A 57,379-nucleotide genomic window follows, 5' to 3' on the forward strand; every position below is an offset into this window, starting at 1 on the left:
GGGGCGGCGGGGGCGGAGGCGGCGGCGGCGGCGGGGGCGGCGGCGGCGGCGGCGGCGGGGCGAAGGCGTAACGCAGACCGATCGTGATCGACTGGTCCTCGTAGTTGCCCGAGAAGGTGCCCGGCGCGAACGGCAGGAACTCGTCCGGCGAGACGGAGCTGTCGAAGTCGACGTCGTTGCCGCCCAGCCAGCGGTAGGTCACGTCCAGGTTCAGCCGGTCAGTCCACGCATAGGCGAAGCCGACCAGGCCCTGCCAGGCGAAGGTGGTGTCGTCGTCGTCGATGTTGACGACGGCCGGACCCGGGTCAGGCACGATGCCGTCCGGCGAGGTCGACATCACGCCGCGGGTCTTCACCGAGACCTGGTTCACGCCGATGCCCGCGCCGATGAACGGGCGGAAGCGCGAATCCGGCATGAAGTCGTAGATGAGGTTGGCCATGAACGTCCAAGAGTTCAGGTCCCCACTCGGCGACGGACAGATGCTCGGGTCGGCGACGTGCGCGTCCGAGCACAGGGCTTCCGGAATGCCCGGACCGCCCGTGACGGAGTCGACGTCGCCCGGGCGGTAGCCGATTTCGAACTCGGTCCGCCAGGCGGGATTGAAGCGGTAGCCGAGGCGGCCGAACGCGGTCCAATCGGAGTCCGCGCCGAAGCTCCAGCGGTACGGCAGGTCGTCCTGCGTGAGGCCCGAGGAGTCGGCGTCGATGCCGTCGGGCTGGTGGTAGCCGACGTCGAGCGCGCCATACCAACCGTCGGGTTCGGCCGAGGCGGCCGTCGCCACGCCGAAGGCGGCGAGAGCGGCTCCCGCCAGCAATTTGAGTTTCATATTCAGAGCCCTCTCTCTTTGCCCTCTGCTGTCACGCCCGCAGGCTCTCCCGCGACGCGACGCCAACCCGACGAACACACCTTGGTCAGGTCGGGAGCGGAAACATGCCTCGTATTGCTAGGGTTCCTTCCCTCGCGACAGAAACCGGCCGCTGCGGCGCGCGTGCAACAATCCGCCGGAAAACGGAGCTGTTCGCCGCGCTAGTCGAGGGTGGTCCGATAGCGGGCCATGGCGAGGGCGGAGACGACCACCACGAACACCACCAGCGCCGTCAGGCTGGGCCAGAGCTCGGCCAGACCGAGGCCCTTCAGCAGGGCGCCGCGCACCACCCGCAGAAAGTGCGTGACCGGGATCACCGTGCCCAGCGCCTGGGCCCATCTGGGCATGCCGTAGAACGGGAACATGAAGCCCGACAGCAGGATCGAGGGCAGGATGTAGAACACCGACATCTGCATGGCCTGCAGCTGGGTGCGCGCGACGGTGGAGATCAGGAAGCCCAGCGCCAGGCTGCCCACGATGAACAGCAGCACGCCCACGCTCAGCGCCGCCCAGCCGCCCGCCATCGGCACGGCGAACAGGGCCCGCGCCAGGGTCAGGAACACCACCGTCTGGGTCAGGCCGATCAGCACGTAGGGCGCCAGCTTGCCGACCATCACCTCCAGCGGCTCGACCGGGGTGGCCAGCAGGCTCTCCATGGTGCCGCGCTCCTGCTCGCGGGTGACGCCCAGCGCCGTCATCATCACCAGGGTCATGGAAAGGATCACGCCCAGCAGGCCGGGCACGATGTTGAAGGCGGTGATGATCTCCGGATTGTAGCGGCGCTGGACCACCACCTCGAACGGCGCGGGCCCGCCGGCCCGCAAGGCGGTCGCGCCCTTCAGGTCGTGGCGCAGGGCCTCGGCCGGCAGGGCCGCCAGCGCCGCGACCGCGCCGCCGGTGGCGGTCGGGTCGGAGGCGTCGGCCTCGACCAGGATCTGGGCCTGGTCGCCGCGCACCACCCGGCGGGTGAAGTCGGGCGGGATGGTGACGGCGAACAGCACGCGGCCGCGCTCGATCGCCTGGTCCAGCTCGCCGGTGGTGCGCACGGCGGCGACGATGCGGAAGTAGTCGCTGTTCTCCAGGGCGGCCAGCACCGAGCGGGAATAGGTCCCCTGGTCCTGCACCAGCACGGCGGTGGGCAGGTGCCTGGGATCGCTGTTGATGGCGTAGCCGAACAGCAGCAGCTGCACGATCGGCATGACCAGCATCATGGCGTAGGTCAGCCGGTCGCGGGTGAGCTGCAGGAACTCCTTGCGCAGCACCGCGGCGACCCGCTGGAAGGAGAAGTCGAAGCTCATTGCTCCGCCTCCGCCCGGCCCATCAGGTGGATGAAGACGTCCTCCAGGGTCGGCTCGACCTGTTCCCAGCGCCAGGGCTCGCGCCGCCAGGGCGCGATCGCCGCCTCCAGGGCCGCGCGGTCGGTGCCGCTGACGTGCAGCGCCAGGCCGAAGGCGGCGGCGGATTCGACGCCCGGGCGCGCGCGCAGCTCGGCCGCCATCCGGTCGGCGTCCGGCCCCTCGGCCCGGAAGGTGACCAGCCCGGAGCCCGCGATCACCTCCTCGGCCGTGCCGCGTGCGATCAGGCGGCCGGAGGCGATGTAGGCGATGTCGTGGCAGCGCTCGGCCTCGTCCATGTAGTGGGTCGAGACCATGACGGTCAGGCCCCGGGCGGCCAGGGCGTGGATCTCGTCCCAGAAGGCGCGCCGGGCCTTCGGATCGACCCCGGCGGTGGGCTCGTCGAGCAGCAGAAGCCGGGGTTCGTGCAGGGTGGCGGCCGACAGGGCCAGCCGTTGCTTCCAGCCGCCGGACAGGGTGCCGGCGAGTTGGCGGCGCCGGTCGGTCAGGCCCAGCCGCTCCAGCGCGGCCTCGACCCGCTCGCGGCGACGGTCCAGCTCGTGCACCTGGGCCATGAAGTCCAGGTTCTCCTGCACCGTCAGGTCCTCGTAGAGCGAGAACCGCTGGGTCATGTAGCCGGTGCGACGCTTGATCTCGCGGGCGTCCCTGACGATGTCGAGGCCCAGCGCGCATCCCCGCCCGCTGTCGGGGGTGAGCAGGCCGCAGAGCATGCGCAAGGTCGTGGTCTTGCCCGAACCGTTGGGGCCGAGGAAGCCGGTGATCCGCCCCTCCTCCACCCGGATCGACACGTCCTTGACCACGTGCTTGTCGCCGAAGCTCTTGTTCAGCCCCTCGACCTCGACCGCCCAGGTCACTTGCCCACGGCCTTCGGCAGGGGCGTGACGTCGACCGGCTGGCCGACCGTGAGGGCGCGCGGGTTGGTCGGCCGCGCCTCGACCAGGAACACCAGCCGGTCGCGGGTCTCGCGGCTGTAGATCACCGGGGGGGTGAACTCGGGCCGCGGGCTGACGTAGTTGATGGTCGCCTTCATTCCCTCGGCGCAGCCGTCGCAGGCGAAGCCGACCTCGCGGCCGTACCGGTAGGCGGCGATGTCGGCCTCCGGCACGAAGAAGCGCAGCTTCACCTGGTCGTCGGGGATCAGCGACACCACCGGCTGGTTGGCCGGCGCCCACTCGCCGGGCTGGAAGAAGGTGTCCTCAATCCGCCCCGTCGCAGGCGCGACCGGGGCCAGCTGGCGCAGGCGCGCTTCGACCTCGGACAGCGAGCCCTGCGCCTGGACCGTGCGCGCCCGGGCGGCCTGGATCAGGTCCTCGCGCGCGCCCAGCTCGGCGACGTCGAGCCGGCGCTCGGTCTCGCGCAACTGGGCCTGGGCGGTCTGGTAGGTCGCCGTGGCCTGATCCAGCCCCGCCTTGGCCAGGAAGCCGGTCTTGGCCAGGGCGACCGCCCGCTGATAGTCGGCCTCGGCCTGGCGGAAGGCGGCGCGGGCGGCGGTCCGCTGGGCGTCGATCACCGCGAGCTCCTGCGGCCGCTGGCCCTTTTGGGCGTCCTTGGCCTCCGAGGCGGCGGCCTCGACCCCGGCCACGGCGCTGGCGCGCTCGGCCGCCAGCGGCTGCGGATCGACCAGGAACACCGGCGCGCCGGCCTCGACCCGCTGGCCGCGGCGCACATCCAGGCGCACCACCGGACCGGACACCGCGGCCGACAGGAACAGGGTGTCGCCCTCCACCCAGCCCGACAGGTAGCGCCCGCCCTCGCGCGGCCACCACACCCAGGCGGCGAATCCGATCGCGCCCAACAGGACGAGGACGGCGACCACCCGCTTCATCTTCTTCATGCCGCCGCCCCCTCGCGCGCCAGCAGTCCGCCCAGCGCCGTCTCGACGTGCTGGGCCGCCAGGGCCTGCAGGTCGACCGGCGCGCCGCCGACCGGCTCCAGGACCTCGCGCCACAGCACGCCCAACATCAGCGGCCCGACCAGGGAGAAGGCGTGCACCCGCGGATCGCCCGGGCGCACCTCGCCACGCGCCTGGGCCCGTTCGATCAGGCCGCTCAGCACGCTGAGGGTCGGCGCCACCACTTCGTCGTGCCAGTGCTGAGCCAGGGCGGGGAAGTTGCGGCTCTCGCCGATCACCATCTTCACCACCTTGGCCGCGCCCGAGCCGGCGATCCGGGCGGCCATCATCGGCAGCAGGGCGCGGACCAGGTCGGCGAACGGCCCCTCGAAGGCCTCGGCCGCGGCGCGCACCTGGGCGACGTTGGGCGCCACGGCGTCGCGCACCACGGCGTGGAACAGCTCTTCCTTGGTCTCGAAGTAGAGGTACAGCGCGCCCTTGCTGACCCCGGCGCGGGCGGCGATCTCGTCCAGCCGGGCGGCGGCGAAGCCTTTCTCAGCGAAGACGGCGAAGGCCGCGGCCACGATCTCGCCCGGCCGCGCCTCCTTGCGCCGACGCCATTTCGGCCCGCCCGCCACGCTCACCGCCGTCGCTCCGGCTATAAATGACCCGCGAGTTATTACGCCTCCGGACGCCACCGGTAAAGACCGCCGGTACGCGAATGTGCGATTGCGCGCCGCACATGCTCAGACGCTCTTGCGCAACCGAGTCCGTATGAGTAGGTATCCCGCCTCGCTCGCCCCAAGAGGCTGACGCCCGCGGAGAGGTGGCTGAGCGGTTGAAAGCACCGCACTCGAAATGCGGCATACTCGCAAGGGTATCGTGGGTTCGAATCCCACCCTCTCCGCCACTTCTTCCCCAAGCGTCGAACCCGAACGAAGCGGCTCGCGCCGTTCGCGCTTCCGCGCGCGCCAAAACGCCGCCGCGGGCGGGCCGCGGCGGCGTGATCCAGCTTCAAGGGCCTCGTCGTTTCAGCGTCGCGCCGCCGCCACCTTCGCGCCCAGCCCCGCGCTGGCGACTTCGCGTTCAGCCTGGGTGAAGCCGTAGTCCGGCACGATCTCGCCCGTGCGGTCGGAAATCCCGTCCCAGTTGGCGACCACCTGTTGGCCGGCGTCGGCCCCGCCGCCGACGTAGACGCCCTCCGACAGGGTGACGCTGGCGCGGGCGAAGTGGCCGGCGCCGGCGCACAGCACCGCGCGGGTCGGCGCGTCCTCGCCGACCAGGGCCAGCAGGGCGGGACTCACCAGGGCGGGATCCAGCAGTTCCAGGCTGGACTGGGCCAGCACGCCCTCGGTCATCTGGGTGGCGGCGGTGGGGGCCAGGCAATTGACCCGCACGCCGTACTTCTCGCCCTCGATCGCCAGGGTCTGCATCAGACCGACCAGCGCCATCTTGGCGGCGCCGTAGTTGGCCTGGCCGAAATTGCCGTAGAGGCCCGACGAGGAGGTCGTCATGACGATGCGGCCGTAGCGCTGCTCGCGCATCAGCTCCCACACCGCCTTGCAGCAGACCGCCGCCCCCATCAGGTGCACGTCCACCACCAGGCGGAAGTCGTCCATGGTCATCTTGGCGAAGCTCTTGTCGCGCAGGATGCCGGCGTTGTTGACCAGGATGTCGATCCGGCCCCAGGCCACCACCGTGCGGTCTACCATCGAGGCCACAGCCACCTCGTCGGTCACCGAGGCGGCGATCGCCAGCGCCTCGCCGCCGGCGGCGCGGATCTCCTCGGCGACGCGATCGGCGGCCGCCTGCGCCAGATCGTTGACCACGACCCGCGCGCCCTGGCTTGCGAGATACAGCGCGTGCGCGCGGCCCAGACCGCCGCCGGCGCCCGTGACGATCGCGACCCGACCCTTAAGCGACATGAGAACGCCTCCCCCTACTCCGACTTCCGGTTCTGCTTGTTTGCAAATTCACTAACAAGCTAGTGAATGTAAAGCTCGGACTGTGGCCGGACGTCCGGCCCGTCTCGAAATCTCAGGCGTTCAGGTGGCGGCGCCCTGCGGGCGCGGCTGGCAGATCTCCAGCAGGCCCGCGGCCATGAAGGAGGCCATGCGCGCCTTCACGGCGACGAAGTCCTCGGACTTGCAGAGCCCGCCCGACAGCTTGTCGATGCGGCCGGTGCGGGCCAGCGTCGCCATCAGAGCCCCCGTGACGAAGTGGTAGCCCCAGAAGATGTCTTCGTCGGCGCAGCCCGGCAGGGCCTTCTTCAGCAACGCGATCAGGCGCAGGACCACGGGGTCGAAGTGCTGGTCCATCAGGGCCGCGCCCCACTCGGGGGTGTTGGCGACCTGGGCGCCCAGCGCGCCGTAGTTCTTCCAGCTCTCGCCGCCCTGGATGTAGAGGTCGAGGTCGGTGTCGAGGAAGGCGTGCAGCGCGCCCTCCACCGTCGGCTTGCCGCCGGTGGCCGCGTCGTACTCGTCCAGCGCCTTCATCCGCAGCTCGCTGGTCACCACCGCGCGGCGGGCGAAGACGGCGTCGAACAGGGTCTTCTTGTCTTCGAAATAGTAGTTCAGCAGCGTGTGGTGGACGCCGACCCGCGCGGCCACGTCCTTCAGGGTGACGCCATAGAACCCGTGCTTGGAGAACAGGTCCTCGGCCGCGTCGAGGATTTGCTCCATCGTCTCGGCGCGTTGCTCCGCCTTCTTGGAGCGCCTGGGTTTCGTGGCTTCGGGCACGCGGAACTCTTTCCGTCTTGCGGCGGCTAGCGTCAAGTCGGTCAGTCCCCCACGCGCGCGGCGCCGTATTCGGTGCGCAGGCGAATCTTGTCGATCTTGCCGGTGGCGGCCAGCGGCATGCTGGCGACGCGGACCACTTCGTCAGGCACCCACCAGGGCGCCACCCGGCCCTTCAGCGGCTCCAGCAGGGCCTCGTCGCTCAGGCCGTCAGGGTCGTGCAGCTCGACCAGCAGGATGGGCCGTTCGCCCCACTTCGGATCCGAGCGCCCGATCACCGCCGCCAGCGAGACCTCCGGCAAGGCCCCGACCACCGCCTCGATCTCCACCGGGTTGATCCACTCGCCGCCGGACTTGATCAGGTCCTTGGCGCGGCCGGTGATGATCAGGTTGCCGTCCTCGTCGATCTTCGCCAGGTCGCCGGTCGGGAACCAGCCGTCGGCGTCGACGGCCGACTGCTCGTGGCCGAAGTAGCGCTCGATCACCGCCGCCCCGCGCACGCGCAGATTGCCCTCCACCTCGCGCTGCTCCGGCAGCGGCCGGCCCTCGCTGTCGGTGATCAGCAGGTCGACGCCGATGGCCGGGCGGCCCGAAACGGCGGCCGTGCGCCGGGCCCAGGCGGGCGCCACGGTGCCTGACGGGGACAGCTCGGTCATGCCCCAGCTGGTCTGGACGGTGACGCCGAGGCGCCGCTCGATGCGTTCCATCAGGGCCGAGGGCAGCGGCGTGCCGCCGACGACGATGCGCTTCAGGCTGGGCAGGTCGTCGCCGACCGCGTCGAGGTGCTCGACCAGGCCCAGCCACACGGTGGGCACGCCGACGCCGACGGTGACGCGTTCCGAGCGGATCAGCCGCGCCAGACTGGCCCCGTCGGTGTGCCGGCCCGGCAGGACCAGCTTGGCCCCGACCGCGGGCGCGGCGAACGGCAGGCCCCAGGCGTTGGCGTGGAACATGGGCACCACCGGCAGCACGGTGTCCGCGCCGGAGATGGCCATCACGTCGGCCTGCAGCAGGCGCAGGGTGTGCAGGTAGCTGGACCGGTGGGTGTAGGTGACGCCCTTGGGGGCGCCCGTCGTGCCCGAGGTGAAGCAGAGGCCTGACGGCGCGGTCTCGTCGAACCCGCCCCAGGCCAGGCGTTCGTCGACCAGGTCGAGCAGGGAGGCGAGCTCGGCGACCAGCGGGCCGCCGGCCCCGGACGCCTTCGCCTCGCCGTCGATCACCAGCAGGCGCTCGACCCCGGTCGCGCGCTCGGCGACCTGGCGGGCCAGCGGCAGCAGGTCGGCGCTGACGATCAGGATGCGCGCGCCGGACTGCTCCACCATCCAGCCGAGCTGGGCGCCGGTCAGGCGCGGGTTCAGCGTGTGGCAGACCGCGCCCATGCCCATGATGGCGTACCACGCCTCGACGTGGGCCTGGGTGTTCCAGGCCAGGGTCGCGACGCGCTCGCCGGCGGCGACGCCCAGGCCGCGCAGCAGGGCCGAAACCCGCCGGCTGCGGTCTTCGACTTCGGCGTAACCGGCGCGGTCGACCCCGCCGTCCCGGGCGGTGACGACCTCGACCCGGGGATGCCACTTGGACGCATGCACAAGGAACTTGTCGAGCGTCAGCGCGAACGGCTGCATGGCTCCGTCGATCATTTGGGCGACGTCTCGTCCGGCAGAGGCGGGGCGATGACGCCCACGTTCCAGCCCCACGGCGTGTCGCCGCGGGCGCGACGGCGGGCGACCACCTCCTCGTGCAGCTCGTACATGCCCGGCAGGACGTGGCTCTTCGCCTTCGGCATGTCCTCGAAGGACATGTAGGCGCGGCTGTCGGCGTAGGGCCGCCAGTCCGGCTGGCCGGCGGCGCTGGGCGCGCCGTCGCGCACGAAGCTGGCCCAGTACGCGTTCACGGCGTCGCCGAAGCGGGCCTCCTCGGCGGTGGCTTCCGGCTTCGGCCAGACGGGCGTGGCCCGGGACATGGTGCCGAAGGCGTACGGGATTTCCGAGGCGTGGAAGCCGTGCAGGCCAGCGCTGTCGGCGGCCGGGTAGCCGTGGTCGAAGAAGTAGAGGAAGGACGGCTGGCCGATCGCGGCCTGCTTGGCCGCGAGACGCTCCGCAGTCCAGCCGTACATGGCGTCCCGGGTGGTCGCCAGCATGCTCTCGTCCAGGCTCTCCGTCGCCGGATAAAGGCCCAGGAAGGTGTCGGCCAGCGGACCATAGCCGCGGCGGATGGCGGCGACGTAGGCAGCGGCGTCGGCCGGGGCCGGCGGCAGCAGGAAGCGCAGGGAGCGGATCTCGCCGCTGTTGAAGCCGGCCATCAGCGGCACGGGCGCCTGCTGGCCGCGGTCGAACATGTCGACCAGCTGGGCCGGCAGAACCTTGCCGTCGATCGTGCCCCACGGGGCGTAGCCGGCCATCGGGGCCTGGATGGTCAGGGCGGCGGGGTCGATGGCCCGCAGGCGCGCGATGCCGCGGACTTCCAACTTGTCGGCCAGGGCCAGGCCCGCCTGCTCGGCCGAGGGGGCGCCGAAGCGCGCCTCGCGCAGCTCCGGCGTGGAGATCATGTAGGCGCTCTGGGCGATCGCCTGGTGGAACAGGCCGCGCGCCTGGGGCGAAGCCATCAGGTACATGACGCTGAGCGCCCCGGCGGACTCGCCGGCGACGGTGACCTTTTCAGGGTCGCCGCCGAAGGCCGCGATGTTGCGCTTTACCCAGCGCAGGGCCTCGATCTGGTCGAGCAGGCCGTAGTTGCCGGACACGTGGTCGGGCGACTCGGCGCTGAGATCCGGATGGGCCAGATAGCCCAGCACGCCCAGGCGGTAGTTGATCGACACCACGACGACGCCGCGTTTGGCCAGGGCCGCGCCGTCGTACATCGCCTGGCTGCTGGCCCCGCCGACCAGGGCGCCGCCGTGAATCCAGACCATCACCGGCGCGTCGCGCGCGTCGGCCGGGGCCCAGACGTTCAGCGAGAGACAGTCCTCGCTCATCTGACCGGTCTGTTCGGTGTAGATGCTGCCGGGGCGGGACGGCGGCTGATAGCAGACGGGGCCGAATTTGCTGGCGTCGCGCACGCCCTTCCAGGCGGCGGCCGGGACCGGCGGCTTCCAGCGCCGCTGGCCGACCGGCGCCTCGGCGTAGGGCAGGCCGCGGAACACGTTGACGCCGTCGGCCGCCTGGCCCTTCACGGCCCCGGCGGGGGCGCGGACGACGGGCCCGGGCTCAGCGGCCGCGGCGGGAACGGCGAAGGCGAGGCTCAGGCTCGCCAGCAGGGCGGCGCGCAGCTTCATGAAGCACCAGCGGTTCGGGTTTGCTCCCGCTTCAGCGCCCGCGCCAGCGCCAGGAACAGCGCCACCGCGACCGCGTAGAACGGGACGAGGGTGTAGAAGGCCATCTGCAGCGAGTGTTCCGGGTAGCTGGCCCGGAGGAAGTCGCTGGCCGCGCCGAGGAAGGTCGGGCCCAGGCCCAGGCCGATCAGGTTCATCACCAGCAGCAGCAGGGCGCCGGAGAGCACGCGCTGGCTCGGGCGCACCTCCTCCTGCACCAGCGCCACCGAGGGCGACAGGTAGAAGTAGTTCAGGAACATCGGCACGATCAGGAACTTGAGCGCGGTCTGCCAGTCCGGCGCCCAGACGAAGCCGATGAAGAACGGCACCGCCAGCACCAGGGCCACCGCCGGCAGCAGGGCGTAGGCGCGCTTGGACTTCCTGGCCAGCCAGTCGACCAAGCGGCCGCCGAGGAAGATGCCGCCCCCGGCGCCGACGCCGACGACCAGGGCGTACCAGACCGCCACCTCCTGCAGGGTCATGCCCTTCTCGCGCATGAGGAAGAGGGTGGCGAAGTTGAGCAGGGCGTAGGTGACGAACTGGTTCGCGCCGCAGGCAAGCGAGACCAGCAGCAGGACCGGCCGCGTGAAGAACATCCGGCAGGTCTTCCAGAAGCCTTCCGCCGGAGCCTTCGCCTCGGAGGCGGCGTCGAGGCCGCCGCGGCGCGGCTCGCGCACGGTCATCAGCACGACCAGAGCGGTGACCACGCCCACCGCGCCGATGGCGAGGAAGGCGCTGCGCCAGTCGAACGCCGCCGCGATCGAGGCGCCGAAGGCGACGCCCAGAGCCTGGCCGACCGGCGGGCCCAGATTGAACAGGCCCAGCGCCGTGCCGCGCTTACCCGAGGGGAAGTAGTCGGAGATGATGGCGTAGGAGGGCGGCACGCCGCCGGCCTCGCCCACCCCCACCGCCATGCGCGCGCCGACCAGTTGCGGATAGCTGCGGGCCAGGCCGCAGGCGATGGTGGCCGCGCTCCACAGGGCGCAGGCGAAGGCCACCACCCGCACCCGATTGGTCCGGTCGGCCAGCCAGCCGACCGGGATCGAGATCAGGCAGTAGAACAACGCGAAATACAGACCGCTGATCAGCCCCAGCTGGCCGTCGGTGACGCCGAGCTCGTCCTGGATCGGCTTGGCCAGGATCGACAGCAGCTGCCGGTCCAGGAAGTTCAGGACGTAGACGAAGCCGAGGATGGCCAGGACGAACCCGGCCCGCCCCCGTCCGGCGGCCGTGCCGGCGACGGGCGCTTGAGCGCCCGTCGCGGCCGGAGTGATCGCGCTCTGGTCCATGACTTAGAAGTCGTAGCTCAGCCGCACGCCGAAGGTCCGGGGACGGACGGTCGCGGAGCGGTTGGCCAGGAAGGCTTCCGGGTGGACGTAGGAGATCGACCGGTCATCGAAGAGGTTCTCGACATAGGCCCCGACAGTGACCTGATCGAAGGCCACGGCGAAGGTCGAATTGACGACCTCGTAGGCTTCGGTGCGGCCGTAGGTCGGGCTCGGCACCGGCGGGCTCTTGCCCGCGACGTTCGGGAAGGAGCTGTTGTAGGCGCCGACGTGCTGGGCGACGATTGAGAAGTTCGCCTCAGCCTCCGGGGTGATGAACCAGCGGTAGCCGATGAAGGCCGAGCCCTGGACTTGCGGGAAGGCCAGCCGCCAGTCGTCGACGGCGCCGGAGATCGCCGCTTCTTGCGGCGACAGGTCGGTGACCCGGGCGTCGTTCAGCGACAGGTTCAGACCCAGGGTCAGGCCCTCGGTCGGGGTGGCCACGACTTCAGCCTCGATCCCCTTGCTGACCGCGCCGCCGATGTTGGTGGCGAACTGCACCGAGTCGGAAACGCGGTTGGCTTGGACCTGGATGTTGCTCCAGTCGATCCAGTAGGCGGCCAGGCTGGCGTTCAGCTTGCCATCGAACCAGCGCCCCTTGGCCCCGATCTCGTAGTTGATCAGGTCGTCGGAAGTCGCGCCGAACGGGATGATCAGATCGCTCGGGTCGATCACGCTGGGGCGCCCGCCGAAGCCGTTGATCACCGGAGTGCGGAAGCCGGTCGACACGGTCGCGTAGGTCGTCAGGTTGGTCGACGGCTTGTACGACAGGCTGAGCTTCCAGGACGGCCCCTTTTCCTTGGCCACCAGGCCCTCGGCCGGCGCGATCGGGGTTACGGTCAGCGGTCCCGGCCCGAAGAACGGGTAGTACAGGGCACGGACCAGATAGTTGCTGTTGTAGCCGCCTTCGGTGAAGCCCTGGGCGTCGGTCGAGCCGTAGCGCAGGCCGCCGGTCAGCCACCACTGGTCGTTGAAATGGTAGACCAGTTCGCCGAACAGCGCCTTCTCATGCGAGATGAAGTGCGTGTACTGGCGCTGGTAGTACTCGTCCGGCAGGCCCGTGAGGCCGTGAGACGCCAGGAACTCCGGCGTGGAGCGGTAGAAGTAGTCCACGTCCAGACGGCGATCGAGGTAGAAGCCGCCGATCACCCAGTCCCAGTCGCCGCCCGGGTCGGAGACCAGACGCGCCTCCTCCACGAAGGTGTCCTGATAGGCGTCGGCGTCGAGCGCGAAGGCGATTGCTCCGCCGAAGGTGCCGGCCAGGTCGACGTAGAACTTCTGGTCGAAGCTGGAATAGGTCGAGGAGCTGGTGAAGCGCGCCCCGTCGAACTGGTAGTCGACCGTGGCGTTGTAGGTCGTCAGATCACCGACGAAGAGGTCGGGACGATCGGAGACCCGCTTGTCGCGGCCGAGCGCCGGGTTGACCAGCGAGGAGTCCTTCGGGTCGCTGTACTCGTGCGAGGCCTGCAGGTTGATCGACAGCCGGTCGGTCGGCTGCCACAGCAGGCTGGCGCGGCCGCCCCAGTCCTTCAGGGTGTTCGAGTTGTCGACGCCGGTGCCGAGGTTGTCGATGTAGCCTTCCTCGTCGCGGTAGAAGCCGACCACGCGCAGGCCCAGCTTGTCCTGGATGATCGGCGTGTTGAGCATCACGTTGTAGCGCTGGCGCAGCGAGTCCTCGCCGACCATGCCGAGGTCGACCAGCACCTTGCCGCCGAACTCGTCCAGGTCGGGCTTGTGGTTGAGGATGCGCAGGGCGCCCGACAGGGAGCCCGAGCCGAACAGCGTGCCCTGCGGGCCGCGCAGGAACTCCACGCGCTCCACGTCGAACAGGTTCGGGTCGACCACCGTGGTGTTGCCGATGGTCGAGATCGGCAGTTCGTCGATATAGACCGCCACCGTGCTCTGCAGGTTGGCGCCGTAGCCGTTCGTGGCGATGCCGCGGGCGGTGAAGTTGTTGAAGTTGGCGGTGGCCCGGTTCAGCACCGCGCCCGGCGTCTGGCGCGCCAGGCCCTCGTAGCCGACGATGCCCTGGGCGGTCAGTTCCTTCTGCGAAAAGGCCGTGATGCTGAGCGGCACGTCCTGCAGGCGCTCGTCGCGACGGGTGGCGGTGACGATCACTTCGCCGAGGTCGCTGGCCTCGTCGGCCTTTTCCGTGGCCGGAGCATCGGCCGCCGGCGTGCTCTGGGAAAACGCGGGCGAGGCGAAGGCCAAGGTGGCGGCGGCGCACGCGGTCGCGAGTAGAACGCTCTTCATATTGTCCCCCCTTGCAGCGCCGATCTTTTTTTACGCCGGGCTGTCACGCTCACGATGCAACTGCAAAGCTGGACCTGTCAACACTCACTATCGTGCGTGTGAATGTTTTGCGCGAACGTTGCTCAGTCGTCGCAAAGCGAGAGCAGACAAGGGAGAAGTCGGGCGGCGACCGGCCGCCGCGACGCCCTGACGGGGCTCAGCGCACGAAGCGCAGCCGGATTTCCGAGGCGCGGCCGTCCTGGTCGGCGGCCGCTTCAACCCGCACGCCGAACTCGCGGGCGCGCGCCGTGACGCCCATGGCGGCGCGCCGGCCGCCGTCGCGGCCCTGCTCCAGGCTGAAGTCGGTCCGGGGCAGATGCGCCACTCCGAGTTCGGATCGCAGCGCCAGCGCCTCACCCTCCGGCGTCCAGTCCACCGTGGGCGACAGGCTGACGAAGTCGCGCTTGGGCAGCAGGCCGACCGGGGCGCGCCAGCTGAACCCCAGGTCCACCTGCGGCTGGTCGCCCGACCAGCGGACCCCGCCTTCGGCCGTCCCGGCGCGCAATCGGGTCCAGACCGCCGGATCGCGGAGGTCCTGGCCCTCGACCCCGGAGGCGAAGCCGCCCGAGCGGCCGCCCATCCACCAGTCGCCGGAAAATCCGAGGGCGTAGGATTCGAGCGCGCCGTCATGGGCCGAGACGCTGGCCGAGGGCGTCGCGACCTTCACGCCGTCCGCACACGCCGGCCCCGCGGCCAAGAGGGCCAAAGCGGTCAGAACGGCGAAGCCGCTAAACGTTCCTGCTCGGTCGATCCGGTTCACGGCGCCTCCCCCGAGCACCGGTACGGAGAATCGGGGCGCAATCAAGGCGACCCGGCGACACGGCCGCCCGCGTCCCCGCGAAGTCGGCGGAAGGTGATCGAGTAGCGCAGGCCCCCGACCGGAGGCAGGCTGTGCTCCCACGCGTAGCGGGCCGGGCCGGCCAGCACGTAGAGCGAGCGCGGCTCGACGGTCAGCGACGCCCGCTCCCAGCCGCGCCCGCCAGGACGCCGGAAGCGGAGCAGGCCGGGCGCCAGCAACGACACCCCGACCACCTCGGCGAACTCCGGGCGGTCCTTGTGCCAGCCGATGGCCGCGCCGGGCGGATATTGGGTGACGAGCGCCTGCTGCAGGTCGGCGGCGGTCAGGCCTGCGGCTTCGGCGGCGCGGACGCGCAGCGGCTTAAGGAAGTCGGGGATCGGCGCGGCGGGGCGCAGGCCGCCCGCCGTGAAATCGTAGCGCCAGCCGAACGAGACCACCTGGCGCTTGCCCAGGTAGCCGCGGAACTCGAAGGGCGCGAAGGCCAGCTCGGCCAGACGGGCGGCGAGCCGCGCCTCTTCGTCAGGCGTCAGGACCTCGGGCCGATAAACGAAGCCTTCCGGCAGGGCGGGCGGCGAAGGCGTCAGTTGAAACAGACCGGGCTGGGTCGAAGCCATACGAAGACAACGTCGTTCCGCGCCGCCCGCTTCCGCAGCTGGGGCGGGCGTGACTAAGATGGGCGTAATAGCGGGGGATCCAACGAATGCGCATTCTCACCGGAGCGGCGATCGCGCTGGCCATGTACTGCGGCGCCGGCGCGGCGGCCGCCCAAACCAAGGCCCAGACCCCGCCGAAGACGTCGGCGCAGGCACCCCAGCCGCAGGAGCACGACTTCGTCGTGCGCGACTTCCGCTTCGCCTCGGGCGAGACCCTGCCGGAACTCAGGCTGCACTACACCACGCTCGGCGAGCCCAGGCGCGACAAGAGCGGCCGGATCGTCAACGCAGTCATGGTGCTGCACGGCACCGGCGGCACGGGCCAGCAGTTCCTGCGGCCCCAGTTCAAGGACGTGCTGTTCGCGCCCGGCGGCCTGCTGGATCCGGCGAAGTACTACATCATCCTCCCCGACGGCATCGGTCACGGGAAGTCGTCCAAGCCCAGCGACGGCCTGCACGCGCGCTTCCCGTCCTACGACTACGACGACATGGTCGCCGCCCAGCACGCCCTGCTGACCCAGGGCCTGGGCGTGGACCGCCTGCGGCTACTGGCCGGCACCTCGATGGGCTGCATGCACGCGTTCGTCTGGGCCGAGACCTATCCGACCTTCTCCGACGCCCTGATGCCGCTGGCCTGCCAGCCAACCCAGATCGCCGGGCGCAACCGGCTGTGGCGCAAGATGGCCATGGACGCCATCCGCCAGGACCCGGCCTGGAAGGGCGGCGAGTACACCCAGCAGCCGATGGCCGGCCTGCGCACCGCCCAGGACCTGCTGATCCTGGCCGGCTCGGCGACCATCCCGCTGCAGGACGCGGCGCCGACCCGGGACGCGGCCGACAAGTACCTGGACGAGCGGTTCAACGCCGCCATCGGCGCGCTCGACGCCAACGACCTGCTCTACCAGCTGAACGCCTCGCGCAATTACGACCCGTCGGCGAAGCTGGAGACCATCACCGCGCCGGTGACCTGGGTGAATTCGGCCGACGACTTCATCAACCCGCCGGAGCTGGGCATCGCCGAGCGCGAGGCCAAGCGGATCAAGAACGGCCGCTACGTGCTGATCCCGGCCGGCCCGGACGGCAAGGGCCACGGCACCCACACCTGGGCGGTGTTCTGGAAGGACGAACTGGCGGCCCTGCTGGCCCGCTCGGAGCCCGGCGCCGACCCGGCCCCGGTCTGGGACCAGGTCGCCGGCGAGCGCGAGTTCCTGACCATCAACGCCGGCCTCCCCGGCGTCGTGAGCCTGCCCGGCCTGCAGTACAAGGTGCTGAGGTCGGGCCCGGCCGACGGGGCGCGCCCGCTGCGCAGCGACGACGTCACCGTGCGCTATGTCGGCCGCTTCCTGAACGGCCAGGTGTTCAACACCTCGCCGGGCGACGGCGCCGAGACCACCACCTTCCCGCTGCAGAAGCTGATCCCCGGCTGGATCGCCAGCCTGCAGCGCATGCGCCCGGGCGACGTGTGGGAGCTCTACATCCCCGCCCACCTGGCCTACGGCTCGACCGGCAAGGCCTACATCCCGGCCGACAGCACCCTGGTGTTCCAGGTCGAGCTCGTCTCGAGCGCACCGCACGTCGAGGAAGCGGCGAAGAAGTAGGCTCGCTTAGGCCGCGGCGGCGACCTCCAACGCACGCTTGGCAGCATCCCGCGCAATCGAGATAGCCTCACCAAATTCGGCGGGGATGTCAGGCTTATAATAGTATCGAGCGTGTCGGTGGTGGTTCGCCGTTGCCCGAGCGATTTCGTATCGCTCGGGATCGCTCTCCAACCTAGCCTTAAGGGCTGATTTGCCCCCACAGAGCTTTTCGGCCAGCTCGAAGACTTTGTAGACTTCGTACCAGTTTCCGGCACGGCCGACCTGGGCAAGCAGGTCGGCCACAAGCTCTGCTCGATCAAGAGTGGATGCATCCACTGCGCCCGCAGCTTCATTCAACTTCTGCGCATCCGACCTCGCCGGCGGAGGCGGCGGGACTAGCGCTCCTTCTGGGCCGCTGACGATCAGATCAACGACCGCTCCCCGCATCCTGAACCGCCCCGATTGCACTTCAAGGAAGTGATGTAGGCGATGGTGCCCTTGCACAAACTCGACAACAGCACCGACCTGCACGGGCTCAGAACCCCGCGCCAGCGCCATGGCGCCATTCAGACGCTCAACGAGCGACTTCGCCCGCGCCCGAGCCTCAGACGCGTCCGCAGAGCTCGCAAAAATCGAACTCCTAAGGACGTACAGCGGACTCTGGTCTTCTATAACTTCGACCCACGGATCGAACGGCTGCCGGAGTTCTTCCTGCCAGTCGAGCAGATCAAAATCATGCCCCACTAGGCGAACGCCCCATGCCATGGAGCCTTACCCCTCCAGCGCCAGCAGGGCGAAGGTCGCCAGCCAGTGCTCGCCCATGTAGTCGCCGGCCACGTGGGGCAGGCTGGCGTCCAGGTGCAGCTCGGCCGCGCGGCCGGCGATCTCGCCGATCGGATCGCCGGCGTCCAGGCCCGAGGCGATCCCGCGCCAGCACCAGGCGCGCGACAGGTTCAGGCCGTCCAGGTGAGCGATCTTGCCGTCGGTGCGGTCGCTGACCACGGCCGGGCGGAACAGGGTCGAAGGCTCGCCTTCGGCCAGCTGCGGCAGGAAACGGCCGAACCAGGCGCGGAAGTCGGCCCGATCCAGCACGCGGCGCATGCACTCGGCCTCGACCAGGGCCGGCGAGAGGAAGTCGTCCTGCGACGGCTCCCAGGCCTGGCAGCCCGCGTCGCGGCCGTACCAGATCAGCGCCCGCTCGCGGCACAGGGCGGCCAGGCCGTCGTCGCCGACCAGGTCGGCGTATTCGATCGCCAGCGCGAGCGCGAAGGCGGTGTTGAAGTGGGTGCCGGCCCGCACCGGATAGGTGGCCTTGGGCAGGAACTGAACGAAGCGGTCGGCGAAGGCCAGGGCCAGCGGCTTCAGCGCGCGGGCCCACCGGCGGCCCTCGACGCTCTCGTGGCGCTCCAGCTCGGCGGCCAGCATCAAGAGCCAGGCCCAGCCGTAGGGGCGCTCGAAGCCGCGGCTCTCGGGTCGGGCCAGGTAGGCGACCTCGACGGCGACCTTTTCCTCGGTGAACTGGGCGTCGGCCAGGTCGCGGATGCGCTTGGCCTCCGGCAGGTCCGGGAAGCGGCGGTAGAGCCGCATGAGCAGCCAGAAGCCGTGCACGCACGAGTGCCAGTCGAAGCTGCCGTAGAACACCGGGTGCAGGTCGTGCGGCTCGCGCACGTCGTGCGGCCCGGCCATGACGTGGTCGAGCTTGTGCGGGTACTCGCGGACGACGTGGCCGAGCGCGATGGAGGCGAACCGCGAGGCGGTCGAGAGGTCGAGGGTCATCGGAAGGCGAGCAGGTACATCAGCAGGACGTTGACCGCGAGCAGCGGAAGCGCGGTCGGGATCTGGGCCCGGATCACCCCGTTCAGCACGGCGTTGCGGTCGGGCAGCTCCAGCAGGTTGGCCGGCACCACGTTGAAGTTGGCGGCCATGGGCGTCAGCAGGGTGCCGCAGAAGCCGGACAGCATGCCGATCGCGCCGACCACGGCCGGATCGCCGCCGAACTTGCCGACGATCAGCGGCAGGCCGACGGCGGCGGTCATCACCGGGAAGGCGGCGAAGGCGTTGCCCATCACCACCGTGAACAGGGCCATGCCCAGGCAATAGGCGGCCACCGCCGCGATCGGGGTGTCGAGCGGCAGGTAGGTCCCGACCAGCTGGCCGACCGCGTCGCCGACGCCGTTGAGGGCGAACACCGCGCCCAGCGAAGCCAGCATCTGGGGCAGGATCGCCGCCCAGCCGATGGTGTCGAGCAGGCGGCGGCCCTCCTGCAGAGGCGCGGACGGCCTGGGCCGCAGCCACAGCATGGCCACCGACAGGGCCAGCACCACGCCCAGAGCCAGCGAGATCAGGGTCGCCTGCTTGGGATCGACCACGGGGTGGCCGCCGACCACCAACGTCTTGAAGATGAAGGTGCCGGCCAGCGCCGTCACCGGAATGATCAGGGCCGGCAGGAACAGGCCGTCGCCGCGCTTCTCGGCGCTGGCCCGGCGCTCCTCCGGCGTGGTGGTGACGGGCGCGCCCTTGCCGAGCCCGCCGAAGCCGGCGAGCAGGGCCAGGCCGATGACCAGCACGCCGTTGCCGAGGTCGCTGAGCTGGCCGCCGATCAGGAAGCTCAGCGCCAGCAGGCCCCAGAACAGGGCGGTGCGGATCCGCTTGGGATTTGCGCGGTCCCGCAGGCTCAGGAACGACACCGCCGCGAACATGACGCCCGCCAGGACGTAGACGTGATCGAGGGTGATCATTCCGCCGCCTCCGGCTGCGGCGCGCCGTTCGGCGTCGGCGCGGACGCCAGTTCGCGTTCCAGGCGCTTGTCGAACAGGGCCAGGCGCGCGCCGTGGATCAGCAGGGCGGCGATGGCGGTCGGGATGGCCCAGACCGACAGGTGCAGCGGCTCGACCAGGATGCCGTTCTGCTCGAGGAAGCCCTTGATCAGCAGGATCGAGGCGATGGCGATGAAGATGTCCTCGCCGAAGAACAGGCCGATGTTGTCCGTGGCCGCCGCGAAGCTGCGGATGCGGAAGCGGGTCTTCTCCGGCAGGGCGCCGTAGCGGTTCTCGGCCGCGCCCTCGGCCATGGGGGCGACCAGCGGGCGGACCATCTGGGCGTGGCCGCCCAGATCCTTCAGGCCGACGGCCGCGCCGATCTGGCGGATGACCAGGTAGATCAGCAGCAGCCGGCCCGTGGTTGCGGCGGCGACCTTGGAGACCAGGGTGCGGGCGCGCTCCTGCAGGCCGGCCCGCTCCAAGAGGCCGATGACGGGGAGCACCAGCCAGACTACGCTGACGAAGCGGTTCTCCTTGAACGCCTTGCCGAAGGCCTCGACCGTGTGTTGCGCGGCCAGCAGCAGCTCCTGGACGCTCACGCCCGGGGCCCACGCCGCAGCGACGCCGGTGACCAGGGCGGCGACGAGGATGACCAGCAGCGGATTGAGGCGGGCGACGAAGCCCACCACCACCACCGCAATTCCCAACAGAACCAGCATGGCCCTCCCCAGAGTGCGCGGGCCGCACCATCGCGCGGTTTGACCGAATACGCTACGGCTCGAAGCGACGCGGGTTTGCGGGGGTCGTTCAATGCAGATCAATCTTGCGACGAAGACGGTGCTGGTCACCGGCGCGAGCCGCGGCATCGGCGCGGCCATCGCCCGCGCCATGGCCGCCTCGGGCGCGCGGGTGGCGGTGCACTACGCCCGGAAGCGGGCCGAGGCCGAGGCGCTGGCGGCCGAGATCGGCGGCGGCGCCGAGACGTTCGGCGCGGACCTGGCCGACCCGGCCGCCTGCGCGCGGCTGTGGACGGAGGTGACCGACCGGTTCGGCCGCGTGGACGTGCTGGTCAACAACGCCGGCGTGGCGATCGGTTCGCCGCTCGACAGCGAGACCTGGCTGGCCGACTGGGAGCGGACGATGGCCGTGAACCTGACAGCCGCGGGCCTGCTCTGCCGCTCGGCGGTGGCGCATTTCCAGGCCCACGGGGGCGGGCGGATCGTCAACATCGCCTCGCGCGCGGCCTTCCGCGGCGACACGCCCGACTACCTGGCCTATGCGGCCTCGAAGGGCGGCATGGTGGCCCTGACCCGCTCGATCGCGCGCGGCTTCGGCAAGGCCGGGGTGACCGCCTTCGTGGTCGCGCCGGGCTTCACCCGCACCGAAATGGCCCAGGACTTCATCGACCAGTACGGCGAGGATTACGCCCTGAACGACATCGCGCTCGCCCGCCTGACGGAGCCGGAAGACGTCGCGCCCACCGTGGTGTTCCTGGCCAGCGGCCTGGCCGACCACGCGACGGGCACGACCATCGACATCAACGCGGCGTCTTACGTGCGGTAGGGCGGAGACGGCACAGCGCCATTCTTCGTCACCCTCGGGCTTGTCCCGAGGGCCCATCGTACCGGTACGCTGCCCGTGGGAGCCACACGCTTCGGATACGGCTGCGAGCCACTCGAAGTCGCGGCGCAAGCTGAACCATGGGCCCTCGGGACAAGCCCGAGGGCGACGATGTGGAGAGCGGCGCGGGCCTAAGCCTTTCCGTACCCTCCCCCGCCCGGCGTCTCGATCACGAAGACGTCGCCCGGCGCCATCTCGACCGCGGCGGTGCCGGCCAGCTTTTCGACCGTCCCGTCGGCCCGCTCGACCCGGTTCACCCCGACCGCGGCGGGCTCGCCGCCCTTCAGGCCGAACGGCGGCACGCGCCTGCGATTGGAGAGGATGCCGGCGGTCATCGGCTCCAGGAAGCGGATCTTCCGCACCACCCCGTCGCCGCCGCGATGCGCGCCGGCGCCGCCGGAGCCGCGACGGATCGAGAAGGCCTCGACCAGCACCGGGAAGCGGGTCTCCAGCACCTCCGGGTCGGTCAGCCGGCTATTGGTCATGTGGGTCTGCACGGCTGAGGCGCCGTCGAAGTCCGGTCCCGCGCCCGAGCCGCCGCAGATGGTCTCGTAGTACTGCCGCCGGTCGTCGCCGAAGGTGAAGTTGTTCATCGTGCCCTGGGCGGCGGCCAGCACGCCCAGCGCCCCGTAGAGCACGTCGCACACCGCCTGGCTGGTCTCGACGTTGCCGGCCACCACCGCGGCCGGATAGCGCGGGTTGAGCATGGAGCCCTCCGGCACGATCAGGTCGATCGGCTTCAGGCAGCCCTCGTTCAGCGGGATGGCGTCGTCGATCAGGGTGCGGAAGACGTACAGCACCGCCGCCCGGGTGATCGACAGCGGCGCGTTGAAGTTGCCGTCCAGCTGGGCGCTGGTGCCGGTGAAGTCGACCGTGGCGTGCCGCGCCGCCTTGTCGACGGTGATCTTCACCCGGATGGTCGCGCCGTCGTCCATCTCGACCGCGAACTCGCCGTCGTGCAGCACGTCCAGCACCCGCCGCACCGACTCCTCGGCGTTGGCCTGGACGTGGCCCATGTAGGCGTCGACCACCGGCCGGCCGAACTGGGCGACCATGGATCGGAGCTCCTCCGCCCCCTTGGCGCAGGCGGCGACCTGGGCCTTCAGGTCGGCCAGGTTCTGGTCGGGATTTCGCGACGGCCAGCGGCCCGAGCCCAGCAGGGCGCGCGTCTCGGCTTCGCAGAGGCGGCCCTGGTCGATCAGCAGGAAGTCGTCGATCAGTACGCCCTCCTCCTCGACCGTGCGGCTCATGGGCGGCATGGAGCCCGGCGTGATCCCGCCGATGTCGGCGTGGTGGCCGCGGGCGGCGACGAAGAAGGCCGGCTCGGCGTCGCACTCCAGGAACACCGGGGTGATCACGGTCACGTCCGGCAGGTGGGTGCCGCCGTTGTAGGGCGCGTTCAGCATGTAGACGTCGCCGGGCTTCAGGCCGCGGCCGTCGCGCCCCTCGCCGCGCGAACGCAGGATGGTGCGCACGCTCTCGCCCATGGAGCCCAGGTGCACCGGGATGTGCGGGGCGTTGGCGATCAGGGCGCCGGTCGCGTCGAACAGGGCGCAGGAGAAGTCCAGGCGCTCCTTGATGTTGACCGAATAGGCCGTGTTCTGCAGGGCGAAGCCCATCTGCTCGGCCACCGCCATGAAGCGGCTGTTGAACACCTCCAGCATGACCGGATCGACGTCGGTGCCGACCGCCTTGGTCCCGGACAGCGGCACGACCCGCTCCAGGATCAGGTTGGCGTGCGCGTCGACCGTAGCGCGCCAGCCGGGCTCGACCACCGTGGTGGCGGTGGGCTCCCGGACGATCGCCGGGCCATGGATTTCCACGCCGACGGCCAGGGTCTCGCGGTCGTAGACGGGGGTGTCGTGGTGGACGCCCGCCATGCGCACGTCCACCCGGGCGATCGGGTCGTGGCCGGTCCCGGACACTTCGGCCGCCGGCACGCCGCCGCCCTGGGGCTGGCCGACCGCCTCGGCCGAGACCTGCTCGACGATGAGCGCCTTCTCCGGCGCGACGAAGCCGAAGCGGCGGCGGTGGGCGTCCTCGAAGGCCGCCTTCAGCGCCTCGGCCGAGCCGAACGGCACGGTCAGCGCCGAGTCGGTGCCGGCGTACTTCACCTGGGCGCGGGTCAGCACCTCGGTCGAGCGCAGCGGCACCCCCTGGCCGACCAGGGCGGCACGGGCGGCCTCCGCCAGACCGTCGACCTGCGCGGCCAGCTCGCCGGCCGTCTCCAGCGGCGCCTCGACCGTCGCCTCGCGCATCACCCGCAGCGCCGCCAGGCCCATGCCGTAGGCCGACAGCACGCCGGCCAGCGGGTGGATCATCACCCGGGTCATGCCCAGAGCGTCCGCCACCAGGCAGGCGTGCTGGCCGCCGGCCCCGCCGAAGCAGGCCAGCACGTAGCGGCTGACGTCGTAGCCGCGCTGGACCGAGATCTTCTTGATCGCCTCGGCCATGTTGTGGACGGCGACGGTCAGGAAGCCGTCGGCGACCTCCGCGCCCGTGACCTCGCGTCCGGTCGATTGCGAGACCTCCGCGGCCAGCTCGGCGAACTTCTTCTCGACCACGTCACGGTCCAGCGGCTGGTCGCCGCCCTCGCCGAACACGTGCGGGAAGAAGGCCGGCTGCACCTTGCCCAGCATGACGTTGCAGTCGGTGACGGTCAGCGGCCCGCCGCGGCGGTAGCAGGCCGGCCCCGGCACGGCCCCGGCCGACTCCGGTCCGACGCGGAAGCGCGCGCCGTCGAAGCTGCAGATCGAGCCGCCGCCGGCCGCCACCGTGTGGATGTGCAGCATGGGCGCGCGCAGGCGCACGCCGGCCACCGTGGTCTCGTAGGCGCGCTCGTACTCGCCGGCGTAGTGCGACACGTCGGTGGAGGTGCCGCCCATGTCGAAGCCGATCACGCGCTCGAAGCCGGCCTGCTCGGCGGTGGCGGCCATGCCGACGATGCCGCCGGCGGGTCCGGACAGCACCGCGTCCTTGCCGCGGAAGCTCCTCGCCTCGGCCAGGCCGCCGTTGGACTGCATGAACAGCAGCCGCACCTCGCGGCCCAGCTCGTCGCCCACCTGGTCGACGTAGCGGCGCAGCTCCGGCGACAGGTAGGCGTCGGCCACCGTGGTGTCGCCCCGGCCGACCAGCTTGATCAAAGCCGCGACCTCGTGGCTGACCGAGACCTGCTCGAAGCCGACCTCGCGGGCGATCTCGGCCAGTCGGGCCTCGTGATCGTGGAAGCGCCAGCCGTGCATCAGCACGATGGCCGCGGCGCGGAAGCCCCTGGCGTGGGCCGCCGTCAGGGCGGCGCGGGCGGCCGCCTCGTCCAGGGGCGTGAGCACTTCGCCCTCGGCGGTGACCCGCTCGCTGATCTCGACCACCTCCGAATACAGCAGGTCGGGCAGGACGATGTGGCGGGCGAACAGGTCCGGCCGGCTCTGCCAGCCGATCCTGAGCGCGTCGGCGAAGCCCCGGGTGGTGATCAGCACGGTCGGCTCGCCCTTGCGCTCCAGCAGCGCGTTGGTGGCGACCGTGGTGCCCATCTTCACCGCGGCGATGGCGTCGCCGCTCGCGCCCAGCACGTCGCGGATGGCGGCCACCGCCGCGTCGCGGTAGCGGCCGGGGTTCTCGGACAGGAACTTGCGGGTGAGAAGCCGGCCGTCGGGCGCGCGCGCCACCACGTCGGTGAAGGTGCCGCCGCGATCGATCCAGAACTCCCAGGCCACCCGACTTGCTCCCGGCTGCGACAAAGGCGCGGATCAAACCCTGCGCCGGGCGCAAGGACAACCGTCCTCGGGTCAGGCGCCCTCGGGTCAGGCGATCGTATCGAGCACGCCGCCGTCGACCCTGAGCGCCGCGCCGGTGGTCGCCGACGCCTGCGGCGAGGCGACGTAGACGACCAGATTGGCGACCTCCTCGACCGTGGCCGCGCGGCGGATGATCGAGGTGGAGCGATGGGTCATCACGAACTCGTTCGCCGCCTCCTCGGCCGACTTGCCCGTCTTCTCGCGGACCTCCTTCAGCATGTCGGCCACGCCGTCCGACAGGGTCGGTCCCGGCAGGACGGCGTTCACCGTCACCCCGGTGCCGGCCATGCGCTTGGCCAGCCCCCGCGACAGCGCCAGGTCGGCGGTCTTGGTCAGGCCGTAGTGGATCATCTCGACCGGGATGTTCAGGGCGGATTCCGAGGACAGGAAGATCACCCGCCCCCAGCCGCGCTCGGCCATGGCCGGCAGGTAGGCGCGCGACAGGCGCACGCCCGACATCACGTTGACCGCGAAGAACCGCTCCCACTCCGAATCGGGAACCTCGAAGAAGTCGTGTGGGCCGAACACGCCGACGTTGTTGACCAGGATGTCGGTCGAAGGCTCGGCGGCGGCCAGGGCCTCGCAGCCTTGGGCCGTCCCCAGGTCGGCGGCGACCCCGCGCACCTCGGCGCCGGGCGCATGTCGGCGGACCGCGGCGATGGCGGCGTCGACATCGGCCTGCCTGCGGCCGTTGACCACCACGGCCGCACCGGACTCCGCCAGTCCCTTGGCGATCGCCAGCCCGATGCCGCGGGTGGAGCCGGTGACCACCGCCGTCCTGGACGTGAGATCGATCTTCATCACTGTCCTCCGCCTTGCGGCCACGGCATAAGCGAGCCGCCCGCAGACCCCCGAAACCCGCCGTGCCGCATTTCGTCTCCCTCGCCGATCCCGACGACCCGCGCGCGGCGCCCTATCGCGACGTGCGCGAGCGCGACCTGGCGGGCCGCGCCGGCTTCATGGCCGAGGGCGAAGTGGTGCTGGAGAAGCTGATCCGCCTGTCGCCGCACCGGCCGCAGTCGGTGCTGATCGCCGAGAAGCGGCGGGCCAGGCTGGAGCCCCTGCTGGCCGACCTGCCCGACGCGGTCCCGGTCTATGTCGCCGCCCAGCCGGTGCTGGACGCCATCGCCGGCTTCCACCTGCACCGCGGGATTCTGGCGGTGGGCGAACGGGCGCCCCTGCCCTCGCCCGACGCGCTGCTGGCCGGCCTGCCTGAGCGGGCGACAGTGGTGGTGCTCCACGGCCTGGCCAACCACGACAATGTCGGAGGCGTGTTCCGCAACGCCGCCGCCTTCGGGGCCGACGCGGTGCTGCTGGACGCCACCAGCTGCGATCCTTTGTACCGCAAGGCGATCCGAGTGTCGGTCGGCGCGACCCTGCTGGTCCCGTGGACGCGGCTTCAGCCCGGGGCCGATCCGGTCGCCCTGCTCTCGGCCCACGGGTTCGAGACCATCGCGCTGAGCCCGTCGGGCCAGACCGTGCTGTCGGAGCTGCGCCGGCCGGCCAAGGTCGCCGCCCTGTTCGGCACGGAAGGCCCCGGCCTGCCGGCCGAGGTGCTGACCCGCACGCGGTCGGTGCGCATCCCGATGGCCGGCGGGTTCGACTCGCTGAACGTGGCGGCCACCAGCGCGGTGGTGTTGCACCACCTGGCGTTCGACGCCGGCTGACCGGGGCTAGCCGACAGGCACGGCGCCGCCGAACTTGACGCGGTCCATGGCGACCAGGGTCTCAAATCCCCGGATGTTGGGATCGTCGAAGAACCGCGCCGAGAACGCCTGATAGTCGGCCATATCGCGCACGGTAAGGGTCAGGACGAAATCGGCCCGCCCGGTCACGTACCAGCACTGCATGACCTCGGGCGCGGCGGACATCGCGGCCTTGAAGGCCTCGACCCGCTCCGCCTGTTCGCGCTCCAGCTCCACGAGCACGATCATGGTCAGGCTGCGTCCGACCTTCTCCGGCGCCACCAGCGACACGTCGGCGGTGATCACCCCCCGCTCCCGCAACCGCTGGGCGCGGCGCAGGCAGGCGGCCGACGAGAGCCCCACCTGGTCCGCCAGCTCGGCCCCGGTCTGCTGGTTGTCCGCCTGCAGCGCCGCCAGCAGACGCGCGTCGAAGCTGTCGATCATCGGCTTCCCCATGACGAATTCGCGCAAGCACGGGCCCGAGTTTGCGCCCCTTCCGCACGACCGCGCCGATATGGTGCCGCTTCCTCCCGGCAGCCAGCGTGGACCACGGTCATGCTCGACCATCTTGAATTGCGCACCCAACAGCTCGATCTCGCGACCGCTTTTTACGCCAGGGTGCTCGCTCCGCTGGGCTACAGCCTGAAGGTCGACGAAGAGATCAAGAAGGGCTTCGGCGACGCCCACGGCCTCGACTTCTTCCTGGTCCACGGCGCGGCCACGGCCGAGAAGGCCCACTACGCCTTCGCCGCCCCGACCCGGGCCCTGGTGTCGGCCTGCTTCGAAGCAGGGCGCGAGGCGCCCGGCGGCAAGCTCGACCGCCCCGCCGCCCTCATGCCCCAGGTGCACGCCCACTATTACGCCAGCTTCCTGCGCGACCCCGACGGGCGGCTAGTGGAATTCGTCTGCCACGCCCCGGAGTGACGGCCGAGGCGCCGACCCGCTGAACGGGAGCCCTACTTGGAGCCCTACTTGGACGCCGCCTTCACCTCCGGTTGCGGCTCGCAGCCGTCGCCCTGCAGGCGCAGGTGCTGGCCGGCGACCTCCAGGTCCTTCCACTTCGGCTCGGCCACCTTGAACTTGCCGGCCTTCAGCGCCTCGGCCACGCCCGGGCAGCCGCCGGCGTTCAGGTCGCCGGCCTTTGTCCAGCGGCCGTCGGCGAAGCGGTAGACGTTCAGCTGGTAGCCAGGGCTGAGCAGGACCTCCTCGGTCCCGTCGGCGTCGAGGTCGGCGAAGAAGGCGTCGCAGGCGCGGTCGCCGCCCTGGATGCAGGGCGACCAGCCGTCGCCGGCGTCCCAGGCCTGCTTCACGAAGCCGTCGGGCAAGGTGCGGCCCTTCGGCCAGACGGTGATCCGGTCGGCGTCGAACTGCGGGCGCTGCTCGTCGCGCTGGTAGCGGTATTCCAGTTTCAGCGCTTCGGCGGCCTTCTCCGAGATCACCTTGGCGTTCGGCCCTGTGGCGTGGGCCTTCAGCCGCTCCAGCTCGGCGCGGCCCCACCTGGCGCCGTCGAAGCGCAAGAAGCCGTAGTCGAACTTGTCCGGGGCGATCTTCCCGGCCTCCAGGCGGCGCACCTGGTCGGCCACGGCGATGCGGGCCGGGTCGGCCAGCGGCGTGAACAGGGCGACCAGCACGCCGATGGCCACGAAGGCGGTGGCGACGTTGGTGGCCTCCAGCGGCTTCAGCCAGGCGCCCGGCTTCAGCGCCGCCATGGCGTAGCCCACGGCGTAGCAGGCCCCGACCAGGGCGCAGGCGGAGGCGACCACCCGGTCCGGGGTCAGGCCGTACTGGCCGACGCGCAGCCAGACCCCGTAGGCGGCGATGGCCACCAGCGGGGCGACGGCGAGCGCGGTGACCCGCCCGGCCCACTTCAGCACCGCGGGCGTGCGGGCGTCCGCGCCGTCCTGGTAGGCGGCGTTGAGCAGGATGATCAGCACGGCGGCCGCCGCCAGCACCAGGGCCGCGGCGTGGCCGGTGGCCCACAGCAGCTTCAGGCCGGTGAACGGCAGGGCGACCAGGAAGCCGACCGCGATCAGGCCCATCAGCGGCATCAGCCAGGACAGCAGGGTGAGCGCCACGGTGCGCACGCCGCGGATCACCCCGGCCTTCACGTCGGTCAGGTGCACGGCCGCGGCGAAGGCCACCGTCGTGCCCGGCACGGCGAACCACTCCTCACGGATCAGCTTCTCCAGGAAGTCCAGGCCGATCAGCTTGAACAGGGCCGCGCCCAGCAGCAGCACCAGCCAGAACACGCCGGTGAAGGCCCCGGCCAGGGCCAGCTGCACGCCGTGCTTCCAGGCGGCGTCGAAATAAACCGGATAGGGCGCGATCGGCCGGCGCGCGGTGTCGGCGCCCTGGACCAGGTGGTGGCCGATGAACAGGACGGCGGCGACGAAGATTCCCGCCCCGCCGTGCAGGTACTGGAAGTTCGTCCCGGGCGCCTCGCGCAGCACATGGTGCAGGCCCAGGCCCACCGCGACCGCTGTGGCGACCACCGCCCAGACCGCGAGCGTGACCCGGCGCATGTCGCCCAGGCCGCCCAGCAGCAAGATCGGAATGAAGGCCCAGGCGTAGACCAGGGCCTCGAACAGGGCCGGTTCGGTCGCGGGCCAGGCCTTGGCCTCCATGGCCCGGTGCAGGGCGTAGAGCGCCACGCCCTGGACCAGGCCGATCGCCAGGCGCGCCCATCCGGCGCCCGACCAGCCCGCCTTCTCAGTCCCCGTTTCCATCGCGCCGTCCCCCCGGGCTGGATCGTTCGCTCGCATAGGGACTCAAGGCGACGCTTTTGGGAAGCGCCGTTCTCCGAGCGGAACCGGGTCCGCGTGACGCTGTTTCCGGCTGATGGCAGACACCGCCGCCCACACGCCCGACGAGCTCGAACCCCACCCCGAGGTCGAGGCCTTTTACACCGAGAGCCTGAAACTGCTGGTCGAGTCCGGCATCCCGTTCCTGCTGTCGGGCACCTACGCGGTCAGCGCCTACACCGGGATCGTGCGGCCGACCAAGGACCTCGACGTCTTCTGCAAGGCCGGCGACTATCCCAAGATCCTGGCGTACTTCCAGGAGCGCGGCTACCGCACCGAAGTCGAGGACGAGCGCTGGATCGCCAAGGTCTGGCAGGACGACCACTTCTTCGACGTGATCTACAACATGTCGAACGCGACCGTGCCGGTGAACGACGACTGGTTCAGGGGCACCCACACCATCTGCGTCTACGGCACGGACGTGAGGATCACCCCGCCGACCGAGCTGATCTGGTCGAAGGTCTTCATCCAGGACCGCTATCGCTACGACGGGGCCGACATCGCCCACGTGATCCTGAAGAAGCACGAGGAGATCGACTGGAAGCGGCTGCTGGCCTACCTGGAACCGTACTGGGAGGTGCTGCTGGTCCACCTCCTGAACTTCCGCTTCGCCTATCCGACCGAGCGGTCGCGGGTGCCCAAGTGGCTGATGGAGGAGCTGATCGGCCGGCTCCAGGCCCAGCTCCACCTGCCGCCGGCCAACGTGAAGGTCTGCCGCGGCCGGCTGTTCTCCCCACGCGACTACGTCATCGACATCACCGAGTTCGGCTTCGCCGACGTGGTCGGCAAGGGCCTGGAGGAGCGGCATGAACCCATCGCCTGACGGGACCGTCGTGGTCGCCGCCATCGGCGACCTGCACGTGGGCGAGGACCACCAGCAGCCCTACCGCGACCTGTTCATCGAGATCAGCCAGCGCGCCCACGTGCTGGCCCTGTGCGGCGACCTCACCAACTTCGGCCGCACGGTCGAGGTCGAGATCCTGGCCGACGACCTGAAGGCCTGCACCATCCCGGTGGTCGCCGTGCTCGGCAACCACGACTACGAGGCCGGCCAGCCCGCCGAGGTGCGCCGCATCCTGCACTCGGTCGGCGTGCACGTGCTGGACGGCGAGGCGGTCGAGCTTCACGGCGTCGGCTTCGCCGGCGTGAAGGGCTTCGTGGGCGGCTACGGCCGCTTCATGCTCTCGGCCTTCGGCGAGCCGGCGATGAGCGCCTTCGTGCAGGAATCGGTCAACGAGGCGCTGAAGCTGGAGACCGCCATCCGCACCCTGCGCGTCGAGCGGGCCATGGCGGTGATGCACTATTCGCCCATCCCCGAGACCCTGGTCGGCGAGCCGGTGGAGATCTTCCCCTTCCTGGGCTGCTCGCGCCTGGCCGAGCCGATCGACCGGTTCGACGAGATCCGCTGCGCCGTCCACGGCCACGCCCATCGCGGGACCTACTTCGGCCGCACCCCCAAGGGCGTGCCGGTCTACAACGTCGCGAGGTTCGTGGTGCAGGCCGAGTGCGGCCGGCCGTACGCGCTGCTGGAGTTGTGAGCGCCCTCTCCTCCCCCGCTTCGCAGGGGAGGAGAGGCCCGCGCTAGAGCCTGCCGAGCAGGATCAGGATCAGCACGATCAGCAGCACCAGGCCGATGCCGCCGCTGGGCATGTAGCCCCAGCTGCGGCTGTAGCCCCAGCGCGGCAGGGCGCCGATCAGCACGATGATCAGAACGATAAGCAGAATGAAACCGAGCGACATACGCTTCCTCCGGCCCGGCTCTCCGGCAGGCACGCCGGGGCGGGCTCAGTAAGCGGAACGGTCGATCGTAAGTCGGGTTCCGACTTCTCCTCCCCTGTGAAGCGCAGCGGAACGGGGGAGGGGGACCGCCGAAGGCGGTGGAGGGGGCGAGCGGCGGGCGCGCCTGATCAACGTGGATCAACGAGGGAGCGGCGGTTCGCCCCCTCCACCACCCTTCGGGTGGTCCCCCTCCCCCGCGGCTTAGCCGCAGGGGAGGAGATATTCCTCAGATGTGGATGGCGTGGCCCAGAGCCCGCAGGACCGCCTCGTGGAAGGCTTCGCCCAGCGTCGGGTGGACGTGGATCGTGCCGGCGACGTCCTCCAGCACCGCGCCCATCTCCAGCCAGCCGGCGAAGGCGTTGGACAGCTCCGAGACGTGCTGGCCGACGGCCTGGACGCCGAGGATCCGGTGGTCGTCCTTGCGGGCCAGCACGCGCACGAAGCCGCCGTCCTCGGCCGCCTCGATGGCCAGCGCCCGGCCGATTGCCGAGAACGGGAAGACCGCGGTGATCACGTCGTCACGGCCCTCGACGTCGTTCGGGCCCAGGCCCGCGGAGACGATCTCCGGCTCGGTGAAGCAGACCGCGGCGATGGCGACGGGATCGAACGAGCGGCGCTTGCCGGCGATGATTTCGGCGACCATCTCGCCCTGCGCGGAGCCCTTGTGGGCCAGCATGGGTTCGCCGACCAGGTCGCCGATGGCCCAGACGTTCCTCATCGAGGTCTTGCACTGGTCGTCGATCTTCACGAACGGCCCGTTCATGTCGACGCCCATGGCCTCCAGGCCCCAGCCCTTGGTGCGCGGGCGCCGGCCGACGGTGACCAGAATCTTGTCGGCCGGCAGGGTGAGCGCCTGGCCGTCCTTCGTTTCGATCGCCAGGCCCTTGCCGCCCTCGCCCAGGCCCTTGGCCTTGGCGCCCAGGTGCAGGACGACGCCGTGCTTCTCCAGCCACTTGCGGACCGGGTCGGTCAGCGCCTTGTCGTAGAGCGGCAGGATGCGCTCCTGCGCCTCCACCACCGTGACCTTGGCGCCCATCTTGGCGAAGGCGATGCCGAGCTCCAGGCCGATGTAGCCGGCGCCCACGACCACCAGGTTCGCCGGCACCTTGTCGAGCGACAGCGCCTCGGTCGAGGAGATCACGTCTCCGCCGAACTTCAGGAACGGCAGCTCGACCGGCTCCGAGCCGGTGGCCAGGATCACGTGCTCGGCGCTGACCGTGACGTCGCCGTCAGCGGTTTTGACCACGCAGGTCTTGGCGTCGGTGAAGGTCGCCCAGCCGGTCAGCACCTTGGCCTTGGCGCGCTTCAGCAGGCCGCCGACGCCGCCGTTCAGCTTGTCGACGATGCCGTCCTTCCAGGCCACGGTCTGGGCGAGGTCCAGCTTCGGCGCCTGGGCGGTGATGCCCAGCGTGCCGCCGGCCGAGGCCGCCTTGGCCACCGTCTCGTACTTGGAGGCGGCGTGGATCATCGCCTTGGACGGGATGCAGCCGCGGATCAGGCAGGTGCCGCCCAGCCGGTCGGCCTCGACGATCACCGTGTCCAGCCCCAGCTGGCCGCAGCGGATCGCCGCCACATAGCCGCCGGTGCCGGCGCCGACGATGAGGACCTTGGTGGAGAGCTTCTCGGCCATGTGCTCGCTCTTTTCGTCATCCTCGGGCGGCGCGCAGCGGAGACCCGAGGACCCAGCAAGCGCAGCGCTCGATGCAGGCGTTGTTCGCAGCGTCCAGATCGGGGCTGCTGGATCCTCGGATCGGCCTTACGGCCGTCCGAGGATGACGGTTGGTTGGATCAGTCCACGAACAGCGCCGCCGGGTGTTCCAGCAGGCCCTTGATCTTCTGGACGAACTCGGCGGCGTCGTAGCCGTCGACAATGCGGTGATCGAAGCTGGACGACAGGTTCATCATCTTGCGGACGACGACCTGGCCGTTCTTCACCACCGGGCGCTCGACGATCTTGTTCGGACCGACGATGGCCACCTCGGGGTGGTTGATCACCGGGGTGTGGACGATGCCGCCCAGGGTGCCCAGGCTGGTGATGGTGATGGTCGAGCCCGACAGCTCCTCGCGGGCCGCCTTGCCGTCCTTGGCCGCGGTGGCGACGCGGGCGATCTCGGTGGCCGTGGCCCAGACGTCCAGCGCCTCGGCGTGGCGGACCACCGGCACCATCAGGCCGTTTGGGGTCTGGGTGGCGATGCCCAGGTGCACGCCGTCGAAGCGGTGCAGGACGCCGGCGTCGTCGTCGTAGCGGGCGTTGATCTGCGGATGCTGCGGCAGGACCTTGACCAGCGCGCGCGCGAAGAACGGCAGGAAGCTCAGCTTGGGCTGATCCTTCTGCTTCGTCGCGTTCATGTAGACGCGCAGCGCCTCCAGCTCGGTGACGTCGATCTCCTCGGCGTACATGAAGTGCGGGATGCGGCGCTTCGCTTCCTGCATCTTCTCCGCGATCTTGCGGCGCAGGCCGATGACCTTGATCTCCTCCACGCCGGTGCGCTCGGCGTAGCGCGGCGCGCCGTGGCCGGAGCCGATCGCGGTCGCCTTGCGGCCGCCCGAGGCGACGTAGGCGTCCAGGTCGGCGTGCTCGATGCGGCCGGCCGGGCCCGAGCCCGGCACGAACTGCAGCTCGATGCCCAGGTCGCGGGCGCGCTTGCGCACCGCCGGCGAGGCCAGCGGACGCTCGCCCGCCACGCGGGTCGAGAAGGCTTCGGCGGCGGCGGCCTTCGGAGCCGGCGCGGCGGCCGGCTTGGGCGCTTCCGCCTTCGGGGCCGGCTTGGCCTCGGCCTTCGGCGCAGCGGCCGGGGCCGGCGCAGCGGCTGGCTTCGGGGCGGCGCCGCGGGCGACGTTGCCGGCGCCTTCGACTTCCAGCACCACGATGCCGGAGCCGACGGCGGCCATTTCGCCCACGTTGCCGTGGGTGGCGACGACGCGGCCGGCCACCGGCGAGGTCAGCTCGACGGTCGCCTTGTCGGTCATCACGTCGGCCAGCGGCTGGTCTTCCTCGACGTGGTCGCCGGGCTTCACGTGCCAGGCGACGATCTCGGCCTCGGCGGTGCCTTCGCCCACGTCCGGCAGCTTGAAGACGTAGTTGCCCTCGCCCTGCATGTCGGGCTGGGGCGTGACGGCCTCGACCGGGGCCGGGACGTGCGGCAGCGGCTCTTCGCCGGCGGCGGCCGGAACGGCCGGGGCCGGGGCGGTCTCGGCGGCGGCGTTGCCCGCTCCCTCGACCTCGAAGATCACCAGGGTCGAGCCCACGGCGGCCATGTCGCCCGGATTACCGGTGATCGAGGTGACCACGCCGTCGACCGGCGAGGTGATCTCCACCGTCGCCTTGTCGGTCATGACGTCGACCAGCGGCTGGTCCTCGGAGACCTTGTCGCCGACCTTGACGTGCCAGCCGACGATCTCGGCCTCGGCGGTGCCTTCGCCCACGTCGGGCAGCTTGAAGACGTAGCGGCCCATCGATCAGCCCTCCATGGCGCGCTTGAGCGCCTCGCCCACCCGCTTGGGGCCGGGGAAATAGTCCCACTCGAACGCGTGCGGATACGGGGTGTCCCAGCCGGTGACCCGTTCGATCGGCGCCTCGAGGTGATGGAAGCAGTGCTCCTGCACCAGGGCCGACAGCTCGGCGCCGAAGCCCGAAGTGCGCGGCGCCTCGTGGGCGATGACGCAACGGCCGGTCTTCTTCACGCTCTCGACGATGGTGTCGATGTCCAGCGGCACCAGGGTGCGCAGGTCGATCACCTCGGCGTCGACGCCGGCCCACTCGGCCGCCGCCAGCGACACCCAGACCATGGTGCCGTAGGCCAGGACGGTGACGTCCGCGCCTTCCTTCATGACCCGGGCCTTGCCCAGCGGCACGGTGTAGTGGCCCTCCGGCACCTCGGCCAGCGGGTGGCCGGTCCAGGGCTGCACCGGGTTCTCGTGCCAGCCGTCGAACGGGCCGTTGTAGATCCGCTTGGGCTCGAAGAAGAGCACCGGGTCGTTGTCCTCGATGCACGAGATCAGCAGGCCCTTGGCGTCGTACGGGTTCGACGGGATGACCGTCTTCAGGCCGGCGATGTGGGTGAACAGGCTCTCGGGGCTCTGGCTGTGCGTCTGGCCGCCGAAGATGCCGCCGCCGTAGGGGCTGCGCACGGTGATCGGCACGGTGAACTCGCCGCCCGAGCGGTAGCGGATCTTGGCCGCTTCCGAGACCAGCTGGTCGTAGGCCGGGTAGATGTAGTCGGCGAACTGGATCTCGACGACCGGACGGATGCCGTACACGCCCATGCCGATGGCTGCGGCGACGATGCCGCCCTCGGCGATCGGGGCGTCGAAGCAGCGGGTCAGGCCGTGCTTCTTCTGCAGGCCTTCGTTGACGCGGAACACGCCGCCGAAATAGCCCGCGTCCTCGCCGAAGGTGAGCACGTTCGGATCGTCGGTCAGCTTGACGTCGAGGGCGCTGTTCAGCGCCTGGATCATGTTCATCTGCGCCATGGTCAGACCCCAACTTCCTGACGCTGACGACGCAGGCGCCAGTCCGGCGTCTCGAACACGTCCTCGAACATCTCCTTCACGCTCGGGCGCGACTGGCCCAGCGTGCCGATCGCCTCCGACTCCTTGCCGGCGGCCTTGACCTGCTCGACGCAGTCCTTCTCCAGCTGCTCGTGGCGGGCGTCGTCCCACTCGCCGAGCGCGATCAGGTGCTGCTTCAGGCGGGTGATCGGATCGCCCAGCGGCCAGTGGTCGAACTCGTCGCCGGGGCGGTAGCGGGCCGGGTCGTCCGAGGTCGAGTGCTGGGCGGCGCGGTAGGTGTAGAACTCGATCACCGTGGCGCCGAGGTTGGCGCGGGCCCGCTCGGCCGCCCACTGGGTGGCGGCGTGCACGGCCAGGAAGTCGTTGCCGTCGACCCGCAGGGCCGGCAGGCCGTAACCGACCGCACGCGCCGCGAAGGTCGTGAGCTCACCGCCGGCGATGCCCTGGAAGCTCGAAATGGCCCACTGGTTGTTGACGATGTTGAGGATCACCGGGGCGCGGTAGACGCCGGCGAACACCATGGCCTGGTGGAAGTCGCCCTCGGCGGTGGCGCCGTCGCCGATCCAGGCGGCGGCGATCTTGTCGTCGCCCTTGTAGGCCGAGGCCATCGCCCAGCCCACGGCCTGCGGGTACTGGGTGCCCAGGTTGCCGGAGATGGTGAAGAACCCGAACTCCTTGGTGGAGTACATGATCGGCAGCTGACGACCTTTGATCGGGTCCTTAGCGTTCGAATAGATCTGGTTCATCATGTCCACGAGCGGGTAGCCGCGCGTGATCAAGAGGCCCTGCTGGCGATAGGTCGGGAAGCACATGTCCTCCCGGTCCAGCACGAGGGCCTGGGCGCAGGCGATCGCCTCCTCGCCCGTGCACTTCATGTAGAAGCTGGTCTTGCCCTGCCGCTGGGCGCGGTACATGCGCTCGTCGAAGGTGCGGGTCAGCACCATGGCCGCGAGACCCTTGCGCAGGGTGTCGGCGTCCAGCTTCGGGTCCCAGGGACCGACCGCGCGGCCCTCGTCGTCCAGCACGCGGACCAGGCTGTAGGCCAGCTCGCGCATCTCGTGCGGCGAGGTCGAGACGTCCGGGCGCGGGGCTGCGCCGGCGTCGGCCAGCATCAGGCCGCTGAAGTCCGGCGCGTCGCCCGGCCGGCACTGCGGCTCAGGGACGTGGAGGCTGAGCGAACGGGTGTTCTTCATGGGGTTCCCGACCTAGGACAGGCGCGCCGAGAGCCGAACGCCGCGCGCCGGCCCAGGGCCGCGCGCGTCGCCGATCGCGACAGCGCCTCCCATACGGACGGACGCGTCGCGTTTCAACTGCGGCGTTGAGGCATGAGTTTGCCGCACCGCAGCAAATCTAGGCACGTCGTGCCCCAAATTTGACGATCAATGAAACGTCCGTTTGGCGGGCGGCTCAGGCGGCCGGCGACCCCGCGTCCAGGCCGATCGCCCCGAACACGCGTTCCAGGTCGGCCAGCTGATAGGGCTTTTCCAGCACGTGCACCCCGTCGCCGAACGCAGCCCTCACGTGGCCCAGGGACTGGCCGCTGGTGACCACGATCGGCAGGTCGGGGGCCAGACGGCGCAGGTCGGCGACCAGCTCCTCGCCGGGGCGGTCGGGCAGGCCGAGGTCGACCAGGGCGCAGGCCAGCTCGCCGAAGCGCCCGTGCGCCACCTCCAGCGCCTCGCCGGCCGTTCCGGCTTCCAGCGCCTCGGCGTCCAGCTCGTCGAGCAGGTCGACGGCGAGGATGCGGATCATCACCTCGTCGTCGACGACGAGAACCAGGGGGCGCTCGCTCATCGGCTCCCCTTGGCGCGGCGACGGGGCGCGGCCTTGCGCGGCGCGCGCGCGGCCCGGGCCGGCGCTTCCAGCACCTCGCGCAGCTTCCGCGCGAGGTCGGCGCGCTCGTAAGGTTTATCGATCAGGGCGAACTCCATGTCCGACAGCAACTCGATCTGGCCCACATAGCCGGAGGTCAGCAGCACCTTCACCTCGGGGTCGATCTCCCGGGCGGCGTAGGCCAACTGCACCCCGCTGGCGCCGCCGGGCATGACGACGTCAGAAAACACCAGATCGAAGCGCTCGCCGGCCCGCATCAGTTCCAGGGCCGCCGGCGCATTCACGGCTGTGGCCACTTGGTAGCCGAGTCCCTGCAGCAGGTCGACGGCCAAGGCCAGCACCGCCGCGTCGTCCTCGACCGCCAGCACCCGCTCGGTTCCGGTGGGCGCCTCTTCGGCTTCCGCGGCCGCGGGCCGCTCGGCGACGGGCGCGTCGGTGGCCGGCAGCAGCAGCTCGAAGGTCGTGCCGCGGCCCGGCGCGCTTTCCAGCTCGACGAAGCCGCCCGACTGGCTGACGAAACCGTACAGCTGGGACAGACCCAGGCCCGAGCCCTTGCCGACGTCCTTGGTGGTGAAGAACGGCTCGAACACCCGCTCCAGGATCTCAGGCGGCATGCCCACGCCGGTGTCGCTGACCCGGATGCGGATCCAGGCGCCTTCGGCCCCTTCGCGGCGGAGGCGGCGCACCTCGCCGGCGTCCAGCGTCTCGGTCGCGATCGCCAGCGTGCCGACCCCGTCCATGGCGTCGCGGGCGTTGACCGCCAGGTTCAGCAGGGCGGTCTCCAGCTGGGCGGCGTCGACGTGGGCGCAGAGCGCGCCCTCGCCCAGCTCCAGCGTGAGCTCCACCGCCTCGCCCATGGCCTGGCGCATCAGGGGCGCGAAGCCGCGGATCAGGTCGTTGACGTCAAGATTGACCGGATTGAGGTGCTGACGTCGCGAGAAGGCCAGCAACTGGCGGGTCAGGCTGCGGCCGCGCTCGGCGGCGTGGCGGATCGCGCCCAGCTGGCGCTGGCGCTTGGCGTCCGGCTCCTCGCGCCGGCCCAGCAGGTCGACGTTGCCCAGCACCACGGTCAGCAGGTTGTTGAAGTCGTGCGCCACCCCGCCGGTCAGTTGGCCGACGGTCTCCATCTTGCGGGCCTGGGTCAGCTGCTCCTCCAGCGAGCGGGCCTCGGTGACGTCCAGCATGACGCCGAAGATCTCGTGGCCGCCTTCCACGCCGGGGGCCAGCACGCCCTGGTCCTGCAGGATGCGATAGCTGCCGTCGGCGCACTGCCAGCGGTACTCGCTGGAATAGGCGCCGTGGCGCACGGCCGAGGCGATCGCCTCGACCACCTTCGCGCGGTCGTCCGGGTGCACGCGCGACAAGCCGAACTCGGGCTCGTCGACGAACCGATGGGCGTCGAAGCCGGTGATCGCCCGCACGCCCTCGCTGACGAACAGCGGCGCGTAGGGCGGATCGGGCAGGCGCGAATGGAAGACGATGGGCAGCGAGCTCAGGATGGTCTCCTGCCGCTCGCGGGCCCGGCGCAGCGCCCGCTCCGCCGAGGCCTTCTCGCTCTTCACCCGGTCGTGCTCGTCCAGCAGCCACTGGCGGTAGTCGGCCTGGCGCTTCACCTCCATGGTCTTCAGGTGCAGGTCGACCAGGACCTGCACCTTGGAGCGCAGGATGAACGGGTCGACCGGCTTGAACACCACGTCCACGGCCCCGGCGGAGTAGGCCTGGAACACGTGGGCCTCGTCGCGGAAGATCGCGGTCAGGAAGACGATCGGAATGGCGCTGGAGCGCCGGCGCGAGCGGATCAGGGCGGCGGTCTCGTAGCCGTCCATGCCCGGCATGTGCAGGTCCAGCAGGATGACCGCATAGTCCTCGACCAGCAGGCGGCGCAGGGCCTCTTCGCCGGAACGGGCCACGACCAGCTCGTGGCCCAGGCTCTCCAGCGCCTGGATGGCGGCGAAGGCGTTCCGCTCGTCGTCGTCGACGATCAGGATGCGCGCGCGCAACGGCGCGTCCATGGCCGGCGGCGCGGGCATGGTCGCGCGCCGGCGCCGGCGGCTCTTGGCGAGAAGTACTTCTGGACTCACGTCACCTCGCAGGGACCGCGGCCGCCAGGTCGGCGCCGCCCAGCTTCAGGGCGTCCGCGCGGCGGATGGCGACGCGCAGGACCGAGATCAGCTGGTCGATGTCGACAGGCTTGGACACGTAGTCGGAAGCTCCGGCCTGGATGCACTTCTGCCGGTCGCCCTTCATCGCCTTGGCGGTGACGGCGACGATCGGCAGGCTCGCGAAGCCGGGTCGGGCCCGGATTTCGCGAATGGTTTCGTAGCCGTCCATATCGGGCATCATGATGTCGACCAGAACCACGTCGACCTGCGGCCGATCGCCCAGCAGCTCGAGGCCGGCGCGGCCGCTTTCGGCGTAGGAAAACTCCACCCCGTACTCTTCCAACGCGCTGGCGAGGGAGAAGATGTTGCGGATGTCGTCGTCGATGACGACGATCTTGCGGCCGGCCAGCACGTCGTCCTCCTGGCGGGTCTGGGCGAGACTGGCGCGCGCCGCCTCGGGCAGGCGCTCCAGCGGCGCGTGCAGGGACAGGCTGGCCTGCTCGATCAGCTGCTCGGGCGTGCGCGCCACCCGCACCTGGCCGGCGAACACGGCCAGCCGCAGCCGCCGCTCGTCCTCGGGCGTCGGCTCATCGGGCGTGTAGACGACCACCGGGCCGGCGTCGCTGCGGCGCAACTGATCGATCACCTCGGCGATCGGCGCGGCGCTGGCGTCGACGACCACGCAGCCGGGCCGCGCCTCGGCCGGGGCGGCCAGCACCGCCTGCAGATCGTCGGCGACCTCGACCTCGCAGAAGGCCTCGCGCAGGATCTCCGCCGCCTCGGCGTCAGGCCCGATCAGGTGCACGCGACGCTCGGTCTTGGCCGCCAGGTCGCGGACCTCGTGCAGGGTGGAGACCACCGCCTCGGGGGCCACCGGCTTGCTGGTGAAGCCGCAGGCGCCCAGCGCCAGGCCCAGGCCGCGCTGGTCTTCGGCCGAGATCACGTGCACGGGGATGTGCCGGGTCTCGGGCGTGCGCTTGAGCATGTCCAGCAGGGCCAGGCCGTCCATGTCCGGCAGGCCCACGTCAAGGATCACGGCGTCCGGCGAGAACCGCCGCGCCAGGGCCGGCACCGCCGCGCCTTCGGCGGTGACCACGCCCTTGAAGCCGCAGTCGCGCACCAGGGACAGCATGATCGCCGAGAAGCGCGGGTCGTCCTCGACGATCAGGATCACCGGATCAGCCGGACCGACCGCGTCGCGGTCGTCCATGGTCGCCTGGGCCGGCTCGTCGCCGGTCGGCTCCGGCGCGGGCAGGGCCATGGGCCGCTGGGCGGCGCGCAGCGACGGCGTGGTCTGGACCGCGGGGCTGAAGTTCAGCGGCAGGAACAGGGTGAAGGTCGACCCCGCCCCCGGCGTCGAGGACACCTTCAGCTCGCCGCCCAGCAGGCGGGTGATCTCGCGGCTGATCGACAGGCCCAGGCCCGTGCCGCCGTACTTGCGGCTGGTGGTGCCGTCGGCCTGCTGGAAGGCCTCGAAGATGATCCGCTGCTTCTCCTCGGGGATGCCGATGCCGGTGTCCTCGACCGAGAAGGCCAGCACCTGGCCGGCGCGGTTCAGGTGGTCGTTGGCCACGCTCCAGCCGCCCGGCACGCGTTCGACCTTCAGCCGCACGTGGCCGGTCTCGGTGAACTTGAAGGCGTTGGACAGCAGGTTCTTGATGATCTGCTGCAGGCGCTTGTCGTCGGTCAGCATCGAGCGCGGCAGGTCCGGCGCCAGCTCGACCGCGAAGTCCAGCTTCTTGTCGTTGGCCAGCTGGGCGAAGGTGCGGTCCATCTGGTCGCGCAGATCGGCGAAGGACATCTCGCCGATGTCGAGCGTGACCGTGCCGGACTCGATCTTCGACAGGTCCAGAATGTCGTTGATCAGGCCCAGCAGGTCGGAGCCGGCGGCGTAGATGTTGCGGGCGAACTCGACCTGCTTTTCGCTCAGATTGCCCTGGGTGTTGTCGCTCAGCAGCTTGGACAGGATCAGCAGCGAGTTGAGCGGCGTGCGCAGCTCGTGGCTCATGTTGGCCAGGAACTCGGACTTGTACTTCGAGGTCAGGGCCAGCTGCTCGGCCTTCTCCTCCAGGGCCAGCTTGGCCTGCTCGACCTCGCGGTTCTTGGCCTCCACCTGTTGGTTCTGGGCGGACAGCAGGTGCGCCTTGTCCTCCAGCTCAGCGTTGGTCTGCTGCAGCTCGTCCTGCTTGGCGCGCAGCAGCTCCTCGGACTGACGCAGCGACGCGGCCTGCTGCTCCAGGCGGTCGTTGGTCTTGGTCAGCTCGCTCTGCTGGGCCTGCAGCTCGGCGGTCAGCAGCTGCGACTGCTTCAGCAGGCCTTCGGTGCGCATGTTGGCGGCGATGGTGTTCAGCACGATGCCGATGGATTCCATCAGCTGGTCGAGGAAGGCCTGCTGGGTCTCGTTGAACTGGCCGAAGGTGGCCAGCTCGATCACCGCCTGCACCTCGCCCTCGAACAGGGCCGGCAGCACGATGATGTTCAGCGGGGCGGCCTCGCCCAGGCCCGAGGAGATCTGCACGTACTCCTTGGGCACGTTGGTCAGCAGGATGCGCGACTTCTCGTAGGCGCACTGGCCGATCAGGCCCTCGCGCAGCTTGAACTGGCTGGCCAGATGCTTGCGGTTGTTGAAGGCGTAAGCGGCCGCCAGGTTCAGCACCACCTGGCCGTCCTCGTCGCGGTCGCTGACGTAGAACACGCCGTGCTGGGCGTTGATCAGCGGGGCCAGCTCGGACAGCACCAGGTTCGACACGGTGGTCAGATCGCGCTCGCCCTGCAGCATGCGGGTGAACCGGGCCAGGTTGGTCTTCAGCCAGTCCTGCTCGGTGTTCTTCAACGTCTGATCCTTCAGATTGCGGATCATCTCGTTGATGTTGTCCTTCAGGGCGTCCACCTCGCCCGACGCCTCCACGGTGATGGAGCGGGTCAGGTCGCCCTTGGTCACGGCGGTGGACACCTCGGCGATGGCGCGCACCTGGGTGGTCAGGTTGGCCGCCATGGCGTTCACGTTGTCGGTCAGGTCGCGCCACAGGCCGGCCGCGCCGGGCACGCGGGCCTGGCCGCCCAGCTTGCCCTCGATGCCCACCTCGCGGGCCACGTTGGTCACCTGGTCGGCGAAGGTGGCCAGGGTCTCGATCATGCCGTTGATGGTGTCGGCCAGGGAGGCGATCTCGCCCTTGGCGTCCAGGGTCAGCTTGCGCTTCAGGTCGCCCACGGCCACCGCGGTCACGACGTCGGCGATGCCGCGCACCTGACCGGTCAGGTTGGCGGCCATCATGTTCACGTTGTCGGTCAGGTCCTTCCACGTGCCGGCCACGCCGGGCACCTGGGCCTGGCCGCCCAGCTTGCCCTCGGTGCCCACTTCACGGGCCACGCGGGTCACTTCCGAGGAGAAGGCGTTCAGCTGGTCCACCATGGTGTTGATGGTCGACTTCAGCTCCAGGATCTCGCCCTTCACGTCCACGGTGATCTTCTTGGACAGGTCGCCCTTGGCCACCGCGGTGGTGACGTCGGCGATGTTGCGGACCTGACCCGTCAGGTTCGCGGCCATGAAGTTCACGTTGTCGGTCAGGTCCTTCCAGGTGCCGGCCACGCCCTTCACCTGGGCCTGGCCGCCCAGCTTGCCCTCGGTGCCCACCTCGCGGGCCACGCGGGTCACTTCCGAGGAGAAGCCGTTCAGCTGGTCCACCATGGTGTTGATGGTGTTCTTCAGCTCCAGGATCTCGCCGCGCACGTCGACGGTGATCTTCTTGGACAGGTCGCCCATGGCCACCGCGGTGGTCACCTCGGCGATGTTGCGGACCTGACCCGTCAGGTTCGCGGCCATGAAGTTCACGTTGTCGGTCAGGTCCTTCCAGGTCCCGCCGACGCCCTTCACCTGAGCCTGACCGCCCAGCTTGCCTTCGGTGCCCACCTCGCGGGCCACGCGGGTCACTTCCGAGGCGAAGCCGTTCAGCTGGTCCACCATGACGTTGATGGTGTTCTTCAGCTCCAGGATCTCGCCGCGCACGTCCACGGTGATCTTCTTGGACAGGTCGCCGTTGGCCACGGCGGTGGTCACTTCGGCGATGTTGCGCACCTGGCCGGTCAGGTTCGCGGCCATGAAGTTCACGTTGTCGGTCAGGTCCTTCCAGGTGCCGGCCACGCCCTTCACCTGGGCCTGGCCGCCCAGCTTGCCCTCGGTGCCCACCTCGCGGGCCACGCGGGTCACTTCCGAGGAGAACGAGTTGAGCTGGTCCACCATGGTGTTGATGGTGTCCTTCAGCTCCAGGATCTCGCCGCGCACGTCCACGGTGATCTTCTTGGACAGGTCGCCCATGGCCACCGCGGTGGTCACCTCGGCGATGTTGCGGACCTGACCGGTCAGGTTGGCCGCCATCAGATTCACGTTGTCGGTCAGGTCCTTCCAGGTGCCGGCCACGCCCTTCACCTGGGCCTGGCCGCCCAGCTTGCCCTCGGTGCCCACTTCGCGGGCCACGCGGGTCACTTCCGAGGAGAAGGCGTTGAGCTGGTCCACCATCACGTTGATGGTGTTCTTCAGCTCCAGAATCTCGCCCTTCACGTCCACGGTGATCTTCTTGGACAGATCGCCTGTGGCCACGGCGGTGGTCACCTCGGCGATGTTGCGCACCTGACCCGTCAGGTTCGCGGCCATGAAGTTCACGTTGTCGGTCAGGTCCTTCCAGGCGCCGGTGACGCCCTCCACTCGGGCCTGGCCGCCCAGCTTGCCTTCGGTGCCCACCTCGCGGGCCACGCGGGTCACTTCCGAGGAGAAGGCGTTCAGCTGGTCCACCATGACGTTGATGGTGTTCTTCAGCTCGAGGATCTCGCCCTTCACGTCCACGGTGATCTTCTTGGACAGGTCGCCCTTGGCCACCGCGGTGGTCACCTCGGCGATGTTGCGGACCTGACCCGTCAGGTTCGCGGCCATGAAGTTCACGTTGTCGGTCAGGTCCTTCCAGGTGCCGGCCACGCCCTTCACCTGGGCCTGGCCGCCCAGCTTGCCCTCCGTACCCACTTCGCGGGCCACGCGGGTCACTTCCGAGGAGAAGGCGTTCAGCTGGTCCACCATGGTGTTGATGGTGTTCTTCAGCTCCAGCACCTCGCCCTTCACGTCCACGGTGATCTTGCGCGACAGGTCGCCGTTGGCCACCGCCGTGGTCACCTCGGCGATGTTGCGGACCTGGCCGGTCAGGTTGGCGGCCATCAGGTTCACGTTGTCGGTCAGGTCCTTCCAGGTGCCGCCGACGCCCTTCACCTGGGCCTGGCCGCCCAGCTTGCCTTCCGTACCCACTTCGCGGGCCACGCGGGTCACTTCCGAGGCGAAGGAGCCCAGCTGGCCGACCATGGTGTTCACCACCTTGCCGGTGCGCAGGAATTCGCCGCGCAACGGGCGCTCCTCGTTCTCCAGGTCCATGGTCTGGGACAGGTCGCCCTTGGCCACCGCGCCGATCACGCGCGCCATTTCGGCGGTCGGGTGCACCATGTCGGTGATGAGCGTGTTCACCGCTTCGACGCTGGCCGCCCAAGAGCCGGCCGCGCCGGGCAGCTTGGCCCGCTGGTTGATCTTGCCCTGCTTGCCGACCACGTCGCCGAGCCGCTCGAACTCCTTGGTCATGCGGTCGTTAAGCTCGACCACCTCGTTGAAGGCTTCGGCGATGTCGTCGTCGACGCCGTCCAGGTCGCGCGGCAGGCGGACCGAGAAGTCGCCCCGGCGGAAGGCGCGCAGGGCGGCGAGCAGCTGGCGGCCGCTCAGACGGGATTCGGGGCTTTTGACGGCGGCGGCGGACATGATCTCCCCTCGGGAACACGTGCGGCCGGGCGCGCTCGGGGCGGTGCAGCTGGCAGTCGGGACGCCGACAACGGCCGGGTGCGCCCCCTGAGGGGAGCGCCCGTTCGCTGCTGCGGCCGTCATGCTGACATGCGACGCCCTGGTTTACCCGACCAACTGCCGGAAACGCACCGTTTCAAGTCCGGTTCCGTCAGGTCAAAAATATTTCTTTCGGCCTTGACCCCCCAGTCCTCGACCTTAGCGTTGCTCGCGATCGGGGATCAATTCGAGATCAAGAAGGGCAAAGGGGGACTTCCCGCAGGGAAGCGCAGATTTTGACGACCCTGGACCACGACATACTTGCATTCATTAGAGCATCTATTCGGTCCGTCTGGGCGCTGGAACTTCTGCTGCTCCTGCGCGCGCACCCCGATCGCTCATGGTCTTCCGAAGAGCTGATTTCGGAATTGCGGGCGAGCACCCCGCTTGTGGGCGAAACCGTGACGGTCCTGTCCACCGCCGGCCTGATCCGGACGGACGCGGACGGACGCCACACCTACGCGCCGGCGTCGCCCGCGCTCGCCGCCCTCTGCGACCGTCTGCAGTCGCTCTACCGCGAGCGGCCGGTGCGGGTGGTCAACGCCATCGTGTCTTCCTCCGGCGACAAGCTGCAGAACTTCGCGGACGCGTTCCGCCTAAAGGGTGAGCCCAAGTGACCGACGTCGGCCCCGCCATCGTCTACCTGCTCTGCCTGGCCACCAGCATGGTGTGCGCGGCGCTGCTGGTCCGCTCCTATCTGCGCACCCGAACGCGGCTGCTGCTGTGGAGCGCGCTGTGCTTCGTGCTGCTGGCGCTCAACAACCTGTTCGTGGTCGGCGACATGATCCTGCTGCCGTCGGTCGACCTGACGCTGGGCCGCCAGCTCAGCGCGCTCGCCGCGGTCTGCGTGCTGCTCTACGGCTTCATCTGGGAGACCGAGTGATGCAGGCCCCCGAAACCGCCGGCTTCATCGCCGGTCTCGTGACCATGGGCTACACCACCGCGGGTTTGTTCTTCCTGCGCTTCTGGACCCGCACCCGCGACCGCTTCTTCCTGAGCTTCGCCGCCGCCTTCTGGCTGATGGCTTTGAACGGCGCGCTGATCATCTGGATGCACGTGCCCAAGGAGGAGCAGAGCTGGATCTACCTGCTGCGGCTGGCCGCCTTCGTGCTGATCATCGGCGCCGTGCTCGGGAAAAACCTCGGCGGGAAACGCGCCCCGTAGCAACTTCGGCTTGGCCGCCGTCGCCGAACGCTGGTATTCGAAGCTGCACCGCCTCGGGAGCGCTTCGCCATGAAGATGGGCCTGTTCGGCTTCAACATGCTGGCCCTGGCCGCCCTGGTCGGGCCGGCCCTGCTGATCTTCATGTCCGCCGATCAGACCCAGACCGTCGCGCCGACCACGCGCACGGTGTTCTTCAGCCTGTTGGGCGGCGGTTCGCTGGCCTGCCTGGGCGCCATGGCCCTGCTGAGCCGCAAGCGCGCGGCCGATCCGTTCCTGACCGTGACCCTGCTGCTGTTCGGCCTGCTGGGCCTCGCCGGCGCGATCGGGGCGCTGTTCGCCGTCACCGCCGTCCGCTGACGGGCCGCGGCCCGGGCGAACCCGGACCGCCCCTGATCCTCCTCACGCGGCCGCGCTGCGCGCCTGTTTCACCACCTCGTCGGCCAGCCGACCGGTAAGCTCGGCCATGTGGTCGAACTCGGCCTCGAACGCCCCGACCCCCTGCGTCGCCGAGCGCAACTCGACGATGAGGTCCTGGCGCTCGGACTCCGGCAGGTAGACTTCGATCCGGTCCCAACCGGGCCAACCCTCGCGATTGTCGAAGCCGAGGATCTGGCCGCGCCGGCCCGACACGATCGAGTTGATCCGCGAGGTGGCGGTGGACGGCGCGTAGATGGTGATCTTGTCCACCGGCTCCAGCAGGTACGACGAGCCGCCGGCCAGGCCCTCGCTCATGGCGATGCGTCCGGCGGTGCGGAAGGCGATCTCCGAGGAGTCGACCGCGTGGTAGGAGCCGTCGGTCAGCACGACGCTGACGTCGACCACCGGGAAGCCCAGCGGGCCCCGCTCCATGGCGTCGCGCACGCCGTCCTCGACCGCGGGAATCCACTGCTTGGGCACGACCCCGCCGGTGATCTTGTCGGAGAAGCTGAAGCCCTCGCCGCGCTCCATCGGCCGCAGCTCGATCATCACGTCGCCGAACTGGCCGTGGCCGCCGGTCTGCTTCTTGTGCCGGCCGCGCTGGGCCAGGCCCTTGCGGATGGTCTCCCGGTAAGCGGTCTTGGGCCGGTGCGCGTCGACCGCCACGCCGAAGCGGCGCTTCAGCCGCTCGATCGCCGTGCGCAGGTGCACCTCGCCCTGGCCCAGCAGCAGGGTCTCCTGGGTCTCCGGATCCAGCCGATAGGTCAGGCCGGGATCCTCCTCGACCAGCTTGGCCAGCGCCCCGGACAGGCGCACGTCGTCCTTGCGGTCCTTGGTCGACACCGCCAGGGCGAACAGCGGCAGGCGCGCCTCGGCCGCCAGCTTCAGCCGGCGCGCCTTGCCGTCGGTCGACAGGATCTCGCCGGCGCGGGCGTTCTCCAGCTTGCCCAGAGCGACCAGCTCGCCCGGCCCGGCCTTGGCGATCTTCTTGGTCGTCGCGCCGAACACCGAGAACAGGCCGCCGACGCGGGCCTTCTCGCCGTCGGGCCGGGTCACTTCGGAGCCGTCGGCCAGCTCCGATCCGAACACGCGGGCCATGGCCAGCTTGCCGATCTGGCCGGCGTGTGCGGTCTTGAACACGTAGGCGCACGGGCCGTCGGCGCCGAGCCGCTCGGCGGCCGCGCTCGCTTCGGGCATGTCGTGGCGCAGCGCCTTCAGCAGCCGGCGCACGCCGAAGCCGTTCAGGGCCGAGCCCAGGAACACCGGGGTGATCAGGCCCTCCCGGGTCTCGCGGATCAGGTCGGCGAACACCGCGTCCTGGCTGGGGGTGACGTCCGAGAGCAGCTGCTCCATCAGCCCGTCGTCGTAGTCGGCCAGCTGCTCCAGCATGTGGAAGCGGGCCTCGGTCTCGCGCTCGATCAGGTCGGCGGGGATGTCGACCCGCTCCGACGCCGCGCCGGCGCGGTAGACGAAGGCGCGCTCCAGCGCCAGGTCGACGAAGCCGGCGGCCTTCTCGTCCTTCCAGATCGGGATCTGGCGAGCGACCAGCGGCGTGGAGCTGACCGGCTGGAGGGCCGCCAGCAGGTCGCGCACGCGCCCGCGCGCCTGGTCGATCTTGTTGACGAACAGAGCGCGGGGCACGCCCCGGCGCTCCAGCTCCTTGAGAATCGGCTGCAGCAAGACGGCCTTTTCAGGCTCGGGATCGGCCACCACCAGGCACAGGTCGGCGCAGGCCAGGGCGTGGTCGGCGTCGGCCGCGAATTCCACCGAGCCGGGGCAGTCGATCACCCCGTAGCGGTCGCCCATGAACTCGAAGCCGGCCAGGTTCAGCTCGACCGACTGGCCGCGGTCGCGCGCCTCGGGGGCGGCGTCGCCGACGCTGGACTTGGCCTCCACGGAACCTTGCCGTTCGATCGCGCCGGCCGCGTGGAGGAGCGCCTCCAGCAGCGTGGTCTTGCCCGACCCCACCGGTCCGGCCAGCGCGACGACTCTCGCGCCGTGGGTCTTGGTCTCCGGCATTCGCGTTTCTCCCGTCGCTGTTTTGAGCGGCGGGCCGCGGTCCGCCGCGACACAATTCCTTCCTCGGTCAGCTCACAAGCGTTCCCGCCCTTATGCTTCCGCCTTCGGAAACCAGGACGCAAGCGTCGTCGTCCTCTTCGATCGGGTCGCTCCGTTCGGGGCGGACCATGAAGTCCAGCAGGTCGCGCCAGCACGCCTCGGGCGAGAACGACCGGCGCGCGCAGGCCAGCGCCGCCTCGCCCAGGCGCAGGCGCTTCTCCGGGTCGGCCAGCAGGGCCAGCACCGCCTCGGCGAAGGCGGCCGGCTCGGACTCGACCGTCGCGGCGCTCGCAACCAGGGCTTCGACGCCCTGCACGGTGACCGGCGTCGCCACAACCGCCTTGCCGCGGCCCAGCGCTTCGATCAGCTTGATCTTCAGGCCCGAGCCCACGGTCAGCGGCGAGATCACCACCGCGGCGCGGGCGTAGAGCGGCTCCAGGTCGTCGACCAGGCCCAGCAGGCGCACCCCCGCCGGCGGCGGCTCGCGCAGGCCCCGGGCGACGCTGCCGGCCACCTCCAGCACCGCGTCGGGCCGCGCCGCGCGGATCATCGGCCAGGCTTCGGCGAAGAACCAGCGCAGGCCGATGATGTTGGGCGCGGTGTTGCTGCCCACGAACAGAAGGGCCGATCCGTCGCCGGGCTGCGCCTGCGGGACCGGATCGACCGCCATGGGCGCCACGATCACCTCGGTGCGGCCGACCCGGCGGCGCACCGCCTCGGCCTCGTCGGGCTGGATGGCCACCACCGCGTCGGCCTGGCCGAGCAGGGCGAACTCCTCGGCCGCGGTCAGGCGGGCGACGGAATCGGTCGCGCCATGGCGGGCGAAGGCGCCCCCGCGGCTGGAGAACAGGTCGTGCATGACCACGACGCCCGGCGCCGCCTCGGCCAGGGCGTAGGGGATCAGCGGGGCGAGAAAGGCGTAGTCGGCCAGCACGGCGTCGACCCGGCCGCGGACCGCGCGGGCCACGAACAGGGCGTCCTCGCGTCCGTTCGCGGCGGCGACCGCGTAGGGCGCGGGCTTGACCCAGCCGGGGCGCCGCAGACCCGCGCGGGCCAGCACCGCCTCGACCACGGTCAGCAGGGCGCGCGGCGCGACCCGCAGGTCGCGGGCGATCAGCCAGCGGCCCAGTCGCCAGGCGCCGCGCAGGCGATAGTCGGCGAACACGTCCGTCTCGGGCTTCAGGCGCATGGCCGGCCAGCGGCCGAAGGCGGCCGGCGAGGGGCCGACGAAGCGCACCCGCCAGCCGTCGCCGGTCAGGGCGCGGGCCAGCTGCAGCAGGTAGGCGCTCGAGCCGTTGGTCGCGCCCACGACCCGCTGGCGCGAGACGATCACCGCCTCGCGGGTCGCCGGGGCGTCGCCGGCGTCGGCGGCGGCGGGAGCCGGCCGGGGCGCGAACAGGGCGTTCAGCCGGGCGGCGACGGGCAGGCGCAGCAGGGCGGCGGCGCGCGGGCGCCCGGCGCCCCAACGCAAGGCCTCGCGCCAGCGGCCCTTCTTCAGGGCCTCGACGATTTCCCCGAACACCAGGGCGTCCTTGACGCTGCGCCGGCGGCGCTCGACCTCGCGCAGCACCTCCGGCGTGGGCGCGCCGACGCGCAGTTCGAAGTCCGCGGCCAGGCTGGCCCGCAGCTGAGCCGGCGTCAGCCGGTGCGACAGCGAGCCGGGGCGGCGGCGGTAGAAGTAAGTGGGCTCCGGATAGGTCCGCAGCCGCAGGCCGGCGAACAGCAGGCGGGCGACCAGGTCGAAGTCCTCAGTGAGGAACAGCCGCTCGTCATAGGTCACGCCGCTGCGCCGCAGGGCGTCCATCCGGATCATCGGCTTGAGATAGCCCAGCGCCGGCCCGCGACCGAAGAAGCGGTTGGAGCGGACGTAGGCGACCGGGTCGATCCACTGCGGGCTCTGGGCCAGGGCGCCGGTGAAGAACAGGCGCGGCGCCTCCGCGTCGGTGTCGGAGAACAGCAGGAGGTCGTCGGCGACCATCTCGGCGCCGTCCCGCTCGGCCGCCTCGATCAGCTGGCGGAAGCGGTCGGGGTGGACCAGGTCGTCGCTGTCCACCACCGCGACCCAGCGGCCGCGGGCGGCGCGCAGGGCCCGGTTGCGGGCCGCGGCCGGTCCGCCGGCGGTCTCGGCGGTGAGAAGCCGCACCCGCGGGTCGCGCTCGGCCATGCGCCGGACGCGCGCGACGCTGTCGTCGCGGGAGGCGTCGTCGGCGACGATGATCTCGAGATCGTCGAGCGTCTGGTCCAGCAGGGACCGAATGGCGGCTTCGACGTAGGCCGCCCCGTCGCGGTTGGCCATCAGCACCGAAACGACGGGTACGCGATCGGGCATGCGGCCTTCCAGCTTAAGTTTGATGCGACGTGTCGCGTTAACCCGCGAGGCGCGCCTTCGTTGCGCGCTTGGGCAAAAGAAAGGGGCGGGAACCCCTAGGTTCCCGCCCCGAACTATCGATCCGAAGGTCGGATCAACCCCAGTGCCAGTCGTCGACCTTCACCAGGTTGTGGATGTCTACGTTCTTCAGCGTCACCGATTCACCCGACGAGAAGCTGAACACCGCGTCCGCTCCCGATTGGGAGAGGGTCGGGGCCGAGCCGTGGCCCTGATAGCCGCTGAAGTCCAGGTCGTCGTTCGCACCGCCGGCGGCGAAGTTGTAGATCGTGTCCTTCCCGGCCCCCGGAGCGAAGACGAACATGTCGTCGCCCGCGCCGCCGTCCATCACGTCGTTGCCGGCGCCGCCGGTGATGTGGTCGTTACCGGCCAGGCCGTTGATGCGGTCCGCGCCCGTGGTGCCGACCAGGTGGTCGTCGCCCGCGGTGGCGGCCAGGTTCGGGGTCGACGGCGACGGAGTGGGGGTCGGCGTCGGGGTGGGCGTCGGCGTCGGGGTGGTGGAAGAAGCTTCCGCCGCGCCCCAGTGCCAGTCGTCGATCTTCTTGAGGGTCGACATGTCCACGCTCTTCAGCGTGACCTTGTCGCCGTTCGAGAAGCTGAACACCGTGTCTGCGCCCGACTGGGTCACCGTCGGCTTCAGACCCGCGGCCTGCTGGCCGTTGAAGTTCAGGCCGTCTTCAGCCCCCTTGAAGTTGTAGATCGTGTCCTGGCCGGAGCCGACGGCGAAGATGAACTGATCCTTGCCGGCGCCGCCGTCCATGGTGTCGTTGCCGGCGCCGCCGGTGATGTGGTCGTTGCCGGCCAGACCGTTGATGCGGTCCGCGCCCGAGGTGCCGACCAGGTGGTCGTCGCCCGTGGTGGCCGTCAGGTTGGTGTCGCCCGGAGTCGGGGTGGGCGTCGGCGTCGGGGTCGGAGTGGGCGTCGGGGTCGGAGTCGGAGTGGGCGTCGGAGTCGGGGTCGGCGTCGGGGTGGTCCCGCTGCCGTCCAGGCTGTAGGCGCGGATGTAGTCGATATCCATCTTGGCCGGGAACTTGGTGGTCGCGTCCGGGCTGCCCGGCCACGAACCGCCCACCGCCAGGTTGGCGATCATGTACATCGGCTTGTTCATGTCGGCCGGGGTGGCCGAGCGGTAAACTTCCACGCCGTCGACATAGAAGGTGACGTCCTTGGCGTCCCACTTGGCGCCGTAGGTGTGCATGCCGTCGGTGGTGTCACCGATGAAGTTGGCGTGCGTGTCGTAGGTGTGCTTGCCCGAAGCCTTCGAGTGCGTGGTGGTGTGCGCGATGGTCGGATCCGAACCGATCATTTCCAGCACGTCCAGCTCGGGCGGCCACGAACCGTCCTGCGGAAGCAGCCAGAACGCCGGCCACAGACCCTGGCCGCCCGGCAGGTCGGCCTTCATCTCGAAGTAGCCGTAGGTCTGGCTGAAGGTGCCCTTGGTGTTGATCGTGCCCGAGACGTACTGGTTCGCGGTGCCGCCGATCGCGTCCTTCTCCGCCTGGGTGGTCGGACGGGCGGTGATGCTCAGCACGCCGTTGTTCACGGAGAACGGGTTCACGCCCAGACCCTTGAACTCCGGGTCCATGTAGTACTGGAGTTCCTTGTTACCCGGCAGCGTACGGGTGTCGTACGAGGTGCCCGGACCGAAGGTCGTGTTCCAGGTGCCCGCGCCCTTCCAGTCCACGCGACGGTTCAGCGTGTTGAAGTCGTCGTTGAAAGTGAGCTTCAGCTTGCTCATGTCGATCGGCAGCTGGAAGTCGTCGGCCGCGAAGTCCGCCACCTTGTGGTTACGGAAGGTGACCGACTGGTCCGAACCCAGGTTCAGCACCACGTCGGAGCCGCTCTGGACCATCGCCGCCTTGACCTGGTCGAAGGTGTAGAGGCTGGAGCCCTTCAGGCGCACCACGTCCATCTTCCCGGCGCCGGCCTGGAAGTCGGTGATCACGTCGCTGCCCTCGCCGCGAGCGACGATGAAGGTGTCGGCGTCGGCGCCGCCCGTGAGGACGTCGTTGCCGCCGCGGCCGTCGATGGTTTGCGCGCCGGCCAGACCCTTGATGATGTTGGCCTGAGCGTTGCCCTGGCCGAACGAGTCGTAGCCGTTCAGGGTCAGGTTCTCGACATTGTCCGGCAGGAAGTAGCTGCGGATGGCGTTGACCGTGTCGACGCCTTCGCCGGCCTTCTCGATCACAATGTCGGTGCGATTTTCAGTGGTGTAGGTGTCGTCGCCGGCGCCGCCCACCAGGGTGTCGCCGCCACCGCCACGAATGCCGTCGTTGCCGGCCGTACCGTTAATGGTTTCCTTGGCGCTGGTGCCGGTGAAGCCCTTGGTAGTAGCGCCGCTCAGCGGAAGAGCATTACCTTTATAATCAATAGTAGTAATATCAGCCATCGGGTAACTCCCCAACAAGTTATGGCGAGAAGTTACTTCGGCTGATCGATGTTATCAAAGCGACGGGCGGTCGCAACCGAGCCCCGTTCGCCGTACATGTTCAGTGAATATTCGACTATATTTTCGCGGCGCGTTGACGCACCCGGTCGCGGCCACGCTTGGTCTGACGCAACAACCGACCTGATTTCATTGATTCAGAGAATGAAACTTGCAGACCGGCGCTCGCCGGGCGCGGTCACGCACCCTGCGTCAGGCCGTCACCCGGCGTCCTCCGCCCAAGGGGTTGCGTACAAAGCAAGCGGCCACTCTTCACGAGCGGCCGCTTAAAACACTGGGAATCCGCCCGGAAAACCTGGAGGCGTTCCGCAAAAGTGGGTTCTGTTTTGCGATCAGAACGCGCTCAAGCTTTTGACGGCTGAAGCGCTGCTTGGGGAGATTTGGCCGGCGCCGCTCCGTCGAGCAGGCTTTGCAGGGCCGCGGGCGCCGCCCGGACGAACGGGGCGATCTTGCCGTCGTCGCGCGCGGACCAGGCCAGATAGTTCACCGGCTCGTAGCCCAGCGCGCGCCCCGCCCCGGCCAGATCCGCCTGCAGGCGCTGGAACTGCCGCCGGTCCAGCCGCACCAGCCGGTCGCGTTCGACCAGGGCCAGGCTCTGGCCCTCGGCGGTCAGGAGGTCGAACACCTCGTCGGCCGCCGGGTTCTGCCGCCGGTCGATCTCGACCACCATGACCGGCTGGTGGCGCACAAGAAGGCCGCGTCCGCCGGCCAGCACCGGCAGCTCGAAGCCCTCGGTGTCGATCTTCACCACCGCCACCCGCCGTTGCGACACGCGCAGCAGGTCGTCCAGCGGCGTGACCTCGACCTCGACCGTGTCCACGCCCTGCACCGGCGTGCCGGCGAACTGGTTCTCGTCGCTGAGGGTCGCGCGGTAATGGCCCTCCTCGTGCGCGTACCTCGGCACGCGCAAGGTGGCGCGGCCGTGCGCGGCCCCGGCGGCGGCGGCCAGCACCAGGCAGTTGGCCGGCAGCACCTCGCCCAGCCGCGCGGCCAGGATCGGGTTCGGCTCCAGCGACACCACCATGTCGAAGCAGGAAGCGAGCACCCGGCTGTAGAAACCGTCGCTGGCGCCGACGTCGACGGCGGCGGCGCCGCCAAGGGCCCCGAACACCCGCTTCAGGAACCGCAGGTGCGGATCCACCGGCCGCAGGCTCAGGCCCACGTCGGTCGCCTTGAGCGTCATCTTCGCCCGATCCAGCAGTCGCGGCATACGTCTTCCCTCGATCAACCTTGACCTTAACCGGCCTGAGCGCCGGAAGTTGCGCGCCCGCCGACCACGGCCGGACGGCGCGACGGAGCCCGTTCGGCGCGCAAGGCCGACAGGCGCGCCAGCATCTCCCCGGCCAGCGCCGCGCGTCGCGCGGCGTCCGACAGGCAGGGCGCGGCCTCGGCCGCCCGGCGCAACGCCTCGGCGGTTCGGGCCGGCGACAGGCCCAGCGTCCGGCGGACCAGTCCGCTTTTCAGCGCCGCCGCCTTGACCCGGCTGCGCAGGCTCCGCCCTTGGGCGGGCGCGTCGGCGCGCGCCTCGTATTCGCGCCAGGCCTGGTCGGCGTCGACGCGGACCCGCCGGCCCAGATCGCCCAGCCGCGGCCGGCCGAACCGGACCCAGGCCTCCGCCGAGGGCGGCGGCACGACCAGCGGGTCGAGGGCCACGCCCACCGAGGCGCACCAGTCGGTCCATTTGAACGCCGAGAAGTTGCCGCTCGTGGCCAGCGGGACCCAAGGCACGCCGAAGGCGTCGGCGACGATGGCCCCGTGCAGCGACTCGGTCAGCACCAGCCGCGCCCGGCTCAGGCGCCGGCACACCGCCAGCGGGTCGGCGTGGGCTGGGCTGAGCAACTCGAGCCCGGCCAGGGCGCAGGCCTCCGGCCAGCCGGGGACGTCCAGGCTCTCCCAGTGGGGGACCACCACGGTCTCTCCGCCGCCGGTCGCCGGCGGCTCTTTCGCGAGCAGGCGAGGGACCAGCACGGCGCCGTCGGTCAGGGCGAGGTTCGGCTCGGCCCCGAGCGCGCGCGCCGACAGCGGACCACGCACGCACCACAGCCGGCGCGGCGTCTTCCAGCCGTCCAGCCGGTCGTAGCCGACCCCGCTGGAGAACACGTGCAGGAAGCCGATGCCCGGGGTCGGCATGCCCACGATGGTGCCGATGCCGAGGAAGCCTTCGCTCCTGTCCTGGTCGAACAGCTCGGGCGCGAGCGCCGGCCAGAGGACGCCGTTGAGATCGTCGCCGAAGTTGGGCCGCGCGTTGCGGCAGGCGATCAGCTTCACGCGCGCGCCTCCGCCCGGCGCGGCGCCGATCCCAGGCCGAGCAGCCGTCGCCAGAAGCCGAGCGACCAGCCCAGGTGCATGACCATGGCCGCGGCGCCGGACCCGGCGGCCCAGGCGTCCCGCTCGCGCAAGCCCAACCAGGCGCCGTAGGCCAGGCAGCCGCCGGCCCACAGGGCGGCCGGGGTGGCCAGCGGGCCCCAGGCGGCGCCCGCGGCGGCCAGCAGCACCGCCGGCGCGACCGCCAGCGGCGCGGCCTGGCGCAGGCGCGGGACCAGCCGGTGCTTGAGCACGGTGCGCGCCCTGCCTTCGCCGTAGGCGAGGTACTGACGGAACAGCGCGCCCGGACGGGGGCGCGGGAAGTAGGTGACGATCAGGTCCTGCTCCAGCCAGATCCGCCGGCCGGCCCGGGTCAGGCGCACGTCCAGCTCGGCGTCCTCGTTGGCCGCGAAGCTTTCGTCGTAACCGTCCGCCTCGGCGAAGGCGTCCAGCCGCATCAGGGCGTGGTGGCCGTGGTCGACCCAGCCGCCGGCGCCGGTGCGGCGGTGGCGTGAGCCGCCCGCGCCCAGCAGCGAGTTCTGAGCCGCCGCGACGGCGCGCTGGAACGCGCCGCCGCCGCTCGAGCGCATGGGCACGGTCACCGAGTCTGCGCCGGTACGTTCCGCGGCCGCGAGCAGGCCCGCGCAATAGTCGGGCGGGTAGCCGGCGTGAGCGTCGAGGCGGATCAGCCACGCGCAGCCAGGGCCGAACCGGCGGGCGGCCAGGTTCACGCCGGCGCTCTGCAGGCGGGCGGGATTGTCCAGCAGAATGACGCGCGGATCGCGGGCCGAGAACCGGCGCACGATCGCGCGGCTGGCGTCGGTGCTGCCGCCGTCGGCCACTACGATCCGGCACCGGTCCACGGCCGCGTCGGACAGCAACCGCTCCAGCAGGCCGTCCAGATGAGCCGCCTCGTTGAGGCAGGGGACGACGACCAGGACGTCTGGGACTGAAGCGTTCAACGACACGGGGCGGGCTCTCCGACGGGAAGGCGACGTTCACGAACGAGTTCGACCAGGCCGCCGCGCACGCTCCACAGCCCGACGGCCAAGCCGACGGCGGCGGACACCGCCACGACGGCCAGCGGATCGACCCCGGTCAGGCGCATGGCCTG

46 protein-coding genes and 1 tRNA gene (1 of these 47 cut by a window edge) are annotated in these 57,379 nt (G+C 70.4%); 11 read left to right on the forward strand and 36 right to left on the reverse strand.

The window, feature by feature from the left end; all coding sequences use genetic code 11:
• The 5 genes from H8B08_RS17245 to H8B08_RS19670 all read right to left on the reverse strand — a co-directional run.
• The coding region (locus H8B08_RS17245; protein WP_187451436.1) for an outer membrane protein at positions 1–826 on the reverse strand (826 nt) is incomplete at its 3' end.
• Between the two features lie 200 nt (positions 827–1,026).
• Positions 1,027–2,163, reverse strand: a complete 1,137-nt coding sequence (locus tag H8B08_RS17250) for an ABC transporter permease (RefSeq protein ID WP_187451437.1) — start codon at positions 2,161–2,163, stop codon at positions 1,027–1,029.
• Positions 2,160–3,074, reverse strand: a complete 915-nt coding sequence (locus H8B08_RS17255; protein WP_187451438.1) for an ABC transporter ATP-binding protein — start codon at positions 3,072–3,074, stop codon at positions 2,160–2,162. The genes H8B08_RS17250 and H8B08_RS17255 overlap by 4 nt, the downstream gene beginning before the upstream one ends.
• Positions 3,071–4,054, reverse strand: coding sequence for an HlyD family secretion protein (locus H8B08_RS17260; protein WP_187451439.1), 984 nt, complete (start codon positions 4,052–4,054; stop codon positions 3,071–3,073). The genes H8B08_RS17255 and H8B08_RS17260 overlap by 4 nt, the downstream gene beginning before the upstream one ends.
• A complete protein-coding gene (locus H8B08_RS19670) occupies positions 4,051–4,695 on the reverse strand; it encodes a TetR family transcriptional regulator (protein ID WP_370545517.1) in 645 nt (214 codons plus the stop codon). Before H8B08_RS19670 ends, H8B08_RS17260 begins: the two co-directional genes overlap by 4 nt.
• Positions 4,696–4,871: 176 nt before the next feature.
• Here H8B08_RS19670 and H8B08_RS17270 point away from each other — a divergent pair.
• Positions 4,872–4,961: transfer RNA gene (locus H8B08_RS17270), tRNA-Ser, on the forward strand.
• Positions 4,962–5,082: 121 nt separating this feature from the next.
• On the opposite strand, the gene H8B08_RS17275 is transcribed toward H8B08_RS17270, so the two are convergent.
• From H8B08_RS17275 to H8B08_RS17310, 8 genes are all read right to left on the reverse strand, one after another.
• A complete protein-coding gene (locus H8B08_RS17275; RefSeq protein WP_187451440.1) occupies positions 5,083–5,976 on the reverse strand; it encodes an SDR family NAD(P)-dependent oxidoreductase in 894 nt (297 codons plus the stop codon).
• Positions 5,977–6,096: 120 nt separating this feature from the next.
• Positions 6,097–6,789: a TetR/AcrR family transcriptional regulator gene (locus tag H8B08_RS17280; protein WP_370545518.1), complete on the reverse strand. Its 693-nt coding sequence runs from the start codon at positions 6,787–6,789 to the stop codon at positions 6,097–6,099.
• A gap of 41 nt (positions 6,790–6,830) precedes the next feature.
• Positions 6,831–8,423: an AMP-binding protein gene (locus tag H8B08_RS17285; protein ID WP_187451441.1), complete on the reverse strand. Its 1,593-nt coding sequence runs from the start codon at positions 8,421–8,423 to the stop codon at positions 6,831–6,833.
• Positions 8,420–10,057, reverse strand: a complete 1,638-nt coding sequence (locus tag H8B08_RS17290) for a carboxylesterase/lipase family protein (RefSeq protein WP_187451442.1) — start codon at positions 10,055–10,057, stop codon at positions 8,420–8,422. The genes H8B08_RS17285 and H8B08_RS17290 overlap by 4 nt, the downstream gene beginning before the upstream one ends.
• Positions 10,054–11,382: an MFS transporter gene (locus tag H8B08_RS17295; RefSeq protein WP_187451443.1), complete on the reverse strand. Its 1,329-nt coding sequence runs from the start codon at positions 11,380–11,382 to the stop codon at positions 10,054–10,056. Before H8B08_RS17295 ends, H8B08_RS17290 begins: the two co-directional genes overlap by 4 nt.
• 3 nt (positions 11,383–11,385) lie before the next feature.
• Positions 11,386–13,671 (reverse strand): TonB-dependent receptor, encoded by a 2,286-nt coding sequence (locus H8B08_RS17300; RefSeq protein ID WP_187451444.1) that lies wholly within the window; start codon positions 13,669–13,671, stop codon positions 11,386–11,388.
• Positions 13,672–13,867: 196 nt separating this feature from the next.
• Positions 13,868–14,470, reverse strand: coding sequence for a hypothetical protein (locus H8B08_RS17305; RefSeq protein WP_187451445.1), 603 nt, complete (start codon positions 14,468–14,470; stop codon positions 13,868–13,870).
• A 41-nt stretch (positions 14,471–14,511) separates the two neighbouring features.
• Positions 14,512–15,123, reverse strand: coding sequence for an alpha-ketoglutarate-dependent dioxygenase AlkB (locus tag H8B08_RS17310; RefSeq protein WP_187451446.1), 612 nt, complete (start codon positions 15,121–15,123; stop codon positions 14,512–14,514).
• An 86-nt stretch (positions 15,124–15,209) separates the two neighbouring features.
• Here H8B08_RS17310 and H8B08_RS17315 point away from each other — a divergent pair, with 86 nt between their 5' ends.
• Complete coding sequence (locus H8B08_RS17315; protein ID WP_187451447.1) at positions 15,210–16,760, forward strand: alpha/beta fold hydrolase; 1,551 nt, start codon at positions 15,210–15,212, stop codon at positions 16,758–16,760.
• Between the two features lie 6 nt (positions 16,761–16,766).
• Here the strand turns inward: H8B08_RS17315 and H8B08_RS17320 are convergent, their stop codons facing one another.
• From H8B08_RS17320 to H8B08_RS17335, 4 genes are read right to left on the reverse strand one after another with little or no spacing between them, the layout of a single operon-like run.
• Positions 16,767–17,504: a hypothetical protein gene (locus tag H8B08_RS17320; protein ID WP_187451448.1), complete on the reverse strand. Its 738-nt coding sequence runs from the start codon at positions 17,502–17,504 to the stop codon at positions 16,767–16,769.
• 6 nt (positions 17,505–17,510) lie between these two features.
• A complete protein-coding gene (locus tag H8B08_RS17325; RefSeq protein ID WP_187451449.1) occupies positions 17,511–18,515 on the reverse strand; it encodes a DUF2891 domain-containing protein in 1,005 nt (334 codons plus the stop codon).
• Complete coding sequence (locus H8B08_RS17330; RefSeq protein WP_187451450.1) at positions 18,512–19,477, reverse strand: DUF979 domain-containing protein; 966 nt, start codon at positions 19,475–19,477, stop codon at positions 18,512–18,514. The genes H8B08_RS17325 and H8B08_RS17330 overlap by 4 nt, the downstream gene beginning before the upstream one ends.
• Positions 19,474–20,217: a DUF969 domain-containing protein gene (locus tag H8B08_RS17335; protein ID WP_187451451.1), complete on the reverse strand. Its 744-nt coding sequence runs from the start codon at positions 20,215–20,217 to the stop codon at positions 19,474–19,476. The genes H8B08_RS17330 and H8B08_RS17335 overlap by 4 nt, the downstream gene beginning before the upstream one ends.
• A gap of 91 nt (positions 20,218–20,308) precedes the next feature.
• On the opposite strand from H8B08_RS17335, the gene H8B08_RS17340 reads away from it, so the two are divergent.
• Positions 20,309–21,061 (forward strand): SDR family NAD(P)-dependent oxidoreductase, encoded by a 753-nt coding sequence (locus tag H8B08_RS17340; RefSeq protein WP_187451452.1) that lies wholly within the window; start codon positions 20,309–20,311, stop codon positions 21,059–21,061.
• Positions 21,062–21,249: 188 nt separating this feature from the next.
• Here the strand turns inward: H8B08_RS17340 and H8B08_RS17345 are convergent, their stop codons facing one another.
• Both H8B08_RS17345 and H8B08_RS17350 read right to left on the reverse strand, forming a co-directional pair.
• Positions 21,250–24,831 carry a hydantoinase B/oxoprolinase family protein gene (locus tag H8B08_RS17345; protein ID WP_370545519.1) on the reverse strand — a complete coding sequence of 1,194 codons (3,582 nt, stop codon included), beginning with the start codon at positions 24,829–24,831 and terminating at the stop codon, positions 21,250–21,252.
• A gap of 87 nt (positions 24,832–24,918) precedes the next feature.
• Positions 24,919–25,713, reverse strand: a complete 795-nt coding sequence (locus H8B08_RS17350; protein WP_187451454.1) for an SDR family NAD(P)-dependent oxidoreductase — start codon at positions 25,711–25,713, stop codon at positions 24,919–24,921.
• 62 nt (positions 25,714–25,775) lie between these two features.
• Between H8B08_RS17350 and H8B08_RS17355 the strand changes: the two genes are divergently transcribed.
• Positions 25,776–26,579, forward strand: coding sequence for an RNA methyltransferase (locus H8B08_RS17355; RefSeq protein WP_187451455.1), 804 nt, complete (start codon positions 25,776–25,778; stop codon positions 26,577–26,579).
• Between the two features lie 6 nt (positions 26,580–26,585).
• Here the strand turns inward: H8B08_RS17355 and H8B08_RS17360 are convergent, their stop codons facing one another.
• A complete protein-coding gene (locus tag H8B08_RS17360) occupies positions 26,586–27,041 on the reverse strand; it encodes an Lrp/AsnC family transcriptional regulator (protein ID WP_187451456.1) in 456 nt (151 codons plus the stop codon).
• 111 nt (positions 27,042–27,152) lie between these two features.
• Between H8B08_RS17360 and H8B08_RS17365 the strand changes: the two genes are divergently transcribed.
• Positions 27,153–27,521, forward strand: a complete 369-nt coding sequence (locus H8B08_RS17365; RefSeq protein ID WP_187451457.1) for a VOC family protein — start codon at positions 27,153–27,155, stop codon at positions 27,519–27,521.
• 44 nt (positions 27,522–27,565) lie between these two features.
• Here H8B08_RS17365 and H8B08_RS17370 read toward each other — a convergent pair whose 3' ends face one another.
• Positions 27,566–29,323 carry a DUF4153 domain-containing protein gene (locus tag H8B08_RS17370; RefSeq protein WP_187451458.1) on the reverse strand — a complete coding sequence of 586 codons (1,758 nt, stop codon included), beginning with the start codon at positions 29,321–29,323 and terminating at the stop codon, positions 27,566–27,568.
• Positions 29,324–29,435: 112 nt separating this feature from the next.
• Between H8B08_RS17370 and H8B08_RS17375 the strand changes: the two genes are divergently transcribed.
• Both H8B08_RS17375 and H8B08_RS17380 read left to right on the forward strand, forming a co-directional pair.
• Positions 29,436–30,221, forward strand: a complete 786-nt coding sequence (locus tag H8B08_RS17375; RefSeq protein ID WP_187451459.1) for a nucleotidyltransferase — start codon at positions 29,436–29,438, stop codon at positions 30,219–30,221.
• Positions 30,205–30,936, forward strand: a complete 732-nt coding sequence (locus H8B08_RS17380; protein ID WP_187451460.1) for a metallophosphoesterase — start codon at positions 30,205–30,207, stop codon at positions 30,934–30,936. The genes H8B08_RS17375 and H8B08_RS17380 overlap by 17 nt, the downstream gene beginning before the upstream one ends.
• 43 nt (positions 30,937–30,979) lie before the next feature.
• Here H8B08_RS17380 and H8B08_RS17385 read toward each other — a convergent pair whose 3' ends face one another.
• From H8B08_RS17385 to H8B08_RS17420, 8 genes are all read right to left on the reverse strand, one after another.
• Positions 30,980–31,138: a DUF3309 family protein gene (locus H8B08_RS17385; RefSeq protein ID WP_187451461.1), complete on the reverse strand. Its 159-nt coding sequence runs from the start codon at positions 31,136–31,138 to the stop codon at positions 30,980–30,982.
• 265 nt (positions 31,139–31,403) lie between these two features.
• Positions 31,404–32,807 carry a dihydrolipoyl dehydrogenase gene (gene lpdA, locus H8B08_RS17390; protein WP_187451462.1) on the reverse strand — a complete coding sequence of 468 codons (1,404 nt, stop codon included), beginning with the start codon at positions 32,805–32,807 and terminating at the stop codon, positions 31,404–31,406.
• Positions 32,808–32,965: 158 nt separating this feature from the next.
• Positions 32,966–34,633 carry a 2-oxo acid dehydrogenase subunit E2 gene (locus H8B08_RS17395; protein ID WP_187451463.1) on the reverse strand — a complete coding sequence of 556 codons (1,668 nt, stop codon included), beginning with the start codon at positions 34,631–34,633 and terminating at the stop codon, positions 32,966–32,968.
• Between the two features lie 3 nt (positions 34,634–34,636).
• Entirely contained in the window at positions 34,637–35,650 is a 1,014-nt protein-coding gene (locus tag H8B08_RS17400; RefSeq protein WP_187451464.1) for an alpha-ketoacid dehydrogenase subunit beta, read from the reverse strand.
• Between the two features lie 2 nt (positions 35,651–35,652).
• Positions 35,653–36,882, reverse strand: a complete 1,230-nt coding sequence (locus H8B08_RS17405) for a thiamine pyrophosphate-dependent enzyme (RefSeq protein WP_187451465.1) — start codon at positions 36,880–36,882, stop codon at positions 35,653–35,655.
• 214 nt (positions 36,883–37,096) lie between these two features.
• Complete coding sequence (locus H8B08_RS17410; RefSeq protein ID WP_187451466.1) at positions 37,097–37,483, reverse strand: response regulator; 387 nt, start codon at positions 37,481–37,483, stop codon at positions 37,097–37,099.
• Positions 37,480–39,603 (reverse strand): response regulator, encoded by a 2,124-nt coding sequence (locus H8B08_RS17415; protein WP_370545520.1) that lies wholly within the window; start codon positions 39,601–39,603, stop codon positions 37,480–37,482. Before H8B08_RS17415 ends, H8B08_RS17410 begins: the two co-directional genes overlap by 4 nt.
• 1 nt (position 39,604) lies before the next feature.
• Positions 39,605–45,412 carry a HAMP domain-containing protein gene (locus H8B08_RS17420; RefSeq protein ID WP_187451467.1) on the reverse strand — a complete coding sequence of 1,936 codons (5,808 nt, stop codon included), beginning with the start codon at positions 45,410–45,412 and terminating at the stop codon, positions 39,605–39,607.
• A gap of 314 nt (positions 45,413–45,726) precedes the next feature.
• Between H8B08_RS17420 and H8B08_RS17425 the strand changes: the two genes are divergently transcribed.
• From H8B08_RS17425 to H8B08_RS17440, 4 genes are all read left to right on the forward strand, one after another.
• The gene (locus tag H8B08_RS17425; protein WP_187451468.1) at positions 45,727–46,107 is read left to right on the forward strand and encodes a hypothetical protein; all 381 of its coding nucleotides are present in this window, start codon (positions 45,727–45,729) and stop codon (positions 46,105–46,107) included.
• The gene (locus tag H8B08_RS17430; protein WP_370545521.1) at positions 46,104–46,373 is read left to right on the forward strand and encodes a DUF5985 family protein; all 270 of its coding nucleotides are present in this window, start codon (positions 46,104–46,106) and stop codon (positions 46,371–46,373) included. The genes H8B08_RS17425 and H8B08_RS17430 overlap by 4 nt, the downstream gene beginning before the upstream one ends.
• The gene (locus H8B08_RS17435; RefSeq protein WP_187451469.1) at positions 46,373–46,654 is read left to right on the forward strand and encodes a DUF5985 family protein; all 282 of its coding nucleotides are present in this window, start codon (positions 46,373–46,375) and stop codon (positions 46,652–46,654) included. The genes H8B08_RS17430 and H8B08_RS17435 overlap by 1 nt, the downstream gene beginning before the upstream one ends.
• 69 nt (positions 46,655–46,723) lie before the next feature.
• Positions 46,724–47,011 carry a hypothetical protein gene (locus H8B08_RS17440; protein WP_187451470.1) on the forward strand — a complete coding sequence of 96 codons (288 nt, stop codon included), beginning with the start codon at positions 46,724–46,726 and terminating at the stop codon, positions 47,009–47,011.
• 42 nt (positions 47,012–47,053) lie between these two features.
• Here the strand turns inward: H8B08_RS17440 and H8B08_RS17445 are convergent, their stop codons facing one another.
• The 7 genes from H8B08_RS17445 to H8B08_RS17475 form a co-directional block, all read right to left on the reverse strand.
• Positions 47,054–49,090: an elongation factor G gene (locus H8B08_RS17445; RefSeq protein WP_187451471.1), complete on the reverse strand. Its 2,037-nt coding sequence runs from the start codon at positions 49,088–49,090 to the stop codon at positions 47,054–47,056.
• Between the two features lie 67 nt (positions 49,091–49,157).
• Positions 49,158–51,458 carry a glycosyltransferase gene (locus tag H8B08_RS17450; protein ID WP_187451472.1) on the reverse strand — a complete coding sequence of 767 codons (2,301 nt, stop codon included), beginning with the start codon at positions 51,456–51,458 and terminating at the stop codon, positions 49,158–49,160.
• A gap of 133 nt (positions 51,459–51,591) precedes the next feature.
• Positions 51,592–53,904 (reverse strand): family 16 glycosylhydrolase, encoded by a 2,313-nt coding sequence (locus H8B08_RS17455; protein WP_187451473.1) that lies wholly within the window; start codon positions 53,902–53,904, stop codon positions 51,592–51,594.
• Between the two features lie 400 nt (positions 53,905–54,304).
• Positions 54,305–55,171, reverse strand: coding sequence for an FkbM family methyltransferase (locus H8B08_RS17460; protein WP_187451474.1), 867 nt, complete (start codon positions 55,169–55,171; stop codon positions 54,305–54,307).
• Between the two features lie 26 nt (positions 55,172–55,197).
• The gene (locus H8B08_RS17465) at positions 55,198–56,229 is read right to left on the reverse strand and encodes a polysaccharide pyruvyl transferase family protein (RefSeq protein WP_187451475.1); all 1,032 of its coding nucleotides are present in this window, start codon (positions 56,227–56,229) and stop codon (positions 55,198–55,200) included.
• The gene (locus H8B08_RS17470) at positions 56,226–57,233 is read right to left on the reverse strand and encodes a glycosyltransferase family 2 protein (RefSeq protein ID WP_370545522.1); all 1,008 of its coding nucleotides are present in this window, start codon (positions 57,231–57,233) and stop codon (positions 56,226–56,228) included. Before H8B08_RS17470 ends, H8B08_RS17465 begins: the two co-directional genes overlap by 4 nt.
• Positions 57,224–57,379, reverse strand: the final stretch of a protein-coding gene (locus H8B08_RS17475) for an oligosaccharide flippase family protein (RefSeq protein ID WP_187451476.1). The gene runs 1,308 nt beyond the window's last position; only the last 156 of its 1,464 coding nucleotides appear in the window; the start codon falls outside the window, past its right edge; the stop codon is at positions 57,224–57,226. The genes H8B08_RS17470 and H8B08_RS17475 overlap by 10 nt, the downstream gene beginning before the upstream one ends.

Source organism: Caulobacter sp. 17J80-11 (assembly GCF_014349105.1).
Lineage (GTDB): Bacteria > Pseudomonadota > Alphaproteobacteria > Caulobacterales > Caulobacteraceae > 17J80-11.

Excerpts from the sequence above, each read along its gene's own strand:
- H8B08_RS17250 (WP_187451437.1), bottom strand. The coding sequence starts at position 2,163 with ATGAGCTTCGACTTCTCCTTCCAGCGGGTCGCCGCGGTGCTGCGCAAG.
- H8B08_RS17260 (WP_187451439.1), bottom strand. The coding sequence starts at position 4,054 with ATGAAGAAGATGAAGCGGGTGGTCGCCGTCCTCGTCCTGTTGGGCGCG.
- H8B08_RS17275 (WP_187451440.1), bottom strand. The coding sequence starts at position 5,976 with ATGTCGCTTAAGGGTCGGGTCGCGATCGTCACGGGCGCCGGCGGCGGT.
- H8B08_RS17285 (WP_187451441.1), bottom strand. The coding sequence starts at position 8,423 with ATGATCGACGGAGCCATGCAGCCGTTCGCGCTGACGCTCGACAAGTTC.
- H8B08_RS17290 (WP_187451442.1), bottom strand. The coding sequence starts at position 10,057 with ATGAAGCTGCGCGCCGCCCTGCTGGCGAGCCTGAGCCTCGCCTTCGCC.
- H8B08_RS17295 (WP_187451443.1), bottom strand. The coding sequence starts at position 11,382 with ATGGACCAGAGCGCGATCACTCCGGCCGCGACGGGCGCTCAAGCGCCC.
- H8B08_RS17300 (WP_187451444.1), bottom strand. The coding sequence starts at position 13,671 with ATGAAGAGCGTTCTACTCGCGACCGCGTGCGCCGCCGCCACCTTGGCC.
- H8B08_RS17310 (WP_187451446.1), bottom strand. The coding sequence starts at position 15,123 with ATGGCTTCGACCCAGCCCGGTCTGTTTCAACTGACGCCTTCGCCGCCC.
- H8B08_RS17315 (WP_187451447.1), top strand. The coding sequence starts at position 15,210 with ATGCGCATTCTCACCGGAGCGGCGATCGCGCTGGCCATGTACTGCGGC.
- H8B08_RS17320 (WP_187451448.1), bottom strand. The coding sequence starts at position 17,504 with ATGGCATGGGGCGTTCGCCTAGTGGGGCATGATTTTGATCTGCTCGAC.
- H8B08_RS17325 (WP_187451449.1), bottom strand. The coding sequence starts at position 18,515 with ATGACCCTCGACCTCTCGACCGCCTCGCGGTTCGCCTCCATCGCGCTC.
- H8B08_RS17330 (WP_187451450.1), bottom strand. The coding sequence starts at position 19,477 with ATGATCACCCTCGATCACGTCTACGTCCTGGCGGGCGTCATGTTCGCG.
- H8B08_RS17335 (WP_187451451.1), bottom strand. The coding sequence starts at position 20,217 with ATGCTGGTTCTGTTGGGAATTGCGGTGGTGGTGGTGGGCTTCGTCGCC.
- H8B08_RS17340 (WP_187451452.1), top strand. The coding sequence starts at position 20,309 with ATGCAGATCAATCTTGCGACGAAGACGGTGCTGGTCACCGGCGCGAGC.
- H8B08_RS17350 (WP_187451454.1), bottom strand. The coding sequence starts at position 25,713 with ATGAAGATCGATCTCACGTCCAGGACGGCGGTGGTCACCGGCTCCACC.
- H8B08_RS17360 (WP_187451456.1), bottom strand. The coding sequence starts at position 27,041 with ATGATCGACAGCTTCGACGCGCGTCTGCTGGCGGCGCTGCAGGCGGAC.
- H8B08_RS17365 (WP_187451457.1), top strand. The coding sequence starts at position 27,153 with ATGCTCGACCATCTTGAATTGCGCACCCAACAGCTCGATCTCGCGACC.
- H8B08_RS17370 (WP_187451458.1), bottom strand. The coding sequence starts at position 29,323 with ATGGAAACGGGGACTGAGAAGGCGGGCTGGTCGGGCGCCGGATGGGCG.
- H8B08_RS17375 (WP_187451459.1), top strand. The coding sequence starts at position 29,436 with ATGGCAGACACCGCCGCCCACACGCCCGACGAGCTCGAACCCCACCCC.
- H8B08_RS17380 (WP_187451460.1), top strand. The coding sequence starts at position 30,205 with ATGAACCCATCGCCTGACGGGACCGTCGTGGTCGCCGCCATCGGCGAC.
- H8B08_RS17385 (WP_187451461.1), bottom strand. The coding sequence starts at position 31,138 with ATGTCGCTCGGTTTCATTCTGCTTATCGTTCTGATCATCGTGCTGATC.
- lpdA (WP_187451462.1), bottom strand. The coding sequence starts at position 32,807 with ATGGCCGAGAAGCTCTCCACCAAGGTCCTCATCGTCGGCGCCGGCACC.
- H8B08_RS17395 (WP_187451463.1), bottom strand. The coding sequence starts at position 34,633 with ATGGGCCGCTACGTCTTCAAGCTGCCCGACGTGGGCGAAGGCACCGCC.
- H8B08_RS17400 (WP_187451464.1), bottom strand. The coding sequence starts at position 35,650 with ATGGCGCAGATGAACATGATCCAGGCGCTGAACAGCGCCCTCGACGTC.
- H8B08_RS17405 (WP_187451465.1), bottom strand. The coding sequence starts at position 36,882 with ATGAAGAACACCCGTTCGCTCAGCCTCCACGTCCCTGAGCCGCAGTGC.
- H8B08_RS17410 (WP_187451466.1), bottom strand. The coding sequence starts at position 37,483 with ATGAGCGAGCGCCCCCTGGTTCTCGTCGTCGACGACGAGGTGATGATC.
- H8B08_RS17420 (WP_187451467.1), bottom strand. The coding sequence starts at position 45,412 with ATGTCCGCCGCCGCCGTCAAAAGCCCCGAATCCCGTCTGAGCGGCCGC.
- H8B08_RS17435 (WP_187451469.1), top strand. The coding sequence starts at position 46,373 with ATGCAGGCCCCCGAAACCGCCGGCTTCATCGCCGGTCTCGTGACCATG.
- H8B08_RS17440 (WP_187451470.1), top strand. The coding sequence starts at position 46,724 with ATGAAGATGGGCCTGTTCGGCTTCAACATGCTGGCCCTGGCCGCCCTG.
- H8B08_RS17445 (WP_187451471.1), bottom strand. The coding sequence starts at position 49,090 with ATGCCGGAGACCAAGACCCACGGCGCGAGAGTCGTCGCGCTGGCCGGA.
- H8B08_RS17450 (WP_187451472.1), bottom strand. The coding sequence starts at position 51,458 with ATGCCCGATCGCGTACCCGTCGTTTCGGTGCTGATGGCCAACCGCGAC.
- H8B08_RS17455 (WP_187451473.1), bottom strand. The coding sequence starts at position 53,904 with ATGGCTGATATTACTACTATTGATTATAAAGGTAATGCTCTTCCGCTG.
- H8B08_RS17460 (WP_187451474.1), bottom strand. The coding sequence starts at position 55,171 with ATGCCGCGACTGCTGGATCGGGCGAAGATGACGCTCAAGGCGACCGAC.